General features: G+C 56.5%; 46 protein-coding genes. 25 read left to right on the top strand and 21 right to left on the bottom strand.

What is annotated here, in order from left to right; genetic code table 11:
* Positions 1-66: 66 nt before the first annotated feature.
* Complete coding sequence (hrpA, locus tag HX773_RS00005) at positions 67-3963, bottom strand: ATP-dependent RNA helicase HrpA (RefSeq protein WP_176969946.1); 3897 nt, start codon at positions 3961-3963, stop codon at positions 67-69.
* A 231-nt stretch (positions 3964-4194) separates the two neighbouring features.
* On the opposite strand from hrpA, the gene azoR reads away from it, so the two are divergent.
* The 3 genes from azoR to HX773_RS00020 all read left to right on the top strand — a co-directional run bounded on the left by azoR (position 4195) and on the right by HX773_RS00020 (position 6292).
* On the top strand, positions 4195-4794 hold the full coding sequence (azoR, locus tag HX773_RS00010) for an FMN-dependent NADH-azoreductase (RefSeq protein WP_008106416.1): 600 nt from the start codon (positions 4195-4197) through the stop codon (positions 4792-4794).
* Between the two features lie 87 nt (positions 4795-4881).
* Positions 4882-5586 (top strand): GNAT family N-acetyltransferase, encoded by a 705-nt coding sequence (locus tag HX773_RS00015; protein ID WP_176969947.1) that lies wholly within the window; start codon positions 4882-4884, stop codon positions 5584-5586.
* A gap of 46 nt (positions 5587-5632) precedes the next feature.
* Positions 5633-6292 carry an NAD(P)H-binding protein gene (locus HX773_RS00020; RefSeq protein ID WP_176969948.1) on the top strand — a complete coding sequence of 220 codons (660 nt, stop codon included), beginning with the start codon at positions 5633-5635 and terminating at the stop codon, positions 6290-6292.
* 5 nt (positions 6293-6297) lie between these two features.
* On the opposite strand, the gene HX773_RS00025 is transcribed toward HX773_RS00020, so the two are convergent.
* Both HX773_RS00025 and HX773_RS00030 read right to left on the bottom strand, forming a co-directional pair.
* Complete coding sequence (locus HX773_RS00025; protein WP_176969949.1) at positions 6298-7611, bottom strand: MFS transporter; 1314 nt, start codon at positions 7609-7611, stop codon at positions 6298-6300.
* A gap of 82 nt (positions 7612-7693) precedes the next feature.
* Positions 7694-9058: a DHA2 family efflux MFS transporter permease subunit gene (locus HX773_RS00030; RefSeq protein WP_176969950.1), complete on the bottom strand. Its 1365-nt coding sequence runs from the start codon at positions 9056-9058 to the stop codon at positions 7694-7696.
* A 107-nt stretch (positions 9059-9165) separates the two neighbouring features.
* Between HX773_RS00030 and HX773_RS00035 the strand changes: the two genes are divergently transcribed.
* Entirely contained in the window at positions 9166-10074 is a 909-nt protein-coding gene (locus HX773_RS00035; protein WP_176969951.1) for a LysR substrate-binding domain-containing protein, read from the top strand.
* A 12-nt stretch (positions 10075-10086) separates the two neighbouring features.
* On the opposite strand, the gene HX773_RS00040 is transcribed toward HX773_RS00035, so the two are convergent.
* Genes HX773_RS00040 through HX773_RS00050 form a run of 3 tightly spaced genes read right to left on the bottom strand, consistent with a single transcriptional unit; the run spans position 10087 to position 13222 of the window.
* A complete protein-coding gene (locus HX773_RS00040) occupies positions 10087-10407 on the bottom strand; it encodes a YdbL family protein (RefSeq protein WP_176970032.1) in 321 nt (106 codons plus the stop codon).
* Between the two features lie 11 nt (positions 10408-10418).
* Positions 10419-10607 (bottom strand): YnbE family lipoprotein, encoded by a 189-nt coding sequence (locus HX773_RS00045; protein WP_176969952.1) that lies wholly within the window; start codon positions 10605-10607, stop codon positions 10419-10421.
* A complete protein-coding gene (locus tag HX773_RS00050; RefSeq protein WP_176969953.1) occupies positions 10604-13222 on the bottom strand; it encodes a YdbH family protein in 2619 nt (872 codons plus the stop codon). Before HX773_RS00050 ends, HX773_RS00045 begins: the two co-directional genes overlap by 4 nt.
* Positions 13223-13393: 171 nt before the next feature.
* Here HX773_RS00050 and HX773_RS00055 point away from each other — a divergent pair, with 171 nt between their 5' ends.
* Positions 13394-14386, top strand: a complete 993-nt coding sequence (locus HX773_RS00055; RefSeq protein ID WP_008106432.1) for a 2-hydroxyacid dehydrogenase — start codon at positions 13394-13396, stop codon at positions 14384-14386.
* A 16-nt stretch (positions 14387-14402) separates the two neighbouring features.
* Here HX773_RS00055 and HX773_RS00060 read toward each other — a convergent pair whose 3' ends face one another.
* Complete coding sequence (locus tag HX773_RS00060) at positions 14403-14675, bottom strand: DUF333 domain-containing protein (protein WP_061718809.1); 273 nt, start codon at positions 14673-14675, stop codon at positions 14403-14405.
* Between the two features lie 189 nt (positions 14676-14864).
* Here HX773_RS00060 and HX773_RS00065 point away from each other — a divergent pair, with 189 nt between their 5' ends.
* From HX773_RS00065 to ttcA, 3 genes are all read left to right on the top strand, one after another.
* Positions 14865-15521 (top strand): MgtC/SapB family protein, encoded by a 657-nt coding sequence (locus tag HX773_RS00065; RefSeq protein ID WP_176969954.1) that lies wholly within the window; start codon positions 14865-14867, stop codon positions 15519-15521.
* Positions 15522-15659: 138 nt separating this feature from the next.
* Entirely contained in the window at positions 15660-19187 is a 3528-nt protein-coding gene (gene nifJ / locus HX773_RS00070) for a pyruvate:ferredoxin (flavodoxin) oxidoreductase (RefSeq protein ID WP_176969955.1), read from the top strand.
* Between the two features lie 299 nt (positions 19188-19486).
* Positions 19487-20422: a tRNA 2-thiocytidine(32) synthetase TtcA gene (ttcA, locus tag HX773_RS00075; RefSeq protein ID WP_176969956.1), complete on the top strand. Its 936-nt coding sequence runs from the start codon at positions 19487-19489 to the stop codon at positions 20420-20422.
* Between the two features lie 50 nt (positions 20423-20472).
* On the opposite strand, the gene HX773_RS00080 is transcribed toward ttcA, so the two are convergent.
* From HX773_RS00080 to HX773_RS00090, 3 genes are all read right to left on the bottom strand, one after another.
* A complete protein-coding gene (locus tag HX773_RS00080; protein ID WP_176969957.1) occupies positions 20473-20619 on the bottom strand; it encodes a hypothetical protein in 147 nt (48 codons plus the stop codon).
* Positions 20620-20874: 255 nt separating this feature from the next.
* Positions 20875-21858 carry a zinc transporter ZntB gene (zntB, locus tag HX773_RS00085; protein WP_008106446.1) on the bottom strand — a complete coding sequence of 328 codons (984 nt, stop codon included), beginning with the start codon at positions 21856-21858 and terminating at the stop codon, positions 20875-20877.
* A 121-nt stretch (positions 21859-21979) separates the two neighbouring features.
* A complete protein-coding gene (locus HX773_RS00090) occupies positions 21980-23599 on the bottom strand; it encodes an ABC transporter substrate-binding protein (RefSeq protein ID WP_176969958.1) in 1620 nt (539 codons plus the stop codon).
* A 209-nt stretch (positions 23600-23808) separates the two neighbouring features.
* Between HX773_RS00090 and mpaA the strand changes: the two genes are divergently transcribed.
* On the top strand, positions 23809-24522 hold the full coding sequence (gene mpaA / locus HX773_RS00095; RefSeq protein WP_176969959.1) for a murein tripeptide amidase MpaA: 714 nt from the start codon (positions 23809-23811) through the stop codon (positions 24520-24522).
* Here the strand turns inward: mpaA and ycjG are convergent.
* Positions 24491-25477 (bottom strand): L-Ala-D/L-Glu epimerase, encoded by a 987-nt coding sequence (gene ycjG / locus HX773_RS00100; RefSeq protein ID WP_176969960.1) that lies wholly within the window; start codon positions 25475-25477, stop codon positions 24491-24493. The two genes, mpaA and ycjG, sit on opposite strands and share 32 nt — an antisense overlap.
* 154 nt (positions 25478-25631) lie before the next feature.
* Here ycjG and tpx point away from each other — a divergent pair, with 154 nt between their 5' ends.
* From tpx to HX773_RS00115, 3 genes are all read left to right on the top strand, one after another.
* Complete coding sequence (gene tpx, locus HX773_RS00105) at positions 25632-26135, top strand: thiol peroxidase (protein ID WP_008106454.1); 504 nt, start codon at positions 25632-25634, stop codon at positions 26133-26135.
* 287 nt (positions 26136-26422) lie between these two features.
* Positions 26423-27802, top strand: coding sequence for a glycoside-pentoside-hexuronide (GPH):cation symporter (locus HX773_RS00110; RefSeq protein ID WP_176969961.1), 1380 nt, complete (start codon positions 26423-26425; stop codon positions 27800-27802).
* On the top strand, positions 27799-29847 hold the full coding sequence (locus HX773_RS00115) for a TIM-barrel domain-containing protein (RefSeq protein ID WP_176969962.1): 2049 nt from the start codon (positions 27799-27801) through the stop codon (positions 29845-29847). The genes HX773_RS00110 and HX773_RS00115 overlap by 4 nt, the downstream gene beginning before the upstream one ends.
* A 135-nt stretch (positions 29848-29982) precedes the next feature.
* On the opposite strand, the gene tyrR is transcribed toward HX773_RS00115, so the two are convergent.
* The 7 genes from tyrR to pspA all read right to left on the bottom strand — a co-directional run bounded on the left by tyrR (position 29983) and on the right by pspA (position 35803).
* On the bottom strand, positions 29983-31548 hold the full coding sequence (tyrR, locus tag HX773_RS00120; RefSeq protein WP_176969963.1) for a transcriptional regulator TyrR: 1566 nt from the start codon (positions 31546-31548) through the stop codon (positions 29983-29985).
* 213 nt (positions 31549-31761) lie between these two features.
* A complete protein-coding gene (locus HX773_RS00125) occupies positions 31762-32835 on the bottom strand; it encodes a YcjF family protein (RefSeq protein WP_176969964.1) in 1074 nt (357 codons plus the stop codon).
* Entirely contained in the window at positions 32832-34229 is a 1398-nt protein-coding gene (locus HX773_RS00130) for a YcjX family protein (protein ID WP_176969965.1), read from the bottom strand. Before HX773_RS00130 ends, HX773_RS00125 begins: the two co-directional genes overlap by 4 nt.
* Entirely contained in the window at positions 34210-34458 is a 249-nt protein-coding gene (pspD, locus tag HX773_RS00135; protein ID WP_007888070.1) for a phage shock protein PspD, read from the bottom strand. Before pspD ends, HX773_RS00130 begins: the two co-directional genes overlap by 20 nt.
* Before the next feature lie 47 nt (positions 34459-34505).
* Positions 34506-34853, bottom strand: a complete 348-nt coding sequence (gene pspC, locus HX773_RS00140) for an envelope stress response membrane protein PspC (RefSeq protein ID WP_101764292.1) — start codon at positions 34851-34853, stop codon at positions 34506-34508.
* Positions 34850-35077, bottom strand: coding sequence for an envelope stress response membrane protein PspB (gene pspB / locus HX773_RS00145; RefSeq protein WP_007888081.1), 228 nt, complete (start codon positions 35075-35077; stop codon positions 34850-34852). Before pspB ends, pspC begins: the two co-directional genes overlap by 4 nt.
* Before the next feature lie 60 nt (positions 35078-35137).
* Positions 35138-35803, bottom strand: a complete 666-nt coding sequence (gene pspA, locus HX773_RS00150; RefSeq protein WP_176969966.1) for a phage shock protein PspA — start codon at positions 35801-35803, stop codon at positions 35138-35140.
* Positions 35804-35967: 164 nt separating this feature from the next.
* On the opposite strand from pspA, the gene pspF reads away from it, so the two are divergent.
* From pspF to HX773_RS00190, 8 genes are all read left to right on the top strand, one after another.
* Positions 35968-36966: a phage shock protein operon transcriptional activator gene (gene pspF, locus HX773_RS00155; RefSeq protein WP_176969967.1), complete on the top strand. Its 999-nt coding sequence runs from the start codon at positions 35968-35970 to the stop codon at positions 36964-36966.
* A 442-nt stretch (positions 36967-37408) separates the two neighbouring features.
* Positions 37409-39031 carry an ABC transporter substrate-binding protein SapA gene (gene sapA / locus HX773_RS00160; protein ID WP_176969968.1) on the top strand — a complete coding sequence of 541 codons (1623 nt, stop codon included), beginning with the start codon at positions 37409-37411 and terminating at the stop codon, positions 39029-39031.
* 2 nt (positions 39032-39033) lie between these two features.
* On the top strand, positions 39034-39999 hold the full coding sequence (gene sapB, locus HX773_RS00165) for a putrescine export ABC transporter permease SapB (RefSeq protein WP_176969969.1): 966 nt from the start codon (positions 39034-39036) through the stop codon (positions 39997-39999).
* Positions 39986-40876, top strand: coding sequence for a putrescine export ABC transporter permease SapC (gene sapC, locus HX773_RS00170; RefSeq protein ID WP_101764289.1), 891 nt, complete (start codon positions 39986-39988; stop codon positions 40874-40876). Before sapB ends, sapC begins: the two co-directional genes overlap by 14 nt.
* A complete protein-coding gene (sapD, locus tag HX773_RS00175) occupies positions 40876-41871 on the top strand; it encodes a putrescine export ABC transporter ATP-binding protein SapD (protein ID WP_176969970.1) in 996 nt (331 codons plus the stop codon). The genes sapC and sapD overlap by 1 nt, the downstream gene beginning before the upstream one ends.
* A gap of 2 nt (positions 41872-41873) precedes the next feature.
* A complete protein-coding gene (gene sapF / locus HX773_RS00180; protein WP_008106485.1) occupies positions 41874-42677 on the top strand; it encodes a putrescine export ABC transporter ATP-binding protein SapF in 804 nt (267 codons plus the stop codon).
* A gap of 128 nt (positions 42678-42805) precedes the next feature.
* The gene (fabI, locus tag HX773_RS00185) at positions 42806-43594 is read left to right on the top strand and encodes an enoyl-ACP reductase FabI (protein WP_007892455.1); all 789 of its coding nucleotides are present in this window, start codon (positions 42806-42808) and stop codon (positions 43592-43594) included.
* Between the two features lie 198 nt (positions 43595-43792).
* Entirely contained in the window at positions 43793-44914 is a 1122-nt protein-coding gene (locus HX773_RS00190) for an oxidoreductase (protein WP_176969971.1), read from the top strand.
* Here HX773_RS00190 and HX773_RS00195 read toward each other — a convergent pair.
* Both HX773_RS00195 and HX773_RS00200 read right to left on the bottom strand, forming a co-directional pair.
* Positions 44911-45807, bottom strand: coding sequence for a LysR family transcriptional regulator (locus HX773_RS00195; RefSeq protein WP_176969972.1), 897 nt, complete (start codon positions 45805-45807; stop codon positions 44911-44913). The two genes, HX773_RS00190 and HX773_RS00195, sit on opposite strands and share 4 nt — an antisense overlap.
* Before the next feature lie 80 nt (positions 45808-45887).
* On the bottom strand, positions 45888-47477 hold the full coding sequence (locus tag HX773_RS00200) for a PTS transporter subunit EIIC (RefSeq protein WP_176969973.1): 1590 nt from the start codon (positions 47475-47477) through the stop codon (positions 45888-45890).
* Between the two features lie 244 nt (positions 47478-47721).
* On the opposite strand from HX773_RS00200, the gene HX773_RS00205 reads away from it, so the two are divergent.
* The 5 genes from HX773_RS00205 to pdeR all read left to right on the top strand — a co-directional run bounded on the left by HX773_RS00205 (position 47722) and on the right by pdeR (position 56769).
* The gene (locus HX773_RS00205) at positions 47722-50028 is read left to right on the top strand and encodes an FdhF/YdeP family oxidoreductase (protein WP_176969974.1); all 2307 of its coding nucleotides are present in this window, start codon (positions 47722-47724) and stop codon (positions 50026-50028) included.
* Between the two features lie 124 nt (positions 50029-50152).
* Complete coding sequence (locus HX773_RS00210; RefSeq protein WP_176969975.1) at positions 50153-52087, top strand: exoribonuclease II; 1935 nt, start codon at positions 50153-50155, stop codon at positions 52085-52087.
* A gap of 184 nt (positions 52088-52271) precedes the next feature.
* On the top strand, positions 52272-54338 hold the full coding sequence (locus HX773_RS00215) for a carbon starvation CstA family protein (RefSeq protein ID WP_176969976.1): 2067 nt from the start codon (positions 52272-52274) through the stop codon (positions 54336-54338).
* Positions 54331-54627: a YbdD/YjiX family protein gene (locus HX773_RS00220; protein ID WP_176969977.1), complete on the top strand. Its 297-nt coding sequence runs from the start codon at positions 54331-54333 to the stop codon at positions 54625-54627. The genes HX773_RS00215 and HX773_RS00220 overlap by 8 nt, the downstream gene beginning before the upstream one ends.
* 156 nt (positions 54628-54783) lie before the next feature.
* The gene (gene pdeR / locus HX773_RS00225) at positions 54784-56769 is read left to right on the top strand and encodes a cyclic di-GMP phosphodiesterase (protein WP_176969978.1); all 1986 of its coding nucleotides are present in this window, start codon (positions 54784-54786) and stop codon (positions 56767-56769) included.
* Positions 56770-56784: 15 nt separating this feature from the next.
* Here pdeR and HX773_RS00230 read toward each other — a convergent pair whose 3' ends face one another.
* Positions 56785-57651: a crotonase/enoyl-CoA hydratase family protein gene (locus HX773_RS00230; protein WP_007892438.1), complete on the bottom strand. Its 867-nt coding sequence runs from the start codon at positions 57649-57651 to the stop codon at positions 56785-56787.
* Positions 57652-57671 lie beyond the last annotated feature (20 nt).

Raw genomic sequence — 57671 nt, forward strand, 5'->3', positions numbered from 1 at the left:
GGGATCCCTCAGCCCTACGGTGTAGGGTCGCCATTCATGGCGACCTCCATCACATCGCTCTACTGATTAACTCAACTGCTCCATCGCCTGCAGAATACGCTTATCCGAAATTGGATAAGGCGTGCCCAGCTGCTGGGCGAAATAGCTAATCCGCAGCTCTTCCAGCATCCAGCGAATCGCCTGCACTTCGGCATCATCCTGACGCTGCGGCGGCAATTTATTGCGCCACGTTTGCCAGGCCTGCTCAACCGCCTGCACTTTCAGCATGCGCGCACGATCGCTGTGGGGATCCACCGGCAGTTTCTCGAGACGGCGCTCAATACCTTGCAGATAGCGCAGCGTATCACCGAGACGCGACCAGCCATTGCCGGTGACGAAACCGCGATACACCAGGCCGCTCATTTGCGCTTTGATATCGCCCAATGCCAGCGCCAGCGACATATCAACGCGTCCTTTAAGGAACTTGTTGATATTGAACACGCAGGTCAGGATCTGTTCGACCTGTTTAGCGATGGTGACCACGGTTTCATTCAAATCAGCACGCACTTTGTCGCGCAGCTGTTCGAAGTTTTCCTGTTGCCACGCCGGGCCGCCCGCCTCCGCCATCAGCTTATCCACGCCGCAGGCGATGCAGTCATCGATCAATTCCAGCACTTTACCGTAGGGATTGAAGTACAGACCGAGTTTGGCTTTGTTCGGCAGCTTCTCATGCAGATACTTGGTCGGCGACGGAATGTTGAGTAGCAGCAGGCGACGCTGACCGCGCCACATCATTTTCTGCTGTTCCACTTCGTTATCGAACAGGCGAATCGCTACGCTGTCCTTTTCATCCACCAGCGCCGGCCAGGCTTTGACCTGATAGCTGCCGCGCTTCTGCTCGTAGCTTTGCGGCAAATCGCCAAAGCTCCAGATGTGCAAACCGCTCTGCTCCAGGCCATCGTCCGCCACTTTCGACAGCGTTTCCTGCACTTTGCCTTTCAGCAGCAGCCGCAGCTGATGCAGATTTTTGCCTTCCTGCAGCTTACGATTGTGTTCGTCAACCACGCGGAAAGTCATTTTCAGGTGATCGGGCACCTGATCCCACTGCCAGGCTTCCCGCTCAATGGTGACGCCGGTCATGCGGCGGAATTCGCGTTCCAGCGCATCCAGCAATGGCTGTTCCATCGCGGTGACGCGACCAAGAAACGCTTCGGCGTAGTTGGGCGCGGGCACCAGATTGCGGCGCACCGGCTTGGGCAGCGATTTAATCAGCGCGATAACCAGTTCGCGGCGCACGCCGGGAATCTGCCACTCAAATCCCGTCTCTTCAATTTGGTTCAGCAGCGGCAGCGGAATGTGCACCGTCACGCCATCGGCATCCGCGCCCGGTTCAAACTGATAGCTCAGCTTGAGTTTCAGGTTGCCCTGATGCCAGAAGTTGGGGTAATCGAGCTGGCTGACTTTGTCCGCGCCGTCTTTGATTAGCATCTGCTTATCAAAGCTCAGCAGATCCGGATTCTCTTTGCTGGCCTGCTTCCACCACGTATCGAAATGGCGCGCCGACACCACGTCGTTGCCGATGCGGCGATCGTAGAAAGCGAACAGCGTTTCGTCATCGACCAGAATGTCGCGACGACGCGATTTGTGCTCCAGATCTTCAATTTCGTTGCGCAGTTTCAGGTTATTGCGGAAGAACGCGTGACGCGTCTGCCAATCGCCCTCCACCAGCGCATGACGGATAAACAGCTCGCGGCTCAGTTGCGGATCGATGCGGCTGTAATTGACCTTACGCGCCTGCACGATAGCCAGGCCGTAAAGCGTTACTTTTTCCGTCGCCATTACCGCGCCCTGCGCTTTTTCCCAGTGCGGTTCGCTGTAACTGCGTTTAATCAGATGCTGCGCCAGCGGCTCGATCCATTCCGGATCGATACGCGCGGCAACGCGGCCCCACAACCGGCTGGTTTCCACCAGTTCAGCCACCATGGTCCACTTCGGCGGCTTCTTGAACAGGCCGGAACCGGGGAAGATGGAGAAGCGCGCATTACGAGCGCCGGTAAACTCCTGCTTCTCGTTATCTTTCTGACCAATGTGCGACAGCAAGCCGGTGAGCAAAGCGCAGTGCACTTCACGATACGGCGCAGGTTCGCTGTTGACCGGCATACCTTGTTCGCGCACCACCTGACGCAGTTGCGTGTAGATATCCTGCCATTCACGCACGCGCAGATAGTTAAGGAATTCGGTTTTACACAGGCGGCGGAAGTGATTGCTGGAGAGCGCTTTTTGCTGCTCCTGCAGGTAATTCCACAAATTCACGAAGGCGAGGAAATCGGACTCTTTATCCTCAAAACGACGATGTTTTTCGTCAGATGCCTGCTTTTTATCAGAGGGACGCTCGCGCGGGTCCTGAATCGATAGCGCCGCGGTAATGATCATCGCTTCGCGAACGCAGCCAAACTTTTGCGCTTCCAGCACCATGCGCGCCATACGCGGATCGACCGGCAGCTGAGCGAGCTGGCGGCCCGAAGGCGTCAGCTTGTAGGTTTCGTCTTCACTCAGCGTGATGGCACCGAGCTCTTCCAGCAGGCGCACGCCATCCTGAATGTTGCGCTTGTCCGGCGCTTCGACAAACGGGAAGGCAGCAATATCGCCCAGCCCCAGCGCGGTCATCTGCAGAATCACCGAGGCAAGGTTAGTACGCAGAATTTCGGGATCGGTAAATTCCGGGCGGCTGAGGAAATCATCCTCTGAATAGAGGCGAATACAGATACCTTCCGAAACGCGTCCGCAGCGCCCTTTACGCTGATTGGCGGAAGCCTGCGAAATCGGCTCAATCGGCAGGCGCTGCACTTTGGTGCGGAAACTGTAGCGGCTGATACGCGCGGTGCCGGGATCGATAACGTATTTGATGCCAGGCACGGTCAGCGAGGTTTCCGCCACGTTGGTCGCCAGTACGATGCGGCGTCCGCTGTGCGACTGGAACACGCGGTTTTGCTCGGCGTTCGACAGGCGCGCATACAGCGGCAGAATCTCGGTGTGCGCAATATCGCGCTTCATCAGCGCATCGGCGGTATCGCGGATTTCGCGCTCGCCGCTCATAAAGATCAGGATATCGCCGCGGCTCTCTTGTCCCAGCTCATCGACCGCATCAAAAATCGCCTGCAGCTGATCGCGATCGGTGTCGTCAGCATCTTCCACCATCGGGCGATAACGCACTTCTACCGGATAAGTACGACCAGAAACTTCAATCACCGGCGCATTGTGGAAATGGCGTGAGAAGCGCTGCGGGTCGATGGTCGCTGACGTGATAATGACTTTTAAGTCGGGACGACGCGGCAACAGTTCGCGCAGATAGCCGAGCAGGAAATCGATGTTCAGACTGCGTTCGTGCGCTTCATCGATAATGATGGTGTCGTACTGCAGCAACAGGCGATCCTGCTGGATTTCCGCCAGCAGGATACCGTCGGTCATCAGCTTAACCTGGGTGGTTTCGCTCACCTGATCGTTAAAGCGCACCTTGTAACCGATGGTGCCGCCGAGTGAGGTTTCCAGCTCATCGGCAATACGGTTGGCCACGGTGCGTGCCGCCAGACGACGCGGCTGAGTGTGGCCAATCAGCCCTTTTACGCCGCGTCCTAGCGCCAGGCAGATTTTCGGCAGCTGCGTGGTTTTACCCGAGCCGGTTTCACCCGCGACGATCACCACCTGATGCTGACTGATCGCATCGGCAATATCCTGCTGCTTCTGACTCACCGGCAGGTTGTCCGGGAAAGTGATGCGCGGTGTCGCCGCCGTGCGCTGCGCCAGGCGCTGCTCCGCCGCGACAAATTCCGGCTCCAGTTCTGCCACAATGCCCTGCTGCGCCGCAGGATTTTTCACCTTTGCAGCGCCCAGCAATCGACGTCGCAGACGTTGACTGTCGCGCAGCGTCAGATTATCGAGCCGCGGCCAGAGGGAGGCTAAAGGTGAAGAGTCGGATGATGACATAGCGATGCGTTACCTGTTGTTGCAGCGGCCGGATGATTTCCCGGCGGATTCAAGCAATTAATGGTCGGCATCATAGCACAATTTGGAACACCTGCCTGAACGGGACGTGCGAGGTTATTCAATTATTTCGAACATAGATCTCGAAATATTGCGCTTTTACCTCGCGGGCTAACTCCGTACAGTGTAAAGCATTGAGCGGTAAGCCAACCGCGTAACGCACAGGAAAATACCATGAGCAAAGTTTTAGTTCTGAAATCAAGCATCCTCGCTGGTTACTCTCAGTCAAATCAACTGGCTGACTTCTACGCTGACGAAGCACGCGCTAAAGGTGACTCGGTTACCGTGCGTGATTTAGCCGCGCAGCCGATTCCGGTGCTGGATGGCGAGCTGGTTGGCGCACTGCGTCCATCTGATGCCCCGCTGTCTCCACGTCAGCAGGAAGCGCTGTCTCTCTCCGATGAGCTGATTGCTGAACTGCAAGCCCATGACACCGTGGTTATCGCCGCGCCAATGTATAACTTCAACATCCCAACTCAGTTGAAAAACTATTTCGACCTGATTGCCCGCGCTGGCGTGACCTTCCGTTACACCGAAGCAGGCCCGGAAGGTCTGGTAACCGGCAAACGTGCGGTAATCCTCTCCAGCCGTGGCGGCATTCATAAAGATACGGCCAGCGATCTGCTGACGCCATACGTGAAGCTGTTCCTGGGCTTCATCGGTATCACTGACGTGAACTTCGTGTTCGCGGAAGGCATCGCTTATGGTCCAGAAGTGGCGACCAAAGCGGCTAACGATGCAAAAGACGCCATCAAACAAATTGTTGCTGCGTAATCATTTTTTCGCATGATCAATGCCCGTCAGGCTTAACTGGCGGGCATTTTTTTGCTGTTGTTTTTCAGCACAGCGAAAGGAGATGAGGTGACACAACACAATCAATATGGTCAGCCGATCGGTTTTGCGTTACCCGACTGGCAACCCGCAACCTTCCCACCCGCTGTGATTCTCACTGGCCGTTTTTGCCATCTCATACCGCTTCAACTCATTCACGCGCCCGCCCTGTTTGCCGCCTTTTCGCTGGCACCCGACGATCGCGACTGGACCTGGCTCGGCGCATCGCAACCGCAATCGGTAGCCGCGATGAGCGACTGGATCGCCAACAAAATAGGCGACAGTGGATTGGCCAGTTATGCGGTGATCGATCAGGTTAATCAGCAAGCGGTTGGCGCGGTCTGTTTCGCCAATATCGACGTGCAGAACGGCGCGATTGAAATTGGCCATGTGACCTGGTCGCCGCTGATGCAGCGCAATGTATTGGGCAGTGAAGCGTTATATCTGCTGTTGCAGCAGGCCTTCGTGCTCGGTTATCGCCGTGTTGCGTGGCGTTGTGACTCCCTAAATCTGGCTTCCCGACGCGCAGCTGAACGCATCGGCTTTAGCTTTGAAGGTCGTTTTCGTCAGGCGATGACGCGCAAACAGCGCAATCGCGATACCGATTGGTTATCGATCATTGATGGCGAATGGCCGCCGATTCAGCAGGCCTTAAGCCAATGGCTGGCGGCGGAGAATATGGATCAGCACGGACGCGAAAGGCAAAAGCTGCGCAGCTTTTTCCCCGCAGATTGACGTTGTCTATACTGACTAGCTTTTATACGCAATTGAAGAGGTACTCATGTCCAAGGTATTTATCATTGGCGGCGCAGGCAACATTGGCCGTCGTCTGGCATCACTGCTGGCCGCAAACGGCCACGTTGCGCGCCCACTGTTTCGCAAAGCGGAACAGGAGCAGCCTTTGCGTGAACTGGGTGCTGAGCCGGTTAACGGCGACTTAACCGCGCTGGACGCGACATCGCTGGCCGCTTTGATGGCGGGCAGCGATGTGGTGGTCTTCACCGCTGGTGCCGGTGGCAAAGGCGGTGAAGAGATGACGAACGCCATTGATGGCAAAGGATTATCTACCGCGGTTGCTGCCGCGAAGCAGGCCGGCATTTCGCGTTTTCTGCTGGTCTCGGCCTTCCCTGAAGCCGGCAGAAACAAAAACCTCTCCGCCACCTTTGAAAACTATATGCGCGTGAAGAAAGCAGCCGATGTCGAGCTGGCGCAAAGCGATCTGGATTGGGTGATTTTACGCCCCGGCACGCTAACGGATGAGCAAGGCAGCGGTTTAGTGTGTGCCGGTTTGGCGATCCCGTATGGCGATATTCCTCGCGATGACGTGGCGGCGACGCTGGCTGAGATCATCGCTCAACCGGCTATCAGCCGGATGATCATTGAGTTAACCGGCGGTGAAATGCCGGTGCGCGAAGCGGTTAAGCAGCTGGCAACAAGCTAGCGTCTTCAACTTTCTGCTTCATCCAGCGAACGCAAATGATCTTTTTTATTCAGCGTCATCAGTGCCGGAATACTGATCGCAGCCGTGACCATGATGTACCAGGCGGGGATATCCAGATTCCCCGTTTGCTTTATCAGGGAGGTGATAATCAGTCCGGCACAACCCGAGAAAACCGCGTTAGAGAGTGAATAGGCCAGCCCCAGCCCGGTATAGCGGACGCGCGTGGGGAACATTTCAGCTAACATTGCCGGGCCCGGTCCTGCCAGCAATCCCACTATTCCACCCGCTATAAACACTACCAGCGCCTTGATCAACAGCGTTGAAGATTCGGCCTGCAGCACTTTCAGTAACGGTAATGCCAGCACTAGCAACAAGCATGCCGCGATAACCATCACGCTGCGGCGTCCGATTTTGTCGCTGAGAATGCCCGCTGGGATGATGGTGGCGGCAAAGCCAAGATTGGAGATCACCGCAATCAACAGCGCCTGGTTAAAGCCTGTGTGCAGCGAAGATTGCAGATAGGTTGGCATGATCACCAGATAGGTATAACCCGCCGCTGACCACACCATCACACGGCTGATTGCCAGCAAGATAATCCTGAGCGTCGCGCCAAAACTGGCGCTGACCGCCGCTGGCTGATGCGTTTTTTGCGTTTGCTGCTGACGCACAAAGCTGGGCGTTTCTTCCATGCTGTACCGCAGCCACAGCGCCACAATTCCCATCGGCAAGGCGAGAAAGAAGGGAATGCGCCAGCCCCAACTGTGCATCTGATCCACACTCAACACCGCCGACAGCAACGCGACAATGCCAGCGCCCGCCAGCAGGCCCAACGCCACAGTGAATGATTGCCACGCACCGTAACGTCCACGCTGCCCTTTGGGGGCAAATTCCGTCATCAATGACACCGCGCCGCCGTATTCTCCTCCGGCAAACAAGCCCTGCAGAATGCGCAGCCCGGTGATGATAAGCGGCGCCGCCACGCCAATGCTGGCATAGGTGGGAATAAAGCCGATCGCGGTTGTCACCAGCGTCATCATGATCAAGACAAAAATCAGCGTCGGCTTGCGGCCAATACGATCGCCCATGCGGCCAAAAAATATCGCGCCCAACGGACGGAAGAAAAAGGCGATGGCGAAGGATGCGTAGGTCAGAATAATGCCCGTCAGCTCGGCTTCGCCCTGCAGGCGAAAGAAATTCTGCGCGATCACCGTAGCGAGAAAGCCATACACCGCAAACTCGTACCATTCTATGAAATTGCCCACTGAACCGGCGATTAAGGCGCGCTTCTGTGCATCCGTTGTAGTTAGAGGCTTCTGCATTCGGCTATCTCTTTTCCATTCGTGAATGAACAGAATGCGTCATGTTGCTGTGTGGTCAAGAACATCATGTTATTTATCCTGATCAACCGGCGTCAGCCACTGCTACGCTGGCGCGACTTCCAGCTTTTAACGCCACCCACATCCCCAGCAGCCCCGCGCCCGCTAATCCCCACATCACCCATTGAAAACCTGCCGTTTCGCCGCCGGTTTGATAAATCTGCGTGGCAATCGCCAGGCCCAGCACACCGCCGAGATTATGCAGCGTCCATGAAATGCCAATGCCCTGCGCGTGCCGGGACGCAGGTAACGCGCCGAGCGCAGCCGCAACGGAAGGCCCGAGGATAGCGCCCCAGCCTGCGCCCATCAGCACAAACGCGGTGATGATCGGTACTAACGATGCGCTGTTGATGCTCAGCAGCAGTGCGGAAGCCGTGAGCAAGGCAAATCCCGCCGCCATCACCGGCCAACTGCTGTAACGGTCGGCAAGACGGCCTGCAAAGGGAGATATCAACGCCATCACCAGCGTCACCGGCAGCAACATCAGACCAAGCTGGGCGGCGTTGAAATGAAAGAGCGTCAGTAGCCGAAACGGCAACAACATAAAGGCGGAGCAATAGAAAATCGCCAGCAGCACCGACAGTAAACAGGCGGCTGCAAAGCCGCTGTTTCGCAGCATGCGGAAGTCGATCACCGGGTGTGGCGTACGCCTTTCAATCATGACAAATGCCAGCAAAAACAACAGCGATAACCCCAGCGCCAAAACGGCAGGCAAGCTCACCAGGCCCCAATGTGTGACGTGACTTGTCCAGATCAGCAGCGGGATCAGTGCGGCGGTCATCAGCAGCCAGCCCGGCAAATCCAGCTGGGTTTCGCGATGTCTGATGGATGCCGCGATGCTGTCGCGGCAAAAAACAAAGCTCAGCAGAATAAGCGGCACATTAAGCAGAAAAACCGCGCGCCAGCCGAGCCAACTCACCAACACGCCGCCAGCAACCGGCCCCAATGCCAACCCCAATCCGTTCGCGGCAAACAGCAATCCTAGCGCGCCACCGCGCTTTGCTTCTGGCATCGCCTCAACCAGAATGCTGGCGCTGACGGTATACAGCACCGCGCATCCCGCACCCTGTAGCAAGCGGCAGAGATTGAGCACCATCAAGTTCGATGCTAATCCCGCTCCCAACGACGCTGCGCCGAAGAGCAGCATCCCGGCATATAAAATTCGCCGTGCGCCGAAACGTTCCGCCAACCTGGCCGACATCACCATGCAGCAGCACAGCGCCATAACGAAGAGCGTCATCGCCCACTGCACGCTGGCGAGATCGCTGTGAAAGTGGTGCTGAATCGCCGGCAATGCGGTATTAACGATAGTGAAATCAATACAGCCAAGAAAACTGGCCAGGCAGATACCGATTTGTAGTCGGATTAAGGTTGCCGGAGAAGTTGTCATGCGAGGATCCTGATGCATAAATCGCTAGACTGACACGAATTAAATTCTCCAGTTACGCTACTTTTTCGCCATACTGACGAATTAAAATCGCCAGAGAAGATCGTATTATGATTAACACCGACAGGCTGAACAGCATCCGGGCCTTTGTGCAGGCCGCGCAGGCGGGAGGATTTAGTCTGGCTGCTGAGCAACTGGGCTTGTCGCGCTCCACGGTAGGGAAAGCAGTCGCCCGACTCGAATCGCGCCTGCAGGTGAAATTGTTCCAGCGCACCACTCGTTCGCTGTCGCTTACCAGCGAAGGCGAACGCTTTTATAACGACTGTCTGCAGATCCTTGCCAGCCTCGACGCGGCGGAAAATCGCCTGATGGCACACGCCAGTGAACCCACAGGCCAGCTGCGCGTTGCGGCTCCGCCTTTGCTGGGCGAAAAATGGGTGATGCCGGTGTTGCTTCCTCTGACTCAGAGATGGCAAGGACTGGCGCTTGATGTGCGGCTTTCAACCCAGCGCGTTGACCTTGCTGCAGAAGGCGTCGATCTCGCCATCCGCATCGGCGCGCCCGGAAACCACGCCGATCTCACCGCGCGACTGATCGGCCAGCAGGCGCTGCTGTTGTGCGCTGCGCCTGCATTGTTCAAAGCCGCTACACCGCCGATTCGGCTGGATGAGTTAGCCCATTTTCCGCATCTGACATTACTGGAACAGGGACGTTCTCAGCCGTGGCTGCTTAAAAATGCACAGGAGGAGAACGTTTACTGGCAGCCAGACGAACGGTTGCGCTTCAGCAGCATGAGTGCGGTTTACGCCGCAACGCTGGAAGGTTATGGAATCGCGCAACTGCCACGCTGGCTGGTCAGTCGCGATATTGCGGACAAAAAACTGATTGAGGTATTACCGGAGACGCGCAGCAATAGCCTGCCGATTTATGCTGTGTGGTTGAAAACCGCCGCGATGCCGCAGCGGCTAAGATGTGCGATTGATGCGCTGAAAGCGGCCTTTGCCCGGCAGCCGCTGTAAAAACAAGTCGCTTTATTTACGCAGACACTGCCCATTGATGCCGCGCACATACTCGCCGCTACCCGCGCGGTTCACCAGTTTCTCGCCGGCAATGCGCGCCACTTCGCTGGCGGTCAGGTTATTTTGCTGCGCCACGCGCTGATACTGCTGCAGGCGACCTTCGTTGATGCGCTTAACCAGCGCCAGCGTTTCTTCGTCCTGCTGACGCGCCGCCACATAGCCGCTGAGCGTTTCGCCCACGCGCCCTTGTTGACGCGCCTCATCCAGCGTGAGCGCCCAGGCAGACGGCATCAGCAGCAGCGCCGCAAGCAGCGCGATCCCCTTGCGTTTCATCATGCTTCTCCTCAAAACAGTCCGCTCTGATTCTTCAGCAGCGCTTCCACATCTTTATCCACCTTGATGTGAATCTCATGCTCAATTTTGACGTTCATATTGATGGTGATTGGCTCTTTCGGCGCCGCAACTTCAATGCGCGGCACGCAGCTGATCAGCGGCAGCCAGGCTGCCAGCACCAGTAATGCCCTGAGGCTCATGGTTGGGGATCCTTCTTCGAGGGTAAGGTGGCATTTTGCTCCACCCAGGATTGCAAATTATCGCCAAAGCGCAGGCTGCGCCACAGCTGGAACAGATTTTCCTGATGCCGGTAGTTCAGATTAACGGTCTGTCGGCGGTTGCTGAACTGGCTGACGCCTTTCACTTCCGATTGCATGATCAGATTGCCGAAGTTATCCAGATCGAGGGTGGCCCATGAACGCGAGATTTCCATGTAGCGCAGCCAATCCAGCGCCGCTCCGGCTGCGAAGTTATTGCTGACAATCGCATCCGCCATGTCTTTATCCAGCCGGAAGGTCAGCGGACCGCTGTTGGCGATCCAGCCCTTTTCAATCAGCCATTGCGGATTATTCACCCACAGCGGCAACTCGCCATTCACCTTGCCGGACATGGCAAACTGCTTGGGTTTAATTGCGCTGACCAGCTTGCTGAGATTGATCTCCTTTAGCGAGACGCGTGCCGCTTGATGCTGCGGCATGCGCAGCTCGGGCATGCTGACGTGTCCGCCTAACAGATCAAGATTGACGTTGCTGAGCGTTAACGGCTGGCGCTCCTGCCACGGATAGTGACCTTGCAAATCGGCGGTGATGTTTTGCAGCGAGAACTGATTTTTTACTTCGGCGATACGCAGTGAAACCGGGCCGCGCCGTCCAAGCTGCCATTGATGATCTTTCAGGCGGAACGGCAGCGAGAAATCGATGCCGTTGATTTCACTGTCCGGCATCCACAGGCTGCCGTTTTTCACCGTCCAGTGACCGCCCGCTTCAAAGCCCTGCTCGCTGGCCGCCGAGAATGCCACCTGCGCGCGCAGCTCACCCGACTGAATGCGCATCTTCAAATCGCTGCTGAGCAGCGGCTGGAACACCGTCAAAGATTGCGCCGGCCACCAGGCTTCGCCGCGCAGACGTTCACCATCCCAGCGGCCATGTACGCGTACCGGGCCAATATCCTCCGCCAGCAGCTGACCGCGCCAGATAAACTGGCTGGGATCGCTGCCTTTAGCTTCAAAATTGAGTTCTGATGGCGGCAGCCAGCCGCCGTAGCTGAACTGGGTTTGCCCGGATTTCAACGTGAAGCCACCGTTAAACGCCGGATGCGCAGGATCGCGCTGCCAGCGTACCGGCGCGCTGAGCGTCAGGCGCGGTTTAGCGACTTGCACCATGCCGTACGCCAGCTGATCGAAACCGGTATTCAGCGTGTCGAGGCTGATCAAAGTGTCCTGCCAGCTGCCGGTGCCCTTCACGTCCCATTTGGCGGTGAGCGGCTCGATCAGGCCATCACCCCAATAACGCCAGTTCCACACGCCGCTGTCTGGCCAGAAATCGCTGGCGCGGCCATCGAGATGCAATCTGAAACGACCAAAGCTGGGATCGTGCGCCTTTAGTATTGCCTGCAGGCGACCATTAATACCGCGCGACGCCACCGTCACGCCCGCCAGCGGCCAGCGCGCTTCATCCACTTCCAGCGTTGAGAGCAAGCGACCGCGCAAACGCAGCAGCGCACCTTGTTTCAGGGTCAACTGCGGATCGGTTAGCACGCCATGCAGTAAGCCGGGCATGCTGCCAAACAATTGCAGATCGGCGAATTTGCTCTCGCCGGTCAACTGGAACGGCAAGGCGCTATCGACCATGCTCAGTTTGCCCGGGCCAACGCTCAATACCAGATTGCCTTTGCCGCCGCGCCCTTGCGTCAGCAAGTTGAATCGCCCGCTAACCAGCGTGTTTTCCATGCCTTGTTGCCAGTTTTCCAGCGTTACTGCCATGCCACCCGACAGTGGCTGATCGGCCTGCGGCCAGCGCCATTGACCTTGCGTAATACGAATCTGCCGCTCGTCGACCTGCCACGGCAGTTGCAGCAGCGGCTGATCGTCATCCTGCTGCTTCACCGTCAAGGTGCCTTGCTGTTGCTGCCAGTTGAGCGTCAACGCCAGCGGCCGCGGCCACTGCACTACATTGAGATCGGCGCTGAGTTCGCCCGCCACCGGCAAGCCATCGGCAAAGGTTGGCAAGGTGACATCGCCATGCAGATTGAGCGGTTTGGGCAGTAAAGGATGACTGAGCTGCAGCTGGGCAATTTGCAGCAACTGGCCTTGCAACCGCGCATCTACATTGAGGTTGTCGCCCTGATAATGCAGCCGCTGCACATCGTTATCTAAGGTGAGATCGAAACGACCGGCATATTGCTGCCACGGCAGAATGGTGATTTTTTGCAGATGCACATCGGCACCAGGCAACATCTTCTGCCAGTCGGCCAGGCTGCGCGGCGCACCGCTGGCTTCGCTGTGCGGCAGCGATTGCAGGCAGTCGCTGTTGAGTTGGACTTCCCCCGCGCTGAGCTGCCAGCGCTTTTGCTGCCAGCCGAGCGCCGCATCGCTGACGTTTGCCAGTTCACAATCGCCCGCCAGATAGCGCACCGCCGGGAAATGCAGCGCGCCTTGCTGCCAGCGCGGCGTGCCGTTGAGTTCAACGCGGGTATTTTCGGGCAGCCAAATACCGGCCAGACGCGGCAACCATTGCGTGAGCGTCAGCAGCAATCCCAATAGCAGCAGTATCAGCGCCAGCAGCGCAGCAAGTGTTCGGCGAAGGCCACGCGTCATGGCAGTTAACGTTCCTGTTCTTTACACAATCCTGACGAGGAGCCAAATGATGGCATGTTACGTCCGGCAAATGAAGGTGTTAGCGACATAGTCTGGCTGAAGAACAGCAAAATGACGCGGAAAACGTTATCCTGTTGTGATACCGACGTTGCATTTTTCAGGAGCGAAACAATGAAAGTTGCGGTTTACAGCACCAAGCATTACGACCAGAAATACCTCGAACACGTCAACGGCAGCTACGGATTTGAGCTGCAGTTTTTTGACTTCCTGCTGACACCGGCGACGGCGAAAAACGCCGCGGGCTGTGATGCGGTGTGTATTTTCGTCAACGATGATGCCAGCAAAGAAGTGCTGGAAGAGTTGGCGGCGCTGGGCGTGAAGCACATTGCGCTGCGCTGTGCCGGTTTCAATAACGTCGATCTGGCGGCGGCGAAAGCGCTGGGCTTAAACGTGGTGCGCGTTCCGGCGTATTCGCCAGAAGCGGTGGCGGAACATGCGGTTGGCCTGATGATGACGCTGAATCGTCGCATTCACCGCGCCTATCAACGCACGCGCGACGCCAACTTCTCGCTGGATGGCTTAACCGGCTTCAACATGCATAACAAAACCGCGGGCGTGGTCGGAACCGGCAAGATTGGTATCGCGGCGATGCGTATCCTCAAGGGATTTGGCATGCGTCTGTTAGCGTTCGATCCCTATCCAAGCCAGGCGGCGCTGGAGTTGGGCGCGGAATATGTCGATCTCAAAACGCTGTTCGCCGAAGCCGATGTGATTACGCTGCACTGTCCGCTTACGCCGGAAAACCACCATCTGCTTAACGCGCAGGCGTTCAGCCAAATGAAAGATGGCGTGATGATCATCAACACCAGCCGTGGCGGTTTGATTGATTCACAGGCGGCGATCGATGCGCTGAAGCAGCAGAAAATTGGTTCGCTGGGGATGGATGTGTATGAAAACGAGCGCGATCTGTTCTTTGAAGATAAATCGAATGACGTGATTCAGGATGATGTGTTCCGTCGTCTGTCGGCCTGTCACAACGTGCTGTTCACCGGCCATCAGGCTTTCCTGACCGCCGAAGCCTTGACGGCAATTTCAGAAACCACGCTCAGCAACTTGCAGCAGCTGGAACGCGGCGAAACCAGCCCGAATCAGGTCACCGCTTAACCCTTCTGCGCCTGCCTTAGCGGGCGCAGCTTCCACCCATCAGCGCCTGCTCGTCACAGCGACGACCATTCGCCAACTGGCACATACCGATGCGTGAACCGTCTAACTGACGCGAAAACGCCAGCGATCCCCCGGCATTACTGCAATTCACTTCAGCCATTGATGACATCACAACGCGCGGTTGTACGTGGGCGGCAGTAGCTTGTTGCGGCGGTTCGTTGTCACTGTTGCTGCTGCAGGCAGAAAGTAACAAGGTGGCGCCAGCCAGCAGGAAGAGAGCGGCTTTCATCGATGGGGCTCCGGGGATTGAGCGAAAAAGTCGCACCAGCATATGTCAGGTGCGGTGAGGGATCGATAGGCGACACAGCTTTTTACAAAATTTAATTTCATTGTTTGCAAGCAGAATTATCCTGTTTGAGATGTTTCCGCCCTTTTCACCCGGCGGAATGTCTGTTTATCAACAATTAAGGAGAGAACGATGTTGACGGATATGCTTATCCGCATCGCGCTGGCCGGGATTCTCGGCGGACTGATCGGCCTGGAACGGCAGCTACGCGCCAAAGAGGCCGGATTGCGCACGCATATTCTGGTCGGTATCGGCAGCGCGATGTTTATGCTGGTATCGAAATATGGCTTTGCCGACATGTTAGTCAGCGACCATGTGGCGCTCGATCCCAGTCGTATTGCGGCGCAGGTGGTGAGCGGCATGGGCTTCCTCGGCGCCGGTACCATCATTATTCAGAAGCAAGTGGTGAAAGGTCTCACCACCGCCGCCGGTTTATGGGTAACGGCGGCGATTGGTCTGGTGATCGGTAGCGGCATGTATGAAATCGGCATTTACGGCACCGTACTGGCGCTGGTGGTGCTAGAGACGTTCCGTCGCATCAGTCACTGGCTGATTGGCCGTCATCATACGCTGCTGGTGCACCTCAAACCGAAAAGCGTGCCGCTGGTGTTGCTGGTGCTGCAACGCGAGAATGTGCGTTACGGCCATATCGCTGTGGTGAACCGTGATGAAGAGGTTGGCCTGTGTGAACTGAGCGTAGAAGTGACATTGTCACGACGTACGCCGATGCATAACATCTATGACAAATTGATGGAAATCAAAGGCGTTCAGTCGCTCGAGATGATGTAAAAATCATCAATGTTAGATTGCGGTGCGCTGCCATCTCGCCAGCACACAGATGAAAAAGTCGCGTCATAGCCCTTTGCTAAACTGAACTGATAACCCCCGTAAATTTTGCGGGTTTCTCAGCGTAGCAAAGGACGATTTATGATTACCGTCGACGGTAACGGTGCAGTGGCTTCGGTCGCCTTCCGCACCAGTGAAGTGATTGCTATTTATCCCATCACGCCCAGCTCCACCATGGCCGAGCTGGCGGATAGCTGGTCAGGCGAAGGCCGCCGTAATATCTGGGGCGATGTGCCGCGCGTGGTCGAGATGCAATCTGAAGGCGGCGCGATTGCCACGGTGCACGGCGCACTGCAAACCGGCGCACTCTCAACCACGTTCACCTCTTCGCAGGGATTGCTGTTGATGATCCCGACGCTCTACAAACTGGCGGGCCAGCTGACGCCGTTTGTGCTGCACGTCGCGGCGCGTACCGTGGCGACGCACGCGCTGTCGATTTTTGGCGATCACTCCGATGTCATGGCGGTGCGGCAAACGGGCTGCGCGCAGCTCTGCGCCTCTAGCGTGCAGGAAGCACAGGATTTTGCCCTGATTTCACAAATCGCCTCACTGAATAGCCGCATCCCTTTTATCCACTTCTTCGATGGCTTCCGCACCTCGCACGAGATCAACAAGATCGTGCCGATCAGCGATGAAACCTTGCAGGCGCTGATGCCCGCCGAGGCGATTAACGCCCATCGCGCCCGTGCGTTAACGCCGGATCGTCCAACGATTCGCGGCACATCCGCCAATCCTGATACCTATTTCCAGTCACGCGAAGCCACCAACCGCTGGTACGAGGATTGCACCCAGCACGTTGAGGCAGCAATGACCGCATTTGGCGAAAATACCGGCCGCCACTATCAGCCGTTTGAGTTTTACGGCCACCCGCAGGCCGAGCGCGTAATTGTGATGATGGGCTCTGGCTGCGGCACGGCTGAAGAGGCGATTGATGAGATGCTGCAGCGCGGCGAGAAAGTCGGGCTGGTGAAGGTGCGCCTCTATCGCCCGTTTTCGGCGGCGCATTTGCTGCAAAAGATCCCCGCTTCCGCCCAACGAATTGCGGTGCTCGATCGCACCAAGGAGCCCGGCGCGCTCGGCGAACCGTTGTTCCTGGATGTGATGACCGCGCTGGCAGAAGCCTACAGCCGCGGCGAACGCGCGTCGCTGCCGAAGGTGATCGGCGGTCGCTATGGTTTGTCGTCGAAAGAGTTTGCACCCGATGCGGTGCTGGCGGTGTTTCGTGCCTTGCAGCGCGATCAACCGCCGGCGCGCTTTACCGTCGGCATTTACGATGACGTCACCCATCTTTCGCTGCCGCTGGAAGCCAATATCGTGCCCAATCGCGCACGGCTCGAAGCACTATTTTATGGTTTGGGCAGCGACGGCAGCGTCAGCGCCAGTAAAAACAACCTGAAGATAATCGGTAACGTTACGCCGTGGCACGTGCAGGGTTATTTTGTCTACGACTCGAAGAAAGCCGGCGGCCTGACGGTTTCCCATCTGCGCGTCAGTGAATATCCGATTCAATCCGCCTACCTGATTCAGCAAGCCGACTTTATTGGCTGCCATCAGCTGCAGTTTATCGACAAGTATTCGATGCTCGATCAGCTTAAACCGGGCGGGATTTTTCTGCTCAATACGCCTTACAGCGCTGAGGAAGTGTTGCCACGCCTGCCGCAGGAAGTGCAGAGCCAGCTCAACGATAAACAGGCGCGCTTCTATGTGATCAACGCTGCGCGTATCGCCCGCGAATGCCAGCTGGGCGCGCGCATCAACACCGTGATGCAGATGGCCTTTTTCCAGCTGACCCAGATTTTACCGGGCGATAGCGCATTATCTGAATTGCAAAACGCCATTGCGCGCAGCTACAGCAGCAAAGGCGAAGAGCTGGTGCAGCGCAACTGGCAGGCGCTGGCGATGGCACAACAAGCGCTGCAGAGGGTGCCGCTGCAGCCGGTAGACGATCGCAGTCCGCATCGCCCGCCGGTGGTATCCGATAGCGCGCCAGATTTCGTCAAAACCGTCACCGCAGCGATGCTGGCCGGCCTTGGCGATAAACTGCCGGTTTCGGCGCTGCCGCCTGATGGAACCTGGCCAGTTGGCACCACGCAATGGGAAAAGCGCAATATCGCCGAAGCCGTGCCGATCTGGCAGCCCGATCTCTGTACCCAGTGCAACCATTGCGTCGCCGCTTGTCCGCACTCGGCGATTCGCGCCAAAGTGGTTGATCCTGCAGCGCTGGACGATGCGCCAGCTTCGCTCGCTTCTCTGGATGTGAAATCGCGCGATATGCGTGGACAGAAATACGTGCTGCAGGTAGCGCCGGAAGATTGCACCGGCTGCAATCTGTGTGTGGAAGTGTGCCCGGCCAGCGACCGCCAACATCCGGAAATCAAAGCTATCAACATGAAATCACGGCTGGAGCATGTTGAGACGGAAAAGGTCAATTACGCTGCCTTCCTCGCGCTGCCGGAGATCACCGCCGAGCAGCTGGAACGTATTGATATCCGCACCTCGCAGCTGATTACGCCGCTGTTTGAATATTCCGGTGCCTGCTCGGGGTGCGGGGAAACGCCCTATATCAAACTGCTGACGCAGCTGTATGGCGATCGTCTGCTGATTGCCAATGCCACCGGCTGCTCCTCCATTTATGGCGGCAATCTGCCTTCCACGCCTTACACCACCAATGCTGAAGGTCGCGGTCCGGCGTGGGCGAATTCGTTGTTTGAAGATAACGCCGAATTTGGTCTGGGCTTCCGCTTGAGCGTCGACCAGCAGAAACAGCGCGCGCTGAGGTTGCTGGAGCAATGCGCGGCGCAATTACCAGCGGCTTTAGTTGACGCATTAACAGGTGACAATGTCACTATTTCGCAACGACGCGAGCAGATTTCACAGCTGCGCGCCCTGCTCGCGGCTTCACCGCAAGCTGAAGCCAAAGCGTTAAACGATGCAGCCGATGCGCTGGTGGAGAAATCGGTCTGGCTGATTGGTGGCGATGGCTGGGCGTACGACATTGGCTACGGCGGCCTCGATCACGTTATGAGCCTGAGTGAAAACGTCAACGTGCTGGTGCTGGATACGCAGTGCTACTCGAATACGGGCGGCCAGGCCTCAAAAGCGACGCCGCTCGGCGCGGTGACCAAGTTTGGCGAACAAGGGAAACGCAAGGCGCGTAAGGATCTCGGCATGTCGACGCTGCTGTACGGGCATGTGTACGTGGCGCAGATTTCGCTGGGCGCGCAGCTCAATCAAACGGTGAAAGCGATTCAGGAAGCGGAAGCCTGGCCGGGACCCTCGCTGATCATCGCTTACAGCCCGTGTGAAGAGCATGGCTACGATCTGGCTTATAGCCACGAGCAGATGCGCCTGCTGACCACCAGCGGTTTCTGGCCGCTTTATCGCTTTGATCCACGACGCGCCGAGCAAGGCAAAGCCGCGCTGGCGCTGGATTCGCGTGCGCCGACCTCGGAACTGGAACAGGCCTTAATGAACGAGCAGCGTTTCCGCCAGTTGCAAACCCAGCGGCCAGAAGAAGCATCGCAGCTGTGGCGCGATGCAACGGAAGCCGCCAGTCAGCGTTATCAACGGCTGGCCGAGTTAGCAGGGAAAACGGAGAAAAGCGAGTAGATGAAAAAGCCCAGCGCTTAAGCAGTAAATTGCCTATGTATGCAGGTGCGCATGAATGCGCACCCTACGAAAATCTTATAGGGTCGCCATTTATGGTGACCGAAAGACGCTTAACTGATGAGCATTACCGTCGTTATGGCAAGGCGTGCTAGTGCGTTATCCTCAGAAAAGAGATCACTTCAGGCTAGCATTCGCGCCCGCAATCCGTACCATACGCAGTCATGTTTATAGGGTTTATTGCCGCTGAAGATGACTTCAGCCGCTAACGGCCCTCGCCTTCACTCTCAAGCGTGAAAATAATGTCAGAAAATCAAGAAGTAACAAAGAAAGAGCAGTACAACCTCAACAAACTGCAGAAGCGTTTGCGTCGCAACGTGGGCGAAGCCATTGCTGACTTCAACATGATTGAAGAAGGCGATCGCATCATGGTTTGTCTGTCCGGTGGTAAAGACAGCTACACCATGCTGGAGATCCTGCGTAATTTGCAGCAGAGCGCGCCGGTGAACTTCTCGCTGGTGGCGGTGAATCTCGACCAGAAACAGCCCGGTTTCCCCGAACATATTCTGCCAGCCTATCTGGAACAACAGGGCGTTGAGTATCACATCGTTAACGAAGACACTTATTCCATCGTTAAAGATAAGATTCCTGAAGGCAAAACCACCTGCTCGCTTTGTTCGCGTCTGCGCCGCGGTATTCTGTATCGCACCGCCACCGAGTTGGGTTGTAGCAAAATCGCCTTAGGTCACCATCGCGACGATATCCTGCAGACCATGTTCCTCAACATGTTCTACGGCGGCAAGATGAAAGGCATGCCACCAAAACTGATGAGCGATGACGGTAAACATATCGTGATTCGTCCGCTGGCTTATTGCCGCGAGAAAGACATCATTCGTTTTGCAGAAGCGCGCCAGTTCCCGATCATTCCGTGCAACCTGTGCGGTTCGCAGCCGAATCTGCAACGTCAGGTGGTTGCCGACATGCTGCGCGACTGGGATAAGCGTTATCCAGGCCGTATCGAAACCATGTTTACCGCGATGCAGAATGTGGTGCCATCACATATGGCCGACATCAATCTGTTCGATTTCAAAGGCATCAAACACGGTGATGCCGTGGTGGATGGTGGTGATTTGGCGTTTGATCGCGAAAGCCTGCCGGTGCAGCCTGCGGGCTGGCAGCCAGAAGAGGACGACGCGCCGAATCTTCGCGTGCGTCTTGATGTGCTGGAAATTAAGTAATCGATTTTGCTGTAAAAAAGGCGCGTCGCTTCGGCTACGCGCCTTTTTTATTAGCGGTGCGGCGGTGGATCCTGGATCGGTGGAAATTCGGGATCGTACGGAGGCTGTGCGGGTGGTATTGGCTGCGGTTGTGGAATCGGTTCGGGAATCGGTGGTGGATCGGTAGGAATCGGTTCGCTGGCAATGATCTCTTGCATGCCCTTCTCCTTGTCGCTGAATGTCCTTTAAGCATAGGAAAGGTTAGCCGAGCAAGCCAAGCGGGCAAAAAAAAGCCGGCGGATAGGCCGGCGTCGTACGAATCAAATGTGCTATGCAGTAATTCAAAAAAGGAAGTAAGACAATATGGAGCGCAACGCCCATCGCTTGACGTTGCATTCACCTGCGGGAAAGAGTTTGCCCCGATTGCCCTGGCGGGATATTGATATCGATCAGGTTTAATCCGCTTTTCTGCCTTACAACCATTTCCGCCTTTTCAGCCATATCGCCACGCCGCCAACCATCGCCAGCAGCAGCACGCAGAACGCGGTGAAACCCAGCGCCCAATTGCCGCCGGGAATGCCGCCGAGGTTGACGCCGAATAAACCGGTAAGAAACGTGGCCGGCAGGAAGATCATCGCCATCAACGACATAGTGTAAGTGCGGCGGTTCATCGATTCCGCAAGGATGGACGCCACTTCATCTGCCAGAATCGAGGTACGCGCCACGCCTGCATTGAGATCGTCCAATCCGCGACCTAAGCGATCGGCAACTTCTTGCATGCGGCGGCGGTCGTCGTCGTTCATCCACGCCATCTTCTCGATGGCCAGCCGCGCATAGACATCGCGCTGCGGTGCCATATAACGACGCATCACAATCAGCTGTTTACGCAGCAGCGCCAAATCGCCGCGCGCTGGCACTTCCTGATTCATCAGCGCATCTTCCAGCTCGATAATTTTATCGTGCATCTCTTCGATAAATTCGCTGGCGTGATCGGTTAAGGCATCGCACACATCCACCAGCCAGCTGCCGCCATCAACCGGACCGTTACCGTTTTGCAGATCGGTCAACACGGCATCGATGGCGTACACTTTGCGACGGCGCGTCGAAACAATCAGCTTGTCGTTGATAAACACGCGCATCGCCACCAGCTGGTCGGGACGTGAATCGGCGTTATGGTTCACGCTGCGCAGCACAATCATGAAGCCGTCACCGAGCCGCGTCACGCGCGGACGCATGCTGTCGCCCGCCAGCGCGTCACGCACCGAATCGGGGATCAGCGGCGTGTTTTGCAGCCATTCCGCACTTTGCCGTTGGGTGTAATTGAGGTGCAACCAGCAGGGACGTTCGCAGTTGATGACGTCTTTATCTTCGATGGGGATCATGCCGCCTGCGCCATCCAGCTGACAGGACACAATGGCATCGGATACTTGTAACGCTTTTCCTTCAATGACGTTCACGAACTCGCCTCACTATCAAAATCAATACGATACAGTCTAGCGTGGCGCAGACCAGTTGCAATCATCAGGCTGTGAGCAAAGATGACAGGCGGTCACAATCACCGCCTGCGGATGTGCGGGATTAATGCTTTTCAATCCACAGCTCGCGGCTGTACGCCACGTCTTCTGGATTGGTGATCGGATAACCTTTCACCCACGGCTTGATTAAGCGGCCATTGGTATATTGGTAGATCGGTGCGATCGGTGCCTGATCGGCGATGATCTGCTCGGCTTTGTTGTAATCGGTGTTACGCGCCGCAACGCTGGTTTCGGTGCTGGCTTTGGTGATCACCGCATCGTAATCGGCACTGCGGAAGCGCGCGATATTGCCGGTGTGCGTCGAGGTCAGCAGGCTGAGGAAGGTTGAAGGCTCGTTATAATCGCCGATCCACGAGGCGCGGATCACATCGAAACTGCCGCTGTTACGGCTGTCGATATAGGTTTTCCACTCCTGATTTTGCAAGGTGACATCCACGCCGAGATTCTTTTTCCACATCGATGCCACCGCGATAGCGATTTTCTGATGGCTTTCCGACGTGTTGTAGAGCAGCGTCAAATGCAGCGGTTTGCCCGGCCCATAACCTGCCGCCGTCAGCAATGCTTTGGCCTGCGCGTTCAGCTCCTGCTGGCTGTGTTGCTGCAGATAGCTCTTCATCGGGGTGAAACCGGCGGTAACGTCCGGCGTGAAGTGCCAGGCCGGTTTCTCGCCGGTACCCAATACTTTCTCCGCAATGATGCGACGATCGATACTCCACGACAGCGCCTTGCGCACGCGTACATCGGCGGTTGGCCCTTTCTCGGTATTGAACGCGTAGTAATAGGTGCCAAGCTGATCCGGCGTATACACCTGACCAGGCAACTCTTTCTTCAGCAGCGCATACATGTTTTTCGGGAAGGATTCGGTGATATCGATATCGTTAGCGCGATAACGTTTGGTAGCGCTGGACTCTTCATTAATTGGGATAAAGGTAACTTTCGTCAGCACCGATTTTTTGTCATCCCAATAGTTTGCGTTGCGCACCAACACGATTTTTTCGTTCACCACGCGATCCTGCAGCTGATAAGCGCCATTGCCCACCAGCTTGCCCGGTGACGTCCAGCTATCGCCCTCTTTTTCAATCACTTTCTGCGATACCGGATACATCGCGGCATTGGCGACCATACTCGGGAACCACGGCACTGGGCGTGACAATGTCACCTTAAGATGTGTTGCATCGGTTGCCGTCACGCCCAGCTTATCGGCGCTTATCTGCCCTTTGGTGATCGCTTCCGCGTTTTCAATGCCGCTCAAGGCGGCGAACCAGGCAAACGGCGAGCTGTTCTTCGGCTCAACTAAACGTTGCCAGCTATACACAAAATCCTGCGCGGTAACCGGCTCGCCATTTGACCAGCGCGCATCTTTGCGCAGGGTGAAGATCCAGGTTTTGTTGTCGTTGCTGCTCCAGCTTAGCGCCACGCCCGGCACGATTTTTCCGTGGGCGTCCTGATTGGTCAGCCCTTCAAACAGATCGCGCATCACCTGAATTTCTGGCAAGCCAACCGCCTTCATCGGATCGAGTGAAGCGGGTTCATCTTTAATATGGCGAACGATTTCCTGGGTGCTGGCCAGCTGTGCGCCCGACGGCACGTTGGCGGCGAATGCGGGTGAGACTGCACTGGCTACAATTAATGCAGACAGCGTCTTGCGGAACGTTAGTTTCATCACCACTCCTTTACGCGAAAAAAATGGCGACCGCGAAGAGATTGTGTCGCCAGCAACGTTTGGCACTTTATCGCAAATTGCTGATTGATATATAGCTATTTCCCCGCGGGCTATTTACCGTTATGTTGAGGCTGGATTCCCGGTCACATTTTTACCTTGAGCGCCAGAAGGCTTTTGGCGGTGTTGGAAGCATTTCATAGAGGAACGTCATGTCGTCATACCATCCACGTCCGCTGCGCGGCAAGCTGGACGCTGTCTGGCAACAATACGGGCAATCGGTGCTGGGCGCGCCGCTGCTGTGGTTTCCGGCACCCGCCGCCAATGCCGAAAGCGGGTTGATTATTGCTGGCACGCACGGCGATGAGAATGCCGCGATTGCCACCTTATCGGGCGCTATGCGCACCTTACCGGACGCATTGCGTCGTCATCACGTTATTCTGGCGGTCAATCCCGATGGTTGTCAGTTGGGGCTGCGCGCCAACGCCAACGGCGTCGATCTCAACCGTAACTTCCCCGCCGCTAACTGGCAGAATGGCGACACGGTGTATCGCTGGAACAGCGAAGCGGATGAGCGCGATGTGGTGCTCTCAACCGGCTCAGCGCCCTCTTCCGAACCAGAAACCCGCGCGCTGTGCCAGCTGATTCATCAGATCAAACCGCGTTGGGTGGTTTCGTGGCATGAGCCGCTGGCTTGTATTGACGATCCGCACCACAGCGATTTAGCGCAGTGGCTGGCGCAGCAGACCGCGCTGCCGGTGGTGAGCAGCGTGGGTTATGCTACGCCGGGTTCGTTTGGTAGCTGGTGCGACGACCTCGACCTGTTATGCATTACCGCCGAGATGCCGCCGATTTCGGTGGACGAAGCCACCGAAGTCTATCTGGAAGCGATGATCAATCTGCTGCGCTGGCAGCCAGCGGCTTGAGTACGCCGTGAGAGAAATGCAGCGACGGTTCAACATCGGCCGCAAGCCAGGTTGGACCGTCGAGATCCGCGAAGGTCGCGCGTGCCGTCAGCGGTAATGCCGCACGAATCGCCCGCGAGGTGCAAAGCATGCAGCCGAGCATAATCGCGAATCCCTGCTGCTGCGCCGCCTCTGCGAGCGCCAGCGCTTCCGTTAATCCGCCGGTTTTATCCAGCTTAATATTCACCATCTCATAGCGCCCTTTCAGCTGCGGCAGGCTTTCACGCGTGTGGCAGCTTTCATCGGCGCAAATCGGCAGCGGATGGATAAAGTTGCCCAGCGCGCTGTCTTCTGCGGCGGACAGCGGCTGTTCCAGCATGGCGACATTGAGATCGGCCAGCAGCTGACAGCGTGCCGCCAGGCCTTCAGCATGCCAGGATTCGTTGGCATCGACAATCAAAGTCGCGTCCGGTACCGCGCTGCGTATCGCCACCAAACGTTCGCTGATCAGGTGATCGTCCATTTTGATTTTCAATAAACGCGCGCCATGCTGCCACAGCGCCTGCGCGCTGCTGGCCATCGCATCTGGCGTATCAATGCTGATGGTGTGCGCGGTGACAATCTCGTCGGCCAGTTGCACCGCGCACAATTGCACCAGACTTTCACCTTGCTGCTGACGCGCCAAATCCCACAGCGCGCAGTCGATGGCGTTGCGCGCCGCGCCTGCCGGTAACGCCTGTTGCAGCGCTTCTCGCGTCATGCCGCTTTGCAATGCGCTCAGCTGTGAGGCGATCTGCTTGAGCACCGATTCCTCACTTTCACCGTAGCGCGCGTACGGCGTCGCTTCGCCAACGCCTTTAACGCCATCCTGCTCGATTTCCACCACCACAACATGCGCCTCGGTGCGGCTGCCGCGCGAAATAACAAACGGCGAATGTAACGGCCAGGCTTCCGGATAACTCTTCACTGTTCTCATTATTTCTCCTTAAATCCGTCGCTTAAATGCGAGCCGGCTCGATTATCGCCAGGAAATGCGCTCGTAAACCCTTAAAAATTATGTCATAAACAAGCGCTATACCTGTTCTGACGTTTCAAAAGTCAGATATTTCATCGTTAAAAAAGGAAATCGCATGTCTCAGACTGTTCACTTTCAGGGCAATCCGGTGCCGGTTGCAGGCCAGTTCCCACAAGTTGGCGAGCAAGCTAAACCTTTCAGCCTGGTTGCAAAAGATCTTGCTGACGTATCCCTGGCTAATTATGCAGGCAAACGCAAAGTTCTGAACATTTTCCCAAGCATTGATACTGGCGTGTGTGCGGCATCTGTGCGTAAGTTTAACGAGCGCTCAGGTGAAGCGGACAACACGGTTGTGCTGTGCATCTCTTCCGACCTGCCTTTCGCTCAGTCACGCTTCTGTGGCGCAGAGAACGTCAGCAATGTGATCACGCTCTCTTCCCTGCGTGGCGCTGAGTTCAAAGAAAACTATGGCGTGGCGATTGCTGATGGCCCGCTGAAAGGCCTGACCGCGCGTGCCGTGGTGGTGCTGGATGAAAACGATAAAGTAATTTACAGCGAGCTGGTGAATGAAATCACCGAAGAGCCAAACTATGATGCGGCGCTGGCTGCGCTGAAGTAATTTTTACCCACCTTTCAGGTGAGACTGAAAGCACCGAATGATTAACCCTTCGGTGCTTTTTTTATGCTCGCCTTCAGGATAGCTCTATTTTCAACCTGTTGATTTATCGTGATACCTAGCAGTTCATCCCGCCCTGATGCATTTTTACTGTGATTCTTGTTACCCGTATCACATTAATTAAAAAACATAAAACCCGTAACAAATCCCGCAATTGTTCCTCGCTGCTTCGCTACCTATAACTAACCGTCAATGGTCCTTAAGCGATTCAAAGACAGGCGGGAATGTTTATGCAAGCAAGCTTATCCATTAAAGAAAAGTTCAGTTACGGCCTCGGTGATATGGCCAGCCATATCGCCATCGATAACGTCATTATTTTTCTCACCTTTTACTACACCGATGTGGTGGGTTTGCCCGCGATCTTTGTCGGCACGCTGTTTTTACTGGCGCGCGTCGCCGATGCGGTGATCGATCCTGCAATGGGGATGGTGGCGGACCGAACCCGTTCACGCTGGGGCAAATTCCGTCCCTGGCTATTGATGCTGGCGGTACCGTTCGGCGTCAGTTGTATGTTGATTTATGCGGTGCCGGAAAGCCTGTCGCTGACTGGCAAGATGATTTACGCCGCCGTGACCTACAGCTTGATGATGCTGATGTACACCGCCATCAATATTCCTTACTGCTCGATGGGGGCGATTATCACCGCCGATGATAATCAGCGCATTTCCCTGCAATCATGGCGCTTCTTTCTCGCCACGCTAGGCGGCGCGATGTCCACTTTCCTGATGATCCCGCTCGCCACCTGGCTGGGCGGCGGTAACAAACTGGATGGTTACTTCGCGGCAATGTCGATTATGGCCACGCTGGCAACCCTGCTGTTTTTTATCTGCTTCCTCAATACCCGCGAACGTATCAATGCTCCCGCTAACCACGGCAACTTTCTCGCCGATCTGCGCGATTTGCTGCGTAACGATCAGTGGCGCGTGGTCGCGCTGCTGGTGTTCTGCAATATCTCGTTCGGCGTGGTGCGGCTTGGCGCGATGATGTATTACGTCACCTATTTCCTGGGTGATGCCAGCCTCTTCATGTGGCTGCTGGCCGCGCACATTGTTGGCAAAAGCGTTGGTAGCGTGCTGGCAAAACTGCTGACGCGCCGCCTGAACAAAATCACCGCCTTTACGCTCAGCGCCATCACTGCTGGCGTGTTGAGCATCAGCATCGTGTTTCTGCCCGGCTCGCTGGCGCTGTTGGTCGGCATGACATTCATCGTCTCCAGCTTCTATCAGGTCACCACCACGCTGATGTGGGTGATGATGGCCGATGTGGTGGATTACGGTGAATATCGTCAGGGCAAGCGCCTCGATGGCACCGTCTTCTCCACTCTGCTCGCCGTACTGAAAATGGGCATGGCCATCAGCGGCGCGATTGTCGGCTGGACGCTTGGCCTGAGCGGTTACGTTGCTCAGGCACCGCATCAGCAACCCGCCGCCATGATGGCCATCGTGGCGCTGTTTTCGGTGGTTCCCGGCCTGCTGTCGCTGTTAAGCGCGCTGGCGATGCGCGGCTACAAACTCAACGATGCCACCATGCGCACCATCAATCAGCACAAAGTGTCAGCCCAACCGGCTGCAACTGCTTCCACCCTTTTACAACCACAGGAGTTGTCATGAGTGAATTACGCGCCGAATCCCAGCGTATTATCTGGACATTTGACCGTCAGACGCTGGTTATCGAACCCTGGGGCGCGCATAGCCTGCGAGTACGAGCCACCTGTCAGCCCGAACTGATCGACCATGACTGGGCATTGTTATCGCCTGCGGCTTGCGAGGTGAAGATCCAGCGCGAGCATGAATCTCTCAGCCTGCGTAACGGCAATATCACCGCCACGCTGAATATTCGCGGCCAGCTGGCTTTCTATAATCAGCACGGCGAATTGCTGCTGGAGGAGTTCTGGCGTCAGCGTAGCACCGTGGGCATCGGTGCCAGCGAAAAGAGTCAGGACAAATATATCAGCGCCCTAAAGCTGGATGCGCGCGCCTTTCGACCGATTCCGGGCGGGAAATATCAGCTTAGCGTGCGCTTTGAAGCGCGTGCCGAAGAGAAAATCTATGGCATGGGCCAGTATCAGCAGGATTGCCTCGATCTAAAAGGCTGCACGCTGGAGCTGGCGCAGCGTAACTCGCAGGCCAGCGTGCCGTTTATGGTATCTAATCTCGGCTACGGCTTGCTATGGCACAACCCGGCCATCGGCGAAGTGACCTTTGGTAAAAACGGCACGCGCTGGCAAGCCGAAGTAACCGATCAGATGGATTACTGGATCACCGCAGGCGACACACCCGCTGAGATCGTGCGTCAGTATGGCCGCGCTACAGGCACTGCGCCGATGATGCCCAGCTTCGCTACCGGTTTCTGGCAATGCAAACTGCGCTATCGCACTCAGCAGGAAGTGCTGGAAGTCGCGCGCGAATATCGCCGCCTGCAGCTGCCGCTCTCGGTGATCGTCATCGACTTTTTCCACTGGCCAAATCAGGGAACCTGGTGTTTCGATGCGCGCGACTGGCCTGATCCGCGTGCCATGGTGCAGGAGCTAAAAGAGATGGGCATCGAAACCATGGTGTCGGTGTGGCCCACGGTGGATAGCCGCAGTGATAACTATCGTCTGATGAAATCCAAAGGCTTGCTGGTTAACAGCGAGCGCGGCGTTTCCGTGAATCTCGATTTTATGGGCAACACCACCTTTTTTGACGCCACGCATCCCGCCGCACGCGAGTTCGTCTGGCAGGAAGTTAAGCGCAACTATTATGACCACGGCATCCGCACCTTCTGGCTCGACGAAGCAGAGCCGGAGTACCGCGCCTACGATTTTGATAACTATCGCTATCATCTCGGTCCGGTACAGGAAGTGGGCAATATCTATCCGCAGCTGTTTGCCCGCGGATTTTATGAAGGTCTGCAACAACAGGGCGAGAGCGAGATCGTCAATCTGGTGCGCTGCGCCTGGGCGGGCAGTCAGCGTTATGGCGTGCTTGCCTGGTCGGGCGACGTTCACTCTTCGTTCCATGCCTTACGTAATCAGTTCACTGCCGGGCTGAATATGGCGATGGCGGGTATTCCGTGGTGGACCACCGACATCGGTGGTTTTCAGGGCGGGAACATTCATGATCCGGCGTTTCATGAACTGTTGATCCGTTGGTTCCAGTGGGCGATATTCTGTCCGGTGATGCGTTTGCATGGCTACCGCGAACCACAGATTGCACCTGACGAAGCCTGGCGCGACGGCATTGCGCAGTGCAACAGCGGCTCACCCAATGAGGTGTGGAGTTACGGTGAGGAGAATTACGCGCTGATGAAAAGCTGCCTGCTGCAACGTGAGCAGATTCGCCCCTATATTGATGGCCTGATGCGCGAAGCGCATGAGCTCGGTGATCCGGTGATGCGCCCGCTGTTCTATCACTACCCACAGCAGCCAGAGAGCTGGCAAGTGGAAGATCAGTATCTGCTGGGGCGCGACCTTCTGGTCGCGCCGGTGCTGCACGCTGGCCAGCGTGAACGTGAAGTGTGGTTACCTGCTGGCGAGCAATGGATTGCCCGCAATGGCGAGTGCTATCAAGGCGGCCAACGCATCAGTGTCGCCGCGCCACTGAGCGAAATTCCGGTGTTTATGAGAGAAGGAAGTCAGGTAAATATTCGCGCACCCGACGAAAAAACCAGCTAAATAACCGTAGGGTCGCCATTCATGGCGACCAATGACAAGACATCTGCTTGCAAGTGTAGATGCACGTTTGCGGACCAGGTCGCCATGCATGGCGACCCTACAGGCGGAACGACGTTGCGAGATGTACGCGATCTACTACTCGCTCTCGTTACGCTTCTGCCCTAAACCATATTCACGCAGCTTATTGGCAATCGCGGTATGCGAGACGCCGAGGCGTTTGGCCAGTTTGCGCGTGCTGGGATAAGAGAGATAGAGACGCGTCAGCACCGAACGTTCGAAACGGCTGGTAATGTCGTCCAGCGAACCTTCCATCGCCTCTTCGCCCAATGACACATCCAGCGCCTGCTCTGGCAACACAATATCTTGTGGCCCCAGCTCGTAACCTTCCAGCTGCGTTAGCGCGCGGTACAGCGCATTCTTCAACTGGCGTACGTTACCCGGCCAGTTATAACGCGTCAGGAATGGTGTCAGTTGCGATGAGAGGCGCGGACGCGGCAAGCCTTGTTCATCGGCGAAACGCGCGACAAACATTTCGGTGAGCGGCAGAATATCCAGTGGACGTTCGCGCAGCGGCGGCAGATTGAGCGTCAGCACATTCAGGCGATAAAACAGATCTTCACGGAACTCACCGCGTTGCACCAGCTCAATCAAATTCTTCTGCGTGGCGCAAATCACGCGCACATCAACGTGCACTTCATGCTCTTCGCCCACGCGGCGGAACGTGCCGTCGTTGAGGAAACGCAATAGTTTGGTCTGCATGCGTGGCGACATTTCGCCAATCTCATCCAGCAATACCGAACCGCCGTTAGCCTGCTCGAAGAAGCCTTTTTTGCCTTCCAGCGCATTGGGATAAGCACCGGCGGCGTGACCAAACAGCTCGCTCTCGGCCACATCATCCGGCAATGAGGCACAGTTCAGCGCAAGGAACGGTTTTTTGCCGCGTGCGCTACGCAAATGACAGGCGCGCGCCAGCATATCTTTGCCGGTGCCAGTATCGCCCACGATCAACAGCGGCGCATCGTGCATCGCCAGTTTGCGCGCCTGATCGATCACCTGACGCATTTTGGGCGTAACCGCCACGATGTGATCGAACTCCGATTCATCAGTAACGGTAAGATTCTGCAGCTGTCGGCCCATACGCGCGGTTGATTTCAGGGTGATCATCGCGCCGACAGGCAGATCGCTCTGGCCCTCTTCTTCTGCCAGATAAATCGGCCGCGCTTCCATCAGGAAATCGCGCCCCTGAATCACCACATGCTGCGCCTGTGCGTCAACGCGTTCATTCTCCAGCCAGCGCTGGAAATTGAAGCCGGTGATTAAGGTGCCAACGTTTTGATTGCGCAGCTTCTGTTCATCAAGGGTAAATAGATTTTGTGCCGCCGGATTGGCCAGCTCGACTTTACATTTCAGATCGATGGATATCACCGGTTCTGGCATCGCCACCAGCAGCGCGCTCAATGCGCGATGCTCGCGTTCGGAGGGCATAAACGAAACGGTACGCACATCTGTCACGCCAGGTGTACGGCGAATTTCCGCCATCAGATTGCTGAAGGGTTCAAACTCCAGCGCGGTAAAATTGAGATAAATGCGACCGAGTGGCGCAATTTCGATGCCGCGCAGGTCGATATTGCGGGCAACCAGCAGGTCGAGCAACTCGCGCGCCAGACCGATTCGGTCCTGGCAGAAAACTTCCAAACGCATTGCGATGAGCCTTAGTCAGGTTTTGATTTTAGTGATAATACGCTAACTTGCAGCGCCTCAGAAGAGGCCTGTCAGGAAAAGTTGACAGCCAGAGGCAGGTGATAAAGGGAAGTGTAGCGGAGCGACCAACAAAAATCCCGCCGAATATGCGCGGTAACACAGATAATTTCACCTTTCACGCCAGTTGCAGCGTGAAAGGTAAGCAAGTGCTGATTATTTAGCAGCCTGCCCTGCTTTATCCCCACTTTTTACCAGGGATTCTTTCAGCTGACCAATTAACTCGCGACGGAAATCCCCCAGACGCGGCTTATCATCTTCCAGCCACGGTAATGGGCGACACAGCTCCATCGCTTTAATGCCGAGGCGTGCGGTGAGCAAACCGGCACCGATTCCTTGCGCAGCGCGGGTTGACAGCCGCGCGGCAAGATCCTGTGACATCCAATCCATCCCGACTTCGCGCACCAGTTCGGACGCACCCGCAAACGCCATATTGAGCAGCACTAAGCGGAACAGGCGGATGCGGCTAAAGTAGCCCAGCTCAATGCCATAAATCGCCGCGATGCGGTTCACCAAGCGCAGATTGCGCCAGGCGATAAACGCCATGTCAACCAAAGCCAGCGGGCTGACGGCGATCATCAGCGTCGACTCGGCGGCGTGACGGCTAATTTCCCGGCGCGCCTGACGATCCAGCACCGGCTGCACCAGTTGGGCGTATAAGGTGACGATTTCACGATCGTTGTGGGTTTCATGCAGCGCCGCATGCCAGCGCTGCAGTGCAGGATGCGCCTGATCGAGTTGCGCCTGTTGCGCCAGTTTTTCACAGAACGCGCGACCTTTGCCGACGCCGTGACTGTGCAGCAGCTCGCGGCCAATATCGCGCTCTTCGGCCCGCTGTCGCAGACGATATAAACGCCGCCATTCGCTAATCAGCGCGCCCGCACCCGCGGCGACAATCAGTGTGCCCGCCATGCCGGTGCCGAGGGTAAACCAGTCGCGCACCATCCACGCATCGTGCAGCGTTTGCGCGCCCTGCGCCACCACGCTGACGCCGAAAATAGCGAGGCCAACGCCCACCATTTTGCGCCACAGGCTGCGCTTCGGCCGTAGCGCGGCTTCCACCACTTTTTCGCCTTCGCCCTCTTCCAGCGGCTCGGCTTCTGCCGTGGCGAGAAAGGCTTTTTCGCTGTCCGCGCTAAACGTTTGGGCGGCGCGCAGCGGTTTTTCCGCTTCCACCGTCAGCGGACGGGCAAAATCTATGCGTCCTTTTAAAGGTGTTTCGTCGCTCATCGCAATTTATCTCCCAGTAAAAATTCCAGTGCGGCATCCATGCGAATGTGCGGCAGCGGGCGATCGACATCCAGCTGCTGCGGCCGGAACTGTTCAAACTGAAATCCCTGCTGCTGCCAGAAATTGTGGCCCGGCAAGCGCGGCGGCACTTCGCCGGGATAGAACGTCAGCGCTTCATTATCGGCTAAACGACGACCGCGCAACGCCGGTAACTTCTCGCCACGATGATCAACCAGCCCGCTTTCCGTGGCCTGCACCGAGGCCAGACCAAGGCAATCCATATTGATGCCTTCAAACGCCGCGTTCTGCCACGCGTCCTGCACCAGTTGCTGCAACAGCGACACCATATTGGCGTGCTGATCCGAAGTCACATGATCGGCCTTGGTGGCGGCAAACAGCAGCTTATCGATGACTGGTGAGAACAGGCGGCGGAACAGCGTGCGCTGACCGTAATGAAAACTCTGCATCAGTTGCGTTAAGGCGAGGCGCATATCGTTGAACGCTTGCGGCCCGCTGTTAAGCGGTTGCAGGCAATCGACCAGCACGATTTGGCGATCGAAGCGCAGGAAATGATTTTTATAGAATCCTTTCACCACGTGCTGGCAGTAATAGTTGAAACGCTGCTGCAGCATGGCGAAGTTGCTGCCCGCAGGCGCTTGCGCCAGCTTACTCACCTGCATCTCGTCGACCTGCGGCCACGGGAAGAACTGCAGCGCCGGCGCGCCGGCCATATCGCCCGGCAATACAAAGCGGCCCGGCTGGATAAAGTGCAAGCCTTCGCTTTTGCATTGATGCAGATAATCGGTCCAGGCTGCGGCAATCGCTGCCAGACGATTTTCATCGGCGGGCGCAAAAGGATCGATATCGGCGCACAAGCTGCGCCATTGCGCTGACCAGCCCGCGCGATCGCCCTGCAGCAAGCCCACCATCTGGCGTGACCAGCTGAGATAATCCTGCGCCAGCATCGGCAGATCCAATAGCCATTCGCCGGGATAATCGACAATTTCGAGGTAGAGCGTGGCAGTATCTTTGAAATGGCGCAGTAGCGATTCATCCGGACGATAGCGCAGCGCCAGACGCATTTCGCTCACACCACGCGTCGGCGTCGGCCACATCGGCGGCGTGCCGTACAGCTGCGCCAGACCTTCGTCATAGGTGAAACGCGGCGTGCCGAGTTCACGCTGCGGTACACGCTTGACGCCCAGCAGGCGATCTTCGCGCACCACGGAAAACAGCGGCAAACGTGCGCCGCTGTGAACATTGAGAAGCTGGTTAACCAGCGAAGTGATAAACGCGGTTTTGCCGCTACGGCTCAACCCGGTTACAGCCAGGCGCAGATGGCGGTCAACACCGCGGTTCATCAACGCCACAAATTCATTTTGCAGTCTTTTCATCGTTCTCCCTGATGAAACGTGCCGATAAGCGTTTAAACGCTTTGCTCAGCAACGGTTCCAGGGCGGCCGCCAGCAACAGGCGCAGCGGACGGCGCGCCACCGATTTCACCGCCCAGCCAGCGATACCGCCGGGCCCGTAAGTTACTGCACTAATGATGATAAATTTCCCCGCCGACATCAACGCAGGTGTCGCGCGACGGCGCAGAGCAGTAAAACGTTGAGTTTGCATAGAGCCTCTTATCACAATAGAAGAAATGGGCCCGAAAGCCCGGGAATTTAGATCTGGCGGAAACGGCTGCGCACGCTGAACGTTTCTGAAGTGACGTAGCGTTCAACTTCACGCACTTTTCGCTCATCACTTTGCAGCGTTGTTTCCAGCTCATCGAGTAGTTCACGTGCGCTGGGTGCCCGCTCAGATGTCGCATCAACGGGTTTCTCGTCCAGCACAAAGCCCAGAATAAAATAGGCGACGATGGTGAACATAAACAGCCCAAGGAACAGCGACAGCACCACAATCACACGCAGCAAGCGCACCGGAATATCGAGGTACTCGGCGATACCGGCGCAGACGCCGCGTACTTTGCCCTGCTGCGGAATGCGCCACAGTTTACGGCCATTCATCATGGTTGCCTCCAGTTTGGATGTTCGGCATCCAAAATGGCTTCCAGTGCTTCAACACGCTCACGCATGCGGCGCGCATCCTGGGTAATTTGTTGCAAACGCTGGAGGTCACTCGACGATAAATCGGCGCCGCCGTTGCGTTTGTTGCTGTAATGCAGCCATAACCAAATTGGTGCGACAAACAGCACGAAAATCGTTAGGGGTATGGCTAAAAAAAGTGCGCTCATTGACTCTCCTTAATCACTAACACCATTTTTAACTCGGGCCCGCAATCAGGCCCGTGGCGATCACTCAGGGCGATTCATTTTGGCTTTCAGCGCGGCCAGCTGCTGGCTGATTTCATCATCGGCTTTCAGCTCGGCGAACTCCTGATCCAGACCTTTTGGTTTACCAAAACGCTGGCTTTCTGCTTCCGCTTCCATGTGATCGATGCGACGTTCAAAGGATTCGAAACGTGCCATCGCATCATCAATCTTGCCGCTGTCGAGCTGACGACGCACATCACGTGATGACGATGCCGCCTGATGACGCAGCGTTAACGCCTGCTGACGCGCACGGGTTTCAGTGAGTTTTTTCTCCAGCTCACCAATCTCGCCTTTCATGCGCTCCAGTGTCTCTTCAACCTGGGTCGATTCCTGCTGCAGTGCAGCAATTAAATCGGTCAGCTTCTGCTTCTCAATTAACGCAGCACGCGCCAGATCTTCTTTACCTTTGTTGATTGCCAGCTCCGCTTTTTCCTGCCATTCGGCCTGCTGAATGTCAGCCTGCTCAATACGGCGCAGCAGCTGTTTCTTTTCGGCCAGCGCGCGGGCTGAGGTTGAACGGACTTCTACCAGCGTGTCTTCCATTTCCTGAATCATCAGGCGTACCAGTTTCTGCGGATCTTCGGCGCGCTCCAGCAGAGAGTTGATGTTAGCGTTTACGATGTCGGCGAAACGAGAAAAAATACCCATAATGATGTTCCTCAAATTTTGTGTGTAGGTGCGCGAGGCGCTCTTCACTAATACAATTCGCGTGCCAACTTTTAATTTGTTGATTTTGCGCCATTTGTTTATTTTACATCCGCCAGAACATCCCTTAAGGTAGTGAAATTGATTAATCAGTGGCGAATTTCATCATGTCGAACAGTTCAGACAACCTTTTGGGCGAATCGAATAACTTTCTGGAAGTATTAGAGCAGGTTTCACGCTTAGCGCCGCTGGAAAAACCGGTGCTGGTGATTGGCGAGCGCGGCACTGGCAAAGAGCTTATTGCCAGCCGCCTGCATTATCTGTCAAACCGCTGGGAAGGGCCGTTTGTTTCGCTGAACTGCGCCGCGCTAAATGAAAACCTGCTCGATTCCGAACTGTTCGGCCATGAAGCCGGCGCGTTTACCGGGGCGCAAAAACGCCATCTGGGACGCTTCGAACGCGCCGATGGCGGCACGCTGTTTCTTGATGAACTTGCGACCGCTCCGATGCTGGTGCAGGAGAAATTGCTGCGCGTGATTGAATATGGCCAGTTGGAGCGCGTTGGCGGCAATCAATCGTTGCAGGTAAATGTACGTTTGGTGTGCGCGACCAATGAAGATCTGCCGGCGCTTGCCGCCGCCGGGAAATTCCGCGCCGACCTGCTCGATCGCCTCGCCTTTGATGTGGTGCAACTGCCGCCGCTGCGAGAACGTCGCAGTGACATTTTGGTGATGGCCAACCATTTCGCCATTCAGATGTGCCGCGAACTGGGCTTGCCGCTGTTCCCTGGTTTCAGCGATCGCGCCCAGCTAACGTTGCTGAATCACAGCTGGCCCGGCAACGTGCGTGAACTGAAGAACGTGGTCGAGCGTTCGGTTTATCGCCATCACAGCGCCGACGATGAGCTGGATAACATCATCATCAACCCGTTCGCACCCCGCACGCCGCCCGCCGACGTCACAGCCGAACCGGCCTCATCTGCTTTGCCTTCCCTGCCGCTGGATTTACGTCAGTGGCAAAATCAGCAGGAACGCGAGCTGGTTGAAGCGAGTTTGCAGCAGGCCAAATACAACCAGCGCCGCGCCGCCGAGTTGTTGCGTGTGACGTACCATCAGTTGCGGGCGATGATGAAGAAGCACGGGATTCAGGCGCGCGACGAGGATTAGCCAGGTCGCCATAAATAGCGACCTTACGATTCCATACGCAGAGGAGTTTTTCTAACTGGTTGGTGCTGATGCAAGGCGGCAAGTGCGTTAATCCCTGGGAGCATACATTAGTATGTGACTAGGGTTAACGTGCGCAGCCAACGCAGCAGCAGTGCAAACCAGGACGAAAAAAAGCCCGTGATTAACACGGGCAAGATACTGGAAGCAATGTGAGCAATGTCGTGCTCTTCTTCGGTAGAGCCACCGTCGAAGCGCAGAAGAATAATAATCATTCTTATTATCATCTGTAAACCCCTAATTGAGAATTTTTCTCATCTCCACACAGAGATTGTGATTACCCCATCGCCAATTCGGCGAAATACACAGCAGAAGCGTCGCGAATTTGGGGAGTACGTGACGTTTAAGATACACTCACGCTATTGCCTCAGAATCGTTGAGTTCTATGCCAAAATTATTCCCCTCTCTGCTGCTGGGTCTCAGCATGATGAGCGCGTCAGCGTGGGCCGCGCCAACGGACAACATCCGCAACAGCGGTTTTGTCTATTGCGTTAACGGCACGGTTAATACCTTCAATCCACAAATGGTCAGCAGCGGCTTAGTCGTCGATACGCTGGCGGCGCAGCTGTATGACCGGCTGCTGGATGTGGATCCTTATACTTATCGGCTGATTCCCGACCTCGCCCAGAGCTGGGAAGTGCGTGATAACGGCGCAACCTACCGTTTCCACCTGCGTAAAGATGTCGCCTTCCAGCACACCAACTGGTTTAAACCGACGCGTAAAATGAACGCCGATGATGTGGTGTTCAGCTTTGCACGCATGTTTGATCGCAAGCATCCGTGGCACAACGTCAACGGCGGCAGCTATCCCTATTTTGATAGCCTGCAGTTTGCCGATTCCGTGCAGAGCGTGAAAAAGCTGGATAGTGATACGGTTGAAATCCGCCTCAACAGCCCGGACGCCTCATTCCTGTGGCATATCGCGACGCATTACGCGCCGATTCTGTCGCATGAATACGCCAATAATCTCAGCGCCAAAGGTCAGCAGGAACAGCTGGACCGTGAACCGGTCGGCACCGGCCCGTTCCAGCTGAGCGAATACCGCACCGGACAATATCTGCGCCTGGCGCGTAATCCGCAGTACTGGAAAGGCGTGCCACGTTTGCAGCAGGTAGTGATTGATTTGGGCGTCGGCGGCACCGGAAGGTTGTCCAAACTGCTGACCGGCGAATGCGATGTGCTGGCCTATCCCGCCGCCAGCCAGTTGAGCATTTTGCGCGACGATCCGCGTCTGCGCATGACGCTGCGTCCGGGCATGAACATCGCCTATCTGGCGTTTAACACCCGCAAGCCGCCGCTGGATCGCCCGGAAGTGCGTCACGCACTGGCGCTGGCGATCAACAATGAACGTCTGATGGAGTCGATCTATTACGGCACCGCCGAAACTGCCGCCTCCATTTTGCCGCGTGCGTCCTGGGCTTATGACAACGATGCGCGCGTCACCGAATACAATCCGGCCAAAGCGCGTGAAGAGTTGAAAGCGCTGGGGCTGGAAAATCTGCATTTACGTTTAGTGGTGCCCTCTTCCTCGCAGTCGTGGAATCCCAGCCCGCTGAAAACCGCCGAATTATTGCAAGCGGATTTGGCTCAGGTTGGCGTGCGCGTCACCATCGCGCCGGTGGAAGGTCGCTTCCAGGAAGCGCAGTTGATGGAGATGAATCACGATCTCACGCTCACCGGCTGGGCAACCGACAGTAACGATCCCGACAGTTTCTTCCGTCCGCTGTTAAGCTGCGCGGCGATCCGTTCGCAGACCAACTACGCACACTGGTGCTCGCCCGCCTTTGATGAATCGTTGCAGCACGCGCTGTTGTCACAACAGCTGTCGGCGCGCATTGATAGCTACGACAAGGCGCAGCAGATTTTGGCGCAGGAGTTGCCGGTGCTGCCGCTGGCGTCGTCGCTGCGTTTGCAAGCCTATCGGCATGACATCAAAGGCCTGGTGTTGAGCCCGTTTGGTAACGCTTCGTTCGCCGGCGTTTACCGCGATGAGAGCAGCGAGGAGTAAGCATGATTATCTATATTCTGCGTCGCGTGGTGCTGCTGCTGATCACCCTGTTTTTGCTGTCGCTGGTGAGCTTCAGTCTGAGCTACTTCACGCCAAACGCCCCGCTTGAAGGTGCGTCGCTGTTTGATGCGTGGTGGTTCTGGTTTAAGGGCTTGCTGCAGTTTGATTTTGGCGTCTCCAGCACCAACGGCCAGCCGATTGATCTTCAGCTGCGCGAAGTGTTTCCGGCCACGCTGGAGCTGTGCGTGATGGCGTTTATTCTGGCGCTGCTGGTGGGCATTCCGCTGGGAATTTGCGCCGGTGTGATGCGCAAAAAATGGCAGGATAAAGCCATCAGCGCGCTGGCGCTGCTCGGCTTCTCAATGCCGGTATTCTGGCTGGCGCTGCTGTTTACGCTGTTCTTCTCGCTAACGCTCGGCTGGTTGCCGGTGTCCGGACGTTTCGACCTGCTCTATCCGGTGCAAAACATTACCGGTTTTGCGCTGATTGATGCCTGGCTGAGCCCGTCGCCGTGGCGTCATGAAATGCTGGTCAGCGCCTTAACGCACATGATTCTGCCGGTGGTGGTTTTGGCGGTTGCGCCCGCCACCGAGATGATCCGCTTACTGCGCAGCAGCACCAGCGATGTAATGGATAAGAACTACGTCAAAGCCGCCGCCACACGCGGGCTGTCGCGCTTCACGGTGATCCGCCGCCACGTGCTGCACAATGCGCTGCCGCCGGTGATTCCGCGTCTTGGCCTGCAATTTTCCACCATGCTGACGCTGGCGATGATTACCGAAGTGGTGTTCAACTGGCCGGGCCTCGGCCGCTGGCTGATTAACGCGATTCGCCAGCAGGATTACGCGGCGATTTCCGCTGGCGTGATGGTGGTGGGCGGTCTGGTGATTCTGGTCAGCGTGTTATCCGACATTCTGGGTGCGGCACTTAACCCGCTGAAACATAAGGAATGGTATGCCCTTAGATAATGTCTACGACGAGAAGCGGCTGCCCAGCACGCTGCGTCGCAGCTGGCAGCGTTTGTATCGCGATACCAGCGGCATGGTCGGTCTGTACGGCTTTGGCCTGCTGCTGTTCCTGTGCCTGTTTGGCGGCCTGCTGGCGCCGTATGGCATCGATCAGCAATTCCTCGGTTATCAGCTGCTGCCGCCGTCGTGGTCGCGCTACGGTGATGTCTCCTTCTTCCTCGGCACTGACGATTTAGGCCGCGATGTGCTGAGCCGCCTTTTGAGCGGCGTAGCGCCGACCGTCGGCTCGGCGATTCTGGTGACGGTGCTGGCGGCAATTTGCGCGCTGGTGCTTGGCGTGTTTGCCGGTATCACGCACGGCATGCGCTCGGCGGTGATGAATCACGTGCTGGACACCTTACTGTCGATTCCCTCGCTGCTGCTGGCGATTATCGTGGTGGCGTTTCTCGGCCCGCGCCTGGAACACGCGATGCTGGCGGTGTTTCTCGCGCTGATCCCACGTCTGGTGCGCGAGATCTATACTGCTGTGCATGACGAGATGGAAAAAGAGTATGTGGTGGCGCTGCGTCTCGATGGCGCGCGCAATCTGAATATCTTGTGGAATGCGGTGCTGCCTAACGTGCTGCCGCTGCTGGTGAGCGAATTTACCCGCTCGCTATCGATGGCGATTCTGGACATCGCCGCACTCGGTTTCCTCGATCTTGGCGCGCAGCTGCCCTCACCCGAATGGGGTGCGATGCTGGGTGACGCGCTGGAGCTGATCTACGTTGCGCCGTGGACGGTCATGCTGCCGGGCGTGGCGCTGATGGTCAGCGTGTTGATCGTTAACCTGCTGGGCGACGGCATTCGTCGCGCTGTAGAAGCGGGAGTTGAATAATGCCGCTACTGGATATCCGTAACCTGACCATCGAATTCATGACCGCTGACGGTCCGGTCAAGGCGGTCGATCGCATCAACCTGACGCTAACCGAAGGCGAAATCCGCGGTTTGGTGGGTGAATCGGGTTCAGGCAAAAGTCTGATCGCCAAAGCAATTTGCGGCGTCACTAAAGATAACTGGCGCGTCACCGCCGATCGCATGGTGTTCGATGATATCGATCTGCTGCGCCTGTCACCGCGCGAACGCCGTCGCATTGTCGGCCATAACGTGTCGATGATTTTCCAGGAACCGCAATCCTGTCTCGATCCGTCAGAAAGCATTGGCCGCCAGCTGATGCAGGCGATTCCGCGCTGGACGCATAAAGGTCGCTGGTTCAAACGCCTGTGGTTCTGGCGCAAAGTGCGCGCTATTGAGCTGCTGCATCGCGTCGGCATTAAAGATCATAAAGACATCATGCGCAGTTTTCCGTACGAACTCACCGACGGCGAATGCCAGAAAGTGATGATCGCCATCGCGCTGGCCAATCAGCCGCGTTTGCTGATTGCCGATGAACCAACCAATGCGATGGAGCCGACCACGCAGGCGCAAATCTTCCGCCTGCTGAGTCGCCTCAATCAGAATAACAACACCACCATTTTGCTGATCAGCCACGATCTGCGCACCATGAGCCACTGGGCCGACCGCATCAATGTGATGTATTGCGGCCAGACGGTGGAGATCGCGCAGAGCGAAGAGTTAATGGATACGCCGCATCATCCTTACACGCAGGCGCTGATTCGGGCGATGCCCGATTTCGGTAGCGCGCTGCCGCACAAAAGCCGCCTCAACACGCTTTCTGGCGCGATTCCGTCGCTGGAACATCTGCCGATTGGCTGTCGTCTGGGGCCACGCTGCCCGTATGCGCAACGTAAGTGCATCGAGACGCCGCGCCTGAGCGGCAATAAAGCGCATCTGTTCGCCTGTCACTTCCCGCTGAATATGGAGAGCCAGTAAGCATGGAAACTCTGCTGGAAGTGCGCAATCTGAGTAAAACCTACCGCTATCGCACCGGTTTGTTCCGCCGTCAGCACGTTGAGGCGGTGAAAGGCGTCAGTTTTACCCTGCGTGAGAAACAGACGCTGGCGGTGATTGGTGAAAACGGTTCGGGGAAATCGACGCTGGCGAAAATGCTCAGCGGCATGGTCGAGCCGAGCGAGGGCGAGATGCTGATTGACGATCATCCGCTGGAGTACGGCGATTATGGTTATCGCAGCCAGCGCATTCGCATGATTTTTCAGGATCCCTCAACCTCGCTTAATCCGCGACAGCGCATCAGCCAGATTCTCGATTTCCCGCTGCGCCTGAATACCGAGCTGGATGATGAGGCGCGTGAAAAACGCATTATTGCCACGCTGCGTCAGGTCGGCTTGCTGCGCGACCACGCCGGATACTATCCGCACATGCTGGCGCCGGGCCAGAAGCAGCGTCTGGCGCTGGCGAGAGCGCTGATTCTGCAGCCAAAGGTGATCGTCGCCGATGAAGCGCTTGCCTCGCTGGATATGACCATGCGTTCGCAGCTGGTGAACCTGATGCTGGAACTGCAGGAGAAGCACGGCATCGCCTATATTTATGTCACGCAGCATCTCGGCATGATGAAGCACATTAGCGATCAGGTGCTGGTGATGCATCAGGGCGAAGTGGTTGAGCGCGGCGGCACCGCCGATGTCCTGGCCTCGCCGCTGCACGATCTCACCAAACGCCTGATCACCAGCCACTTTGGTGAAGCCTTAACCGCCGAAGCCTGGCGCCGCGAGCGTTAAGGCGCGGAAAACGCGGTGCGATTTACCGCATTTATACAGACGTGCTAGACTTCGCACGAGATTAACGTCGGTCGCCTACTTTTCAACCATCGCGACCGCCAACAACAATGACCAAAAGGATTACAGCTATGGGTTTTCTTTCCGGTAAGCGCATTCTGATTACTGGCGTTGCCAGTAAACTCTCAATCGCCTACGGTATTGCGCAGGCGATGCACAAACAGGGCGCAGAACTGGCTTTCACCTACCAGAACGACAAACTGAAAAGTCGTGTGGAAGAGTTTGCTAAAGATCTGGGTTCAGACATTGTTCTGCCATGCGATGTGGCTGAAGACGAGAGCATCACTGCGCTGTTCACCGAACTGGCAAAAACCTGGCCGAAATTTGACGGTTTCGTTCACTCCATCGGTTTCGCACCTGGCGATCAGCTGGATGGCGACTACGTGAATGCCGTGACCCGTGAAGGCTTCAAAATCGCTCACGACATCAGCGCGTACAGCTTTGTGGCGATGGCGAAAGAGTGCCGTGCGATGCTGAACCCGAATTCCGCCCTGCTGACCTTGTCTTACCTGGGTGCAGAGCGCGCCATCCCGAACTACAACGTCATGGGTCTGGCGAAAGCCTCTCTGGAAGCTAACGTGCGCTACATGGCGAACGCGATGGGTCCAGAAGGCACGCGTGTTAACGCCGTTTCTGCCGGTCCAATCCGTACGCTGGCTGCTTCAGGCATCAAAGATTTCCGTAAAATGCTGGCGCACTGCGAAGCGGTTACCCCGATTCGTCGTACCGTTACCATCGAAGACGTGGGTAACTCAGCTGCATTCCTGTGCTCTGATCTGGCGGGTGGTATCACCGGTGAAGTGGTACACGTTGATGGCGGCTTCAGCATTGCCGCAATGAACGAGCTGGAACTGAAATAAGATTTACCCAAGGTCGCCATTCATGGCGACCTCTCTTTCAAAAAATTCCCCCCTTATACTCGTAAGCTATTAATTATTCCCCATCATTCTTTTGCCGTGGACAGCCGTTCAGCGACGATAAGCTAGCCCTTTGTTGCATGCCTGCTTTTCAGATTCGCACGCTGTGCAGCAAGTCCGTTTTTAGCGAAAGGAATGACCATGGAACAACGCCGTTCTCCCGGCCATGACCACTGGTTTTATGAAAGCCAGACTCGCCCGAATAGCACCGCCACTGCGCCGCTGGTGCCCGAAGCCGCCTATATCGACGATCGTTTCTTACTCGGTTTGCAACAGGAAGCGACCGCGTTACAGCCGCTGCTGTCGCGTTTTCAGCCTGCGTTATTGGCCGCGCGCGATCTCAGCCAGATTCTGTTCCCCGATACGCTGGCCACTAGTTTGACCCACACCTTAACGCTGTACGATCGCCTCAGCACCGCGCTGACGGTGGCGCAGGTCGCCGGTGTGCAGCGCCTGTGCAATCACTACTCTGCCCGGCTCAATCCGTTGCCCGGCCCGGACTCTTCACGCGAAAGCAACAATCGCCTGACACAAATCACCCAATATGCGCGGCAGCTGGCGATGCAGCCGGAACTGATCACCGCCAACAGCATCAGCGCGCTGGACGCGGTGGGATTAACCGAGCCTGATATCGTCACGCTGAATCAACTGGTGGGATATGTCAGCTACCAGTCGCGCGTGGTGGCCTCGCTGCAGGCATTGATGGGCTTGCCGGTGCGCTGGATTCCGGGCGCTTCTCCGCCGCCGGATGCCAGCGCAGAGCGGTTTGCTAGCAGCGAAGGTTGGCAGCACGCGCTGAAACCGGTCGAGCTGCGCTACGCCAGCGCCGACCAGCTGGCGGCGGTCACCTTCTGTCAAGGCATTGAGGGCTTGGATGATGCTATTTGGCTGCTGGTGCACGATGCGCAAGCGCAGTATGGCTTTGCCACCCTGAAGCAGCGGCTGAGTGAACATTTTGCCGAGGATGAAGCGCTGGCGCAGGCGGTTAGCGCGCGCGTGCTGGGTTGTCGACGTCAGTTTGATTTTGTTACCGATGAATGGCGTGCTGCACTGCTGCAGGATGTCGAAAGCGCTGGCGCAGCATCGCCGGTGATTTCACTCAGCGCCCAGCTCACTCGCCTGCCCGACCGCTTCAGCGCTGCGCATCTGCAGCCGCTGCTGAACGCGGGCTGGGGCACGGAGCGCATCTTCACGCTGTTGCAAGCGGTGGCTTTCGCCAGCTGGCAGGATCGCTTGCTGATGGCGCTTGGCGAAACCCGTTAATCGGGTAGATGCCGCCGCGCTTCATCAAAGAAATGCTGAGCCAGCGGCGATGCTCTGCCTGGCTCGGCAATCACTAATGCCGCCTGCCGGCCCATCGGCGCGATATCAATCGGCCGCCGCGCCAGATTCTGCATCAGCTCCGGCAACAGATGCCCGCATGGCGACACCATCACGCCGAGGCCAACCTGCGCACTTTGCAGCAGTTGCATGATCGACGCGCTCTCAACAATCACACGTGGAATCAAGCCGGTTTCCCGCAGTTGCCCATCAAGATAGCGTCGAAAATAGCGCGTGGGTTCCGCCAGACACAGCGGCTGGCTGGCAAGCGTGGCGAGCGAAATGATTTCTTGCTCCAGCAGCGCCGGGAAATGCGCCGGATTGAACAGCGCCTCGACGCCCGGATCTTTTAGCAACGCCGTTTGGAAATGCAGCTCGCGCAGTGAAGTCAGTTCAAAAAAGCCGATGCCGCCATCCACGGTGTGGCTGTTGAGCGCTTCCAGCAGCTGATCGGCGCTCATCGCGGCAACGCGATAGTCGAGCTGCGGGTAACGCGCTTCCACCGCTTTCAACAACGCTGGCAGCGCCACGCTGCACTGCGGCATAACGCCAAGCCGCAAGGTGCCGTTGACGCCATGCTTGAGCGACTCCACTTCCAGCTTCAATCCCTGATACACCGAGACAATTTCCCGCGCCCAGGTCAGCACGCGCTCGCCTTCCGGCGTAAAGCCATCGAAATTGTTGCTGCGGTTGATCAGCGACAGACCTAATTCGCGCTCAAGGTTTTTCAGACGCATCGATAGCGTCGGCTGGCTGACAAAGCTGGCTTCTGCTGCACGGCCAAAGTGGCGTTCGCGCTCCAGATTACACAGGTAAATTAATTGTTTGATGTCCATGGAAAGCAGAATTGGCTGGAAAACGGCAGTGTATCATGGCGGTTGCCGCTGCGCTGAGTCCACGCGCAGCGGTCATTTTGTTACGCCACACCCAAGGCACTTTTTACGTCGTTGGCGATCTTCTCGACCTGCGGGCCATAAATCACCTGGATATCGTGTTCGCTGACGCGATTGATGCCGTTCGCACCGGTGGTCAGCAAAGTTTGATCGACCACTTCATTCATCTGTTTGACCCGCACGCGCAGCCGGGTGAAACAGCAATCGACGTCCTCTATATTGGCTTCGCCGCCCAGCCCGCTGATGATCACTTTGGTGCGCTCATCCGCCGCAACCTGTTCGGGTTTGTGCTCCTCATCGGATTCCCGTCCCGGCGTTTCAACCCGCATCCGCGTGATCACCAAACGGAAACCGTAGTAGTAAATCGGCACGTAAATCACGCCGAGCACAATCGTCCACCACCAGTGCGTTTTGCTGCCGCCGAGAATGCCGAACACCACCAGATCGATCGCGCCGCCCTGCACGTTACCAATCATCAAATGCAGCATCGACATCAACATAAATGACAAGCCAGTTAATAGCGCATGCAGGATATACAGCACCGGCGAAACGAAGATGAAACAGAACTCCAGCGGCTCGGTAATGCCGGTGGTAAAGGAGGTCAGGGCACCGGCCAGCACCAGCGCTTTGACGCGCTGCTTATGCTCAGGACGCGCGGTGTGATAGATCGCCAGCGCGGCGGCCGGTAAGCCAAACATCATCACCGGAATTTTGCCCTGCGCGAGGAACTGCGTAGCGCCGCGCACCGTTTCGTCCGGGATGGCACCGGGATGCGTTAGCGAGGTGTTGAAGATGTTCAGCGCGCCGACGATGCTTTGCCCATCTACCGTTGCCATGCCGCCAATCGGCGTGAAGCGCACGGTTTCGTTGAGAATATGATGCAATCCGGTAGGAATCAGCAGACGTTCGCTGGTGCCAAGCAGGAAGGCGCCGTATTGCCCGCTTTTACCAATCATCAAACCCACCCACGCGATGCCTTCGCCGATGGTCGGCCAAATCAACGCCAGCAGCACGCCCACCAGCGGCAGCACCACCACGGTCACGATCGGCACAAAGCGGCGTCCGCCAAAGAAGCTGATCGCCGTCGGAAGTTGCTGGGTGTAAAAGCGGTTGTGCAGCAGCACGGTAATCAATCCGGCAATCACGCCGCCCAGCACGCTCATGTTGTAAGTAAAGATGCCGAGCATGTCGATGTATTCGGCCGACGTCATCATCGCTGCGGTTTGATCCATGCCCGCTTTCTGCAGCGCTTCTGGCGTGGTGGTAATGGCCGTCAAACCTTTCGACGCCAGCGTGGAGCTGATGCCGACGTTCATGGCGATATAACCAATCACGGCGGCAAAGGCGGCGGTCGGTTTCTCTGCTTTCGCCAGTCCGATGGCGCTGGCCACCGCAAAGAACAGCGGCAGATTGGCGAACAGCGCGCCCGCCACCTTGCGGATAAACCCGATGATCAGCTGTGGCACCTGCAGATTGGCGAAGGCATCGCCGGTGATGGCTGGGTTTTGCATTGCGGCGGCCAGGCCAAGAAATATCCCTGCGGCAGCGATCACCGAGATGGGCATCATTAAGGCTTTACCGAAGGCGTGAATTTGGCTTGCCAGATTCTTCATGCTGCGTGCCCTTTTCAGAATGGAAAGAGCAATTATTAGCCAGTTATCTCAGCCGCACGTAACTGCCGCCCCTTAACAGCCGGGAAAGTTTGACTTAGGTCACGCTTTACTCGCGTTTCACGATAAACGCCGCCTATCGCACCATTAAACCAATCAATTAGACAACTTTTAAGGAGAGTCGCACACTTCCCGCTAACAGAAGACATATTCTGATAACAACTCATAAACAAATAAGCCTGCAACTATGAAATTTAAACGTAAGATTCAACCCTATCGCGCTGCTGCGGGCGGCTGGGGTTCATTGGAAGCCACCACCCGTTTTGTCCTTGATAGTAAAGCTGCCCTGAAAAACCTGCGTAACCTGATGCGCATGAACAAAGCGCGCGGTTTCGACTGCCCAGGTTGCGCATGGGGCGATGACAACAAAAGCACCTTTAGCTTCTGTGAAAACGGGGCGAAAGCGGTGACGTGGGAAGCCACGCGTCGTGTGGTTGAGCCGGAATTTTTTGCCCAGCACAGCGTCAGCACTCTTTATCAGCAGAGCGATTACTTCCTTGAGTATCAGGGACGCTTAACCCATCCGATGCGCTACAACAGCGCGACCGACCACTACGAACCGATCAGTTGGGACGATGCGTTAGCCTTGATTGCTCGCCACCTGCAGGCGATGGATCATCCAAATCAAATGGAGCTTTATACCTCCGGCCGCGCCAGCAACGAAGCGTCCTGGCTGTATCAGCTGTTTGGCCGCGTGATGGGCACCAACAACTTCCCCGACTGCTCCAACATGTGTCACGAAGCCAGCGGCACCGGCCTGAAGCGCAGCATCGGCGTGGGTAAAGGCACCATTCGTCTGGACGATTTTGATCACGCTGACGCGATTTTCGTGTTGGGTCAGAATCCGGGCACCAACCACCCGCGCATGCTGCACAGCCTGCGGCACGCGGCCGATCACGGCGCAAAAATCGTCACCTTTAACACGCTGCGCGAGCGCGGCCTTGAGCGTTTTGCCGATCCGCAGAAGCCGCTGGAAATTGTCACGTCGATGGCCGGCACTATCAGTTCTGCCTATTACCAGCCTAATCTGGGCGGCGATATGGCGGCGGTGCGCGGCATGGTGAAAGCCCTGCTCGAGCTACAGCGTGCACGCCTGGCAGCCGGAGAGAAAGGCATTTTCGATCAGGCATTTATCGATGCCAATACTCACGGCATAGACGAATATCTTGCCGCCGTCGATAACACCCGCTGGGACGATATCGTGCGCCAATCTGGTCTGAGCGAAGTGCAGATTCGTGAAGCGGCGGCGATTTATCAAAGTGCTGAACGCGTGATTGTCACCTGGGCGATGGGCATTACCCAGCATAAACACTCGGTGGATACCGTTCGCGAGATCACCAACCTGCAGCTGCTGTTTGGTCAGTTGGGCAAGAAAGGCGCAGGACTGTGTCCGGTGCGCGGCCACAGTAATGTGCAGGGCAACCGCACCATGGGCATCGATGAGAAACCGGGCAAGCCGTTCCTCGATGCCCTCGGCGCGCACTTTGATTTCGAGCCACCGCGCGAGCACGGTCACAACACCGTTGAAGCGCTGAACGCGATGCTGCGTGACGAAGTGAAAGTGCTGATTGCGCTCGGCGGCAACCTCGCGGCGGCCGCACCGGATTCACCGGTCACCGAAGAAGCGTTGCAGCATTGCGGTTTGACCGTGCACATCAGCACCAAACTCAATCGCAGCCATTTGGTGCCGGGCCACGAAGGGCTGATTCTGCCGACGCTGGGCCGTACCGAACGCGATCGCCAGGCAAGCGGCAATCAGTACATCACCGTGGAAGACTCGTTCAGCATGGTGCACGCCTCAGAAGGCGTCGGTATTCCCCTGGCGGAGACGCAGCGTTCTGAAACCGCGATTGTGGCTGGCATCGCCCATGCGACGCTAGGCAGCGACAAAATCGACTGGCTGGCGATGGCAGGCAATTACGATCTGATTCGCGATCACATCGCCGCCACTATTCCGGGCTTTGCTGATTTCAATAACAAGTGCGACATTCCGGGCGGTTTCTACCTGGGTAGCGCTGCCGCCGAGCTGCGCTTCAATACGCCGAGCAAACGTGCCGAGTTCAGCGCCGCCGCCCTGCCGACGTCGCTGTTCCCGCAGTTAGGCGATGTCGCGGTGCCGTTCACGCTGCAAACGCTGCGTTCACACGATCAGTACAACACCACGATTTACGGCCTCGATGACCGTTATCGCGGCGTGTACGGTCAGCGCGAAGTGGTGTTTATCCATCCGGACGATATGGCGTCGCTGGGCTTCACTGAAGGCCAGTTGGTGGATATCGAAACGCTGTGGAATGACGGTTTAACCCGTCGCGTCAGCGGTTTCAAGCTGGTGCCGTATAACATTCCGCGCGGTAATCTTGCGGCTTATTATCCGGAAACCAACCCGCTGGTGCCGCTCTCCAGCTTTGGCGACGGCAGCGGCACGCCGACCTCAAAATCGGTGCCGGTGAAGCTGGCATTAACCGCCGCCGTACCGTCACAACGTATCGCCTGACCAAAGCGTTATCAGAAGGTAAAAAGCCGCGTTAAGCGGCTTTTTAGCCTGTTTTGGCCTTGCCGCGCGGACCCGATTCGCGTAAAACTGTCAGCCGCTCTTAGGCCACGAAACTATATAAATTATGTTCCAGGATAATCCGCTGCTCGCGCAGCTTAAAGAGAAGCTTCACGCGCAGACTCCGCGCGTCGAAGGTGTTGTTAAAGGTACGGAAAAAGGCTTTGGCTTCCTCGAAGTTGATGCCCAGAAAAGCTACTTCATTCCGCCACCGCAGATGAAGAAAGTGATGCACGGCGACCGCATTTCGGCCGTGATCCACACCGATAAAGACCGCGAGAGTGCCGAGCCGGAAACCCTGGTTGAGCCGTTCCTGACCCGCTTTGTCGGCCGCGTGCAGAAGAAAGACGATCGCCTGTCAATTGTGCCGGACCATCCGCTGCTGAAAGAGGCGATTCAGTGCCGTGCCGAACGTGGCGTGAGCCACGATTTCCAGAACGGCGATTGGGCGGTGGCAGAGATGCGTCGTCACCCGCTGAAAGGCGATCGCGGTTTCTATGCCGAACTGACCGAATTCATTGTCACCGCGGACGATCACCTCGCGCCGTGGTGGGTAACGTTGTCGCGCCATAACCTCGAACGTCAGGCTCCGGACGTCGGTTTCGGTGAGATGCTCGACGAAAATCTGCAGCGTGAAGATTTGACCGCACTGAACTTCGTCACCATCGACAGCGCCAGCACCCAGGATATGGATGATGCGCTGTACGTGGAAGAAGCCGCCGACGGCAATCTGATCCTGACCATCGCCATCGCCGATCCGACCGCTTATGTGCCGGAAGGCAGCGAGCTGGATAAGCTGGCGTCGAAACGTGCGTTCACCAACTATCTGCCGGGCTTCAACATTCCGATGCTGCCGCGCGAACTCTCTGACGACGTCTGTTCCCTGCGTCCGAACGAGCGCCGTCCTGCACTGGCTTGTCGCGTTACCGTGCTGAAAGATGGTAGCCTGGCTGATGATGTGCATTTCTTTGCTGCGTGGATCGAGTCGAAAGCTAAACTGGTTTATGACGAAGTTTCCGATTGGCTGGAAAACAGCGGCAGCTGGCAGCCTGAGAACGACGCCATTGCCCAGCAGATTCGCCTGCTGCATCAGGTTTGCCTGGCGCGCAGCGAGTGGCGTCAAACCCACGCGCTGGTGTTTAAAGATCGTCCGGACTACCGCTTTGTGTTGGGCGAGAAAGGCGAAGTGCTGGATATCATCTCCGAGCCACGTCGCATCGCCAATCGCATCGTTGAAGAGTCGATGATTCTGGCTAACGTCTGTGCCGCGAAAGTGCTGCAGGAGAAGCTGGGCTTCGGTATCTATAACCTGCACACCGGTTTCGATCTGGCCAACGCTGAGCAGGCCGCTGGCGTGCTGGCGGGTCATGGCATCACCGTGGATCCGCAGGCGATTACCACGCTGGAAGGCTTCCGCCAGCTGCGTCGTCAACTCGATGCGCAGCCAACCCAGTATCTCGATAGCCGCATTCGTCGCTTCCAGTCGTTTGCAGAAGTCGGCACCGAGCCGGGCCCGCACTTTGGTCTTGGCCTCGACGCCTACGCGACCTGGACTTCGCCGATTCGTAAGTTCGGCGACATGATCAACCATCGCTTGCTGAAAGCGATCGTGCGCGGCGAAAGCACTGGCCGTCCGCAGGATGAGCTGACGACCATCATGAGCGAACGTCGTCGCCTGAACCGCATGGCCGAGCGCGATGTCGGTGACTGGTTGTACGCACGCTTCCTCGCACCGTTTGCCGCTACCGATCGCAAGTTCAGCGCCGAGATCATCGACGTGTCTCGCGGCGGCATGCGCGTTCGTCTGCTGGAGAATGGCGCGGTGGCCTTCATCCCTGCGCCGTTCATCCACGCGGTGCGTGATGAGCTGGTGTGCTCGCAGGAAAGCGGCACCGTGCAGGTAAAAGGTGAAGTCGCTTACCATGTGACGGACATCATCGACGTGACCATCGCCGAAGTGCGTATGGAAACCCGCAGCGTGGTTGCACGTCCGGCCGCCTGAGCATGAAAACTCGCGGGATAACAGCCGTTATCCCGCATTTCTCTCCGCCCGCTTTAGCAAATGTTAAATTTGCATTCCGCTTCACATTTCTAACGCCTCTGCCTGTCGTTAACAATTCATTACATTACTTTTAACTTGTTGTATTCGATCGCTTCTTTTCCCGGTCCCTACAAGGAGTTAACTCATGAACAACGTCAAAACCAGTCTCATCTGGTTAGCGGTGGCGTTAATTGGCGCGGGCGCATTTGCCATGCTGGCCCTCAGCCGTGGCGAACACGTCAACGCGGTCTGGCTGGTGATTGCCTCCGTCGCCTGCTACAGCATTGCCTATCGCTTTTACAGCCTGTTTATCGCCAAGCGTATTTTCGAACTGGACGATCGCCGTCGCACGCCGGCGGAGCGCTTAAGTGACGGCCTCGATTATGTGCCTACCAATAAATGGGTGCTGTTCGGCCACCATTTTGCGGCGATTGCCGGTGCGGGCCCGCTGGTCGGTCCGATCCTCGCGGCGCAAATGGGCTTCCTGCCTGGCACCATCTGGATTTTAGTTGGCGTGATGTTTGCTGGTGCGGTGCAGGATTTCCTGATCCTGTTTATCTCAACGCGTCGTGATGGCCGCTCGCTGGGTGAGATGGCACGTCAGGAACTCGGCTCGTTCGCTGGCGTGGTCACCATGCTCGGCGCGCTGGGTGTGATGATCATCATCCTCTCCGCGCTGGCTCTGGTGGTGGTGAAGGCGCTGGCCAACAGTCCGTGGGGCTTGTTCACCATTGCCGCAACCATTCCGATTGCCTTGTTTATGGGCGTATATATGCGCTTCCTGCGTCCGGGAAAAATCGCGGAAGTGTCGATCATTGGTTTTGTGCTGATGATGGCGGCGATTATTTACGGCGGCAATGTAGCGGCCGATCCCTATTGGGGCCCGCTGTTCACGCTGAAAGGCACCGAGCTGACGTGGGTGCTGGTGATCTACGGTTTTGTCGCCTCTTCGCTGCCGGTGTGGCTGCTGCTGGCGCCGCGCGATTATCTCTCCACCTTCTTGAAAATTGGCGTGATTATTGGTTTGGCCATCGGCATCGTGTTTGCCATGCCCGAGATGAAAATGCCTGCGGTGACCAAATTTATTGATGGCACCGGGCCGGTCTTCTCCGGTGCGCTGTTCCCGTTCCTGTTTATCACCATCGCCTGTGGCGCCATTTCAGGTTTCCATGCGCTGGTTTCGAGCGGCACTACGCCGAAACTGGTGGAGCGAGAAAGTCATATCCGCTTTATCGGCTACGGCGCGATGCTGATGGAATCCTTTGTGGCGATCATGGCGCTGATTTGTGCCTCGGTGCTTGATCCGGGCGTCTACTTTGCCATGAACTCGCCTGCCGCACTGATTGGCAGCACGGTGGAAAATGCGTCGCAGGTGATCAACGGCTGGGGCTTCGTGGTGACGCCAGAGATGCTGAGCGGCATTGCGCGCGACGTCGGCGAAAGCACCATTCTTTCGCGTGCCGGTGGCGCACCAACCTTTGCGGTCGGCATGGCGCATATCATTACCGAAGTGTTTAACAGCCGCGCCATGATGGCGTTCTGGTATCACTTCGCCATCTTGTTTGAAGCGCTGTTTATCCTCACCGCTGTGGATGCCGGTACCCGCGCCTGTCGCTTTATGGTGCAGGATCTAGTGGGCACCGTGGTGCCATCGATGGCGAATAACCGTTCATGGTTGGGCAACATGGCGGGAACCACCGTCGCTGTGGCGGGCTGGGGCTTCTTCGTCTATCAGGGCGTGGTTGATCCGCTCGGCGGCATCAATACGCTGTGGCCGCTGTTTGGTATCGGCAACCAGATGCTGGCGTCAATGGCGCTGATTCTCGGCACCGTGGTGCTGTTCAAAATGAAGAAGCAGCGCTATGCGTGGGTGACAATTGTTCCGACCGCCTGGCTGTTTATTACCTCGATGACCGCGGGCTGGCAGAAGATTTTCCACGAGAAACCGTCGATTGGTTTCCTTGCGCAGGCCAACAAGTTCCGCAAAGGCATTGATGACGGAATCGTCATCGCTCCCGCCAAAAGTGTTGCTGACATGCAAACCATCGTCTTCAGCAATCAAATTAACGCGGCCCTGTGCGCCTTCTTCATGCTGGTGGCAGTGACCATGCTGGTGGCAGCCTTCTTCGTGATTCGTCGGGCGCTCAACAGCACGGTGCCAACCACCCATGAATCTGAGATCTCACTGCGCAAAGAGGTGCGAAATGTCTGAGTCCATTTATCACTGGAGAAAACCCACCGGGGCGTGGCACATTCAGCAGTGCTTACCAATCGCACCCGCCATGGCTGGGCATAATCTTACGCGTTGGCAGCGCATCTGGCAGGGATTGCAGCAAAGTTTTCGTTTAATGGTCGGCGTTCATGACTATCAAACTTATCTGAAGCATATGCGCGAACATCATCCAACCATCGCCCCCATGGATGAGCGCGCTTTTCACCGTCACTGCCTCGATGCCCGCTTTCCCAGCCAGGCCGGAAAACTGGGTAAGTGCCCTTGCTAACAGAGATCAGCCCCGCTTGCCGGGGCTTTTTCGTGCCATTCTTTAATAAAAACAAAAATATATTTGGATTGCATCTTGTGCTGACGCAGGAGGTTGAATACTGTTGCTAAAATAATGAGATACCGCCCGCTGAGCATTCCCCCGGAGGAAGTTTCCATGACCGATGAACAAGGGCAAACATTGCTATATACCTTGTTTGGCACCACCAGCCCTCATTGGCGTTTAACTTCAGATAGTGATGCTCTGCATTTTGCCGAAGATGAGAACGCGAACACCAATATGGCGGTTCCGCTGACTCCCGCACAGGCCAGTTTATTACGTGCGATGACGGTCATTACCTCAAGTATTAACCTCACGCTGTCACTGCATGGCGAACCCGTTCCGATGCATTTTGTCGGCCGTAAAGTCAATCAATCTACCTGGGCTGGCACCTCTTCAGCTTGGGGCGATACGTCGTCTGTCGCGCGCGATTTGACGCTGGGATTATCCTTCGCCGAGCAAGTGGTTTCTGAGGCGAATTCCGTCATCGTGATCCTCGATCAACGCGGCAATATTCAGCGTTTCAATCGCTTGAGTGAAGAGTATACCGGGCTGAAAGAGCAGGAAGTGATTGGCCGCAACGTATTCCAGCTGTTTATGACCAAGCAGGAAGCGCAGGCATCACGCCGTAATATCGCCGGTTTCTTCAGTGAAGGCAGTTCTTACGAAGTTGAACGCTGGATAAAAACCCGTAAAGGTCAGCGACTGTTTCTGTTTCGTAATAAGTTCGTTCACAGCGGTAGCGGAAAAAATGAAATTTTCCTCATCTGTTCCGGAACCGACATAACCGAAGAGCGCCGCGCTCAGGAACGCCTGCGCGTACTGGCCAATACCGATACCGTCACCGGTTTACCCAATCGCAACGCGATCCATCAGCAGATTAGTCTGGCACTGGAGCTGGCGAATGGCAGTCAAACCGGCGTGGTGTACCTCGATTTAGACAATTTTAAGAAGGTGAACGACGCTTACGGCCATATGTTTGGCGATCAGCTGCTGCAAGCGGTGTCGCTGGCCATCCTCAGCTGCCTTGGCAAAGACCAGACGCTGGCGCGCCTTGGCGGCGATGAGTTTGTGGTGCTGGCGGAACACACCAGCCAGGCAGCGCTGGAAGCGATGGCGTCGCGCATTCTTGAGCGGCTGCGTCAGCCGTTCCGCATTGGCCTGATTGAAGTTTACAGCGGCTGCTCAATTGGTATCGCCCTCGCCCCGCTGCATGGCGAAGATCGCGAAAGCCTGATTCGTAACGCCGATACCGCGATGTATCACGCCAAAGAGAATGGGCGCGGCAAGTTCTGCGTGTTCGCTAACGAGATGAATCAGCGCGTGTTTGAGTATTTGTGGCTCGATACCAACCTGCGCAAAGCGCTCGAGCTGGATCATCTGGTGGTGCATTACCAACCGAAGCTCAATGCCGAGGGCGAAGTGCTGAGCGCCGAGGCGCTGGTGCGCTGGAACTCGCCGGAGCGCGGCCTGGTACCGCCGGGCGATTTTATCTCGTATGCCGAAGAGTCCGGTTTGATCGTGCCCCTGGGCCGCTGGGTGATGCTCAACGTGCTGCAGCAGATCATCAAGTGGCGCAGCGAAGGCATCTATCTGCGCGTTGCGGTTAACGTCTCGGCTAAGCAATTGATCGACCAAAGTATTTACACCGATCTGAAGCAGGCATTGAATGAAGCCGGTTTGACCGATTGCCCGATTGATATCGAACTGACGGAAAGCTGTCTGATAGAGAATGAAGCCGGTGCGCTGATGCTGATGAAACAGTTTCAGGAGCTGGGCGCGCAGGTGCATCTGGATGACTTTGGTACCGGTTACTCTTCGCTTTCCCAGCTGGCGCGCGTCCCTATTGATGCCATTAAGCTGGATCAGAGCTTTGTACGTAATATCAACAAACAACCCGTGGCGCAGTCGCTGGTGCGTGCGATTGTCGCGGTAGCCAAAGCCCTGAAGCTGCAGGTGATTGCCGAGGGCATTGAAACCAAAGCCGAAGAGAAGTTTGTTATGGCCAATGGTGTTGATGGGCGTCAAGGTTATTATTATGCAAAACCAATGCCCGCAGAACAGCTCGGGCATTGGCTGGCTAAGCATCCTGCCCGCGTTTAACGCTGGTTTGCGAGATTAGCCGGCTTTGCGCAAGGATGCGCTATGACGGTTCTGCAGTTGTACCAGTCGTTCCATGTAAGCAATGTCTTTTGGTTCCAGTGTGAAGGCATAATCGACCCAATCCTCCGTGATATCCATCAGCTCAGCGCGTGATAACTGCAATACGCGCTGACGCGCTTTCAGCATTGCCCGCACGCCGTTCAGCTTTGGACGTAACGTATCGATGAAGGTGCGTGTGGTGCGATAACCATCGCCCGGCTGGAACACTTTGTCGACCAGACCACGCGTTTCATACCACTCCGCGCTGTGTGATTCTCCTTCCATAATCAGCTCTTCGGCCAGCTTCATGCCAGACCGACGCGCCACTAGCGAGTAGCCGCCCATGCCGGGGAACAAGTTAAACGCGATCTCCGGGAAGCCCATGCGTGCGCTGTTTTGCGCCAGAATGAAGTGATGTGCCAGCGCCGCTTCAAAGCCGCCGCCGAGCGCACTGCCCTCAATCATCGCCAGCGTGACCGCACCGGTATCGAAACCCCGCGCGGCGGAGTGGATGCAGTCGACACAGGCACGCGCATAAGCGCGCAGTGCTTCACGACGGTTGTTGCGAATGCATTCCACGAAGAAACGCAAATCGCCTCCGGCGTTAAACATCTGTGGCACTAACGATCCCGTCACCCAGAAATCAATCGGCAGACCGGAACGCTGAGCGGAATAGCTCAGGTTCATGATCTCCTCAATTAATTCGTGGTTGAAACTCGGACGGGGTTGCGCACGCAGCATCATCCACATGGTGCGGCGGCCCTCTTCATAGTAGGCGGCGAGCTGTGTGGTTTGTCCAACTTCGGTGAACAGTCTGCATGTCGGTTGGTTAATTACTGTCATTGTCTCATCCTCTGTTTATG

Origin of the sequence: Pantoea sp. B9002, from assembly GCF_013385945.1 — a bacterium.
Lineage (GTDB): Bacteria > Pseudomonadota > Gammaproteobacteria > Enterobacterales > Enterobacteriaceae > Pantoea.

What these genes read in the sequence shown, in the direction of transcription:
- hrpA (WP_176969946.1), bottom strand. Translation starts at nt 3,963, where the DNA reads ATGTCATCATCCGACTCTTCACCTTTAGCCTCCCTCTGGCCGCGGCTC.
- azoR (WP_008106416.1), top strand. Translation starts at nt 4,195, where the DNA reads ATGAGCAAAGTTTTAGTTCTGAAATCAAGCATCCTCGCTGGTTACTCT.
- HX773_RS00020 (WP_176969948.1), top strand. Translation starts at nt 5,633, where the DNA reads ATGTCCAAGGTATTTATCATTGGCGGCGCAGGCAACATTGGCCGTCGT.
- HX773_RS00025 (WP_176969949.1), bottom strand. Translation starts at nt 7,611, where the DNA reads ATGCAGAAGCCTCTAACTACAACGGATGCACAGAAGCGCGCCTTAATC.
- HX773_RS00030 (WP_176969950.1), bottom strand. Translation starts at nt 9,058, where the DNA reads ATGACAACTTCTCCGGCAACCTTAATCCGACTACAAATCGGTATCTGC.
- HX773_RS00035 (WP_176969951.1), top strand. Translation starts at nt 9,166, where the DNA reads ATGATTAACACCGACAGGCTGAACAGCATCCGGGCCTTTGTGCAGGCC.
- HX773_RS00040 (WP_176970032.1), bottom strand. Translation starts at nt 10,407, where the DNA reads ATGAAACGCAAGGGGATCGCGCTGCTTGCGGCGCTGCTGCTGATGCCG.
- HX773_RS00045 (WP_176969952.1), bottom strand. Translation starts at nt 10,607, where the DNA reads ATGAGCCTCAGGGCATTACTGGTGCTGGCAGCCTGGCTGCCGCTGATC.
- HX773_RS00050 (WP_176969953.1), bottom strand. Translation starts at nt 13,222, where the DNA reads ATGACGCGTGGCCTTCGCCGAACACTTGCTGCGCTGCTGGCGCTGATA.
- HX773_RS00055 (WP_008106432.1), top strand. Translation starts at nt 13,394, where the DNA reads ATGAAAGTTGCGGTTTACAGCACCAAGCATTACGACCAGAAATACCTC.
- HX773_RS00060 (WP_061718809.1), bottom strand. Translation starts at nt 14,675, where the DNA reads ATGAAAGCCGCTCTCTTCCTGCTGGCTGGCGCCACCTTGTTACTTTCT.
- HX773_RS00065 (WP_176969954.1), top strand. Translation starts at nt 14,865, where the DNA reads ATGTTGACGGATATGCTTATCCGCATCGCGCTGGCCGGGATTCTCGGC.
- nifJ (WP_176969955.1), top strand. Translation starts at nt 15,660, where the DNA reads ATGATTACCGTCGACGGTAACGGTGCAGTGGCTTCGGTCGCCTTCCGC.
- ttcA (WP_176969956.1), top strand. Translation starts at nt 19,487, where the DNA reads ATGTCAGAAAATCAAGAAGTAACAAAGAAAGAGCAGTACAACCTCAAC.
- HX773_RS00080 (WP_176969957.1), bottom strand. Translation starts at nt 20,619, where the DNA reads ATGCAAGAGATCATTGCCAGCGAACCGATTCCTACCGATCCACCACCG.
- HX773_RS00090 (WP_176969958.1), bottom strand. Translation starts at nt 23,599, where the DNA reads ATGAAACTAACGTTCCGCAAGACGCTGTCTGCATTAATTGTAGCCAGT.
- mpaA (WP_176969959.1), top strand. Translation starts at nt 23,809, where the DNA reads ATGTCGTCATACCATCCACGTCCGCTGCGCGGCAAGCTGGACGCTGTC.
- ycjG (WP_176969960.1), bottom strand. Translation starts at nt 25,477, where the DNA reads ATGAGAACAGTGAAGAGTTATCCGGAAGCCTGGCCGTTACATTCGCCG.
- tpx (WP_008106454.1), top strand. Translation starts at nt 25,632, where the DNA reads ATGTCTCAGACTGTTCACTTTCAGGGCAATCCGGTGCCGGTTGCAGGC.
- HX773_RS00110 (WP_176969961.1), top strand. Translation starts at nt 26,423, where the DNA reads ATGCAAGCAAGCTTATCCATTAAAGAAAAGTTCAGTTACGGCCTCGGT.
- HX773_RS00115 (WP_176969962.1), top strand. Translation starts at nt 27,799, where the DNA reads ATGAGTGAATTACGCGCCGAATCCCAGCGTATTATCTGGACATTTGAC.
- tyrR (WP_176969963.1), bottom strand. Translation starts at nt 31,548, where the DNA reads ATGCGTTTGGAAGTTTTCTGCCAGGACCGAATCGGTCTGGCGCGCGAG.
- HX773_RS00125 (WP_176969964.1), bottom strand. Translation starts at nt 32,835, where the DNA reads ATGAGCGACGAAACACCTTTAAAAGGACGCATAGATTTTGCCCGTCCG.
- HX773_RS00130 (WP_176969965.1), bottom strand. Translation starts at nt 34,229, where the DNA reads ATGAAAAGACTGCAAAATGAATTTGTGGCGTTGATGAACCGCGGTGTT.
- pspD (WP_007888070.1), bottom strand. Translation starts at nt 34,458, where the DNA reads ATGCAAACTCAACGTTTTACTGCTCTGCGCCGTCGCGCGACACCTGCG.
- pspC (WP_101764292.1), bottom strand. Translation starts at nt 34,853, where the DNA reads ATGATGAATGGCCGTAAACTGTGGCGCATTCCGCAGCAGGGCAAAGTA.
- pspB (WP_007888081.1), bottom strand. Translation starts at nt 35,077, where the DNA reads ATGAGCGCACTTTTTTTAGCCATACCCCTAACGATTTTCGTGCTGTTT.
- pspA (WP_176969966.1), bottom strand. Translation starts at nt 35,803, where the DNA reads ATGGGTATTTTTTCTCGTTTCGCCGACATCGTAAACGCTAACATCAAC.
- pspF (WP_176969967.1), top strand. Translation starts at nt 35,968, where the DNA reads ATGTCGAACAGTTCAGACAACCTTTTGGGCGAATCGAATAACTTTCTG.
- sapA (WP_176969968.1), top strand. Translation starts at nt 37,409, where the DNA reads ATGCCAAAATTATTCCCCTCTCTGCTGCTGGGTCTCAGCATGATGAGC.
- sapB (WP_176969969.1), top strand. Translation starts at nt 39,034, where the DNA reads ATGATTATCTATATTCTGCGTCGCGTGGTGCTGCTGCTGATCACCCTG.
- sapC (WP_101764289.1), top strand. Translation starts at nt 39,986, where the DNA reads ATGCCCTTAGATAATGTCTACGACGAGAAGCGGCTGCCCAGCACGCTG.
- sapD (WP_176969970.1), top strand. Translation starts at nt 40,876, where the DNA reads ATGCCGCTACTGGATATCCGTAACCTGACCATCGAATTCATGACCGCT.
- sapF (WP_008106485.1), top strand. Translation starts at nt 41,874, where the DNA reads ATGGAAACTCTGCTGGAAGTGCGCAATCTGAGTAAAACCTACCGCTAT.
- fabI (WP_007892455.1), top strand. Translation starts at nt 42,806, where the DNA reads ATGGGTTTTCTTTCCGGTAAGCGCATTCTGATTACTGGCGTTGCCAGT.
- HX773_RS00190 (WP_176969971.1), top strand. Translation starts at nt 43,793, where the DNA reads ATGGAACAACGCCGTTCTCCCGGCCATGACCACTGGTTTTATGAAAGC.
- HX773_RS00195 (WP_176969972.1), bottom strand. Translation starts at nt 45,807, where the DNA reads ATGGACATCAAACAATTAATTTACCTGTGTAATCTGGAGCGCGAACGC.
- HX773_RS00200 (WP_176969973.1), bottom strand. Translation starts at nt 47,477, where the DNA reads ATGAAGAATCTGGCAAGCCAAATTCACGCCTTCGGTAAAGCCTTAATG.
- HX773_RS00205 (WP_176969974.1), top strand. Translation starts at nt 47,722, where the DNA reads ATGAAATTTAAACGTAAGATTCAACCCTATCGCGCTGCTGCGGGCGGC.
- HX773_RS00210 (WP_176969975.1), top strand. Translation starts at nt 50,153, where the DNA reads ATGTTCCAGGATAATCCGCTGCTCGCGCAGCTTAAAGAGAAGCTTCAC.
- HX773_RS00215 (WP_176969976.1), top strand. Translation starts at nt 52,272, where the DNA reads ATGAACAACGTCAAAACCAGTCTCATCTGGTTAGCGGTGGCGTTAATT.
- HX773_RS00220 (WP_176969977.1), top strand. Translation starts at nt 54,331, where the DNA reads ATGTCTGAGTCCATTTATCACTGGAGAAAACCCACCGGGGCGTGGCAC.
- pdeR (WP_176969978.1), top strand. Translation starts at nt 54,784, where the DNA reads ATGACCGATGAACAAGGGCAAACATTGCTATATACCTTGTTTGGCACC.
- HX773_RS00230 (WP_007892438.1), bottom strand. Translation starts at nt 57,651, where the DNA reads ATGACAGTAATTAACCAACCGACATGCAGACTGTTCACCGAAGTTGGA.